Below are 57,671 nucleotides of genomic sequence, written 5' to 3'. Positions count from 1 at the left end.
CGTCTGCGCGCCGGCCTGCGCCGGGCCCAGCAGGACCCACGCGAGCAGCGCGATACGGGCGATGAGCCGTGCGTACCCGAGCGATACGCGTCGCGCCGCCACGGCGTGCAGGAACGCTGCCGCGATGCCCCGCACGGCCGCATCGGCGCGACGACGCGGCGCGATGCGCTGGTCGATGTCGAAGTCATGCATTCGCGTGCTCCCATGCGGCATGCGCGGCCATGCGCCGCTGCCATGCGATGAACAGCGGCGCGCCGACGACTTCGAGCGCCGTGAAGCCGACGAACGGCGGCCACGGCAGCCCGAGCGCCGCGAGCGAAATCAGCCGCCCGATACCGCCGAGAAAGATCATCATCCACAGCGTCGCGAACAGCCGCCCCTGATGCTCGATGCGCGGGATCACCGAAAACGCCGCGAGCCCGAGCCCGAGCCAGACACCCGCATGGAAACGCAGGTTGCCGTCCAGCGTCGCGTCGGCCGGCAGCGCGATGCCGAGCGACGCGTACAGCGGATCATGGATGCCCATCATGCCGAGCACTCCGGTGATCGTCGGAACCAGCGCAAGCACGGCGGTCGCCGCCTGAAGCGCGCGTTTGCTCATTCGAATTCTCCTTGCGTCATCGATAAAAAATGCCCAGCACCTGAACGCTCGTCGACTCCGACATCGCGCCGAAGCGGCTCCACGACGGCCCGCCCTGATGCAGCCATTGCAGCGCGACGTCGAAGCGGTCGAAACGCCGCCGCAACTCGAGCCAGTATTGCCGGCCGCCGCCGAGATCGGCCTGCACGAAGCCCGACAGGTCGAGGCGACGCACGCCGACATTTCGCCACGCCGCCATCACGAACACGCCGTGACGGGTTTGCAGTTCCTGCGCGGCGATCGAGGTCTGCACCGCACGGCCCCATGCGAGCGGGTTCGCGCGCTGCAACGACCGCCATTGCGCCGCGTTAGCGCCACCGCCGTTGCTCTGGAATTCGGCGGTCAGCGACAGGTCGACCGGCAGCGTCCACGTCGCGCCCACCGATGAACTGGTGCGAAACGCACGATCGTCGGCCGCGCCGGTGGCACGCGCGATCAGCGAGCGCCGGTAGCCGCCCGTCCATTCGAGGTACGCGACCACCGAGTTGCCGAGCAGCACGCTCAGATTCTGGCCGAACTGCGGCGCCTGCCCGCTTTCGCCGTAGACGATCCATTGCGGCTGGATCGCCGCGGTGAGCCGCTGGCTCGCGACGAGCATCCAGCGGTCGACGCCGTTGGTGCGCTGCAGGTCGGACGACGCGGCCGGATCGCCCGGCAGGCTGCGGCGCTCGAGCCGCGGCGACAGCAGCGCCGCGAGCGAGCCCGAGTCCCACACCTGCTGTGCGCGCAGCCCGACCGTGCCGAGCCGGTTCGTGTGCCGGCTGTCCGGATCGGGCGGCACGTCGAGACTCACCGCCCCGGCCCGGAAGAAGTCGGTCGGGTTGTAGCCGATCGCCGCGCCGAGCCGCTCGTTCACGCGCCCCGCGTCGACGACGAACGCGGGCGACGCGCGCCAGCTCGCATACGCTTCCTTCACGAGCGCCACGTCGCGCGACGACGTGCGCGACGTGCCGAGCGGATCGAAGCGGTCGAAGCGCATCGAGAAATGCGCGGCGAACGACGGCGTCAGCCACTGGCCGTATTCGAACTCGATCGACAGCTGGTTGCGGCCGGCCTCGCCGCCGTCGCGATAGCGGCTCGCGCGCAGCGCGTCCTGCACGTTCAGCTTCCACGGCTTCGCGGTGTCGGCGGGCGTCGCGGCCGGCTGGTCGGCCAGCGCGAGCGCCGCGGCATCGGCCGCGTCGACGCCGGCCGCGCCATCCGCCGCACCCGCTCCACCCGCCCCACCCGCATCCGCTGCACGCACGAGCGCAGGCAGCAGCACGAACGCGAGCGCCGCGATCCGGCCTCGGCGCCGCGCCGTCATTGCGCCTGGAAGCGGGACAGGTAGTCGCGCTGCAGCCATGCATCGGGAATGTCGCGCCACGCGTAGTCGGAGAAACGCATGACCGTGACCCAGTTGCTGTCGAGCCCGTCGACGATGACGGTCTCGGTCGGCCGCTCGACGCCCAGTTGCATCGTGTAGCGGCGATAGAACGCGGTCTTCAGCAGCCGGTCGCTTTCCGAATAGAAGCGTGCCTTCAGCGGCCGGTTGTTCGCCGCGTCGATCCAGATCTCGATGCGGCGGTACGTGAGCCCGTCGCCGTGGCCGGCGAGCGCGAGCCGGTACGCGCGACGGGTCTGCCGATCACCGTCGACGATGTCCTCGACGCCCTTCAGCGCGGCCGTATAGTCGTGCGCGAGATTGACCGTCACGACGTCGCCGTTGGCGGCCTGGCCGAGCAGCCGCTGGTCCGGCGAGATCCGCACGCTGGCCTGGTTCGCCGGATCGTAGAACCACAGGTCGTTGCCGTTCTTCAGCATCAGCTTGCCCGTGTCGCGCGCCGGCGCGACGAAGCGCACCAGCGTGCGGAACGCACCGCCGGGCGCGTCGGGCTTCGAATGGATCGACAGCGTATTGCCGTCGACCTGCTTGCCGGACCGGTACTCGACGAGCGTCGCGGTCAGCACGAACGATTTCTCCGGCGTGCGGATCGCGTCGCTCGCGGCGAGCACCTTCTGCGGATCGGGCGCCGGCTGCGCACGCGCGACGCCGGCCAGGAACGAAAGACTCAGACAGCATGAAACGAACAGGCGACGCACGGGCGCTCTCCCGAAAGTGAAGTGAACGAAAAACGCGGCAATCGGGCGACCTCACACGTGCCGCAGCGCATCGACGATCGACAGCCGCGCCGCATGCCGCGACGGCAGCCACGCGGACAGCCCGGCCACGCACGCGAGCCCGGCGAACGTGACGGCGATGGTTCGCCACTCGCCCCACACGCGCACCGTCAGCGCGACGGCGTCGATCCGCGCGGGCGGCGTCCAGGCCAGCCCGCTGCGATTGACGATCGCGGCAATGGCGAGCGCGACCAGCACGCCGAGCGACGCGCCGGCCACGCCGAGCAGCGCGCCCTCGCAGACGAACAGCGCCTGGATGCCGCCGCGCCGCATGCCCATCGCGCGCAGCGTGCCGATCTCGACGGTGCGCTCGATGATCGCGGTGCTCATCGTGTTGCTGATCACGAACAGCACGATCGCGCTGATCAGCACGAACACGAAGCCGAAGATCACCGAGAACATCCGGTTGGTCTGGTCGTAGAACGGGTTCAGCGTCGCGAAATCGACGACGTCGAGCGCCTGTCCGTCGAAGCCGCCGTGCAGCAGCTGTTCGATGCGCGCCCGTGCCGCCGGCAGGTCGGCCGTGCGCGCGAGCTGGATCTCGATCGCGGTCGCGCGCGGCGCGGCGCCGCCGTAGACGAGCCGCTGCGCCTGCGGCAGGTGCACCGCGAGATACACGTCGTCGAGTTCCTTCACGCCCTGCTGGTCCGCCTTCACCACCGAGAAGCGGCCGACGTTCGGCGCGCCGCCCGCGCTCGCGGTCAGCACTTCGACATGGGGCGCGCCGTCGGCGGCCGGCCGCGTGCCGGCCTCGGCCTGTGCGAGCGCGAGCACGTCGGGCGGCGCGGTCGCGGCCGGGCCGTCGGCGGCCGGCTCGGCCGGGCCCGGCGGCGCATCGCGGCAATCCGGCACGCGCAGCGGGCCGCACAGGTGCAGCACGCGCGCGACGCCGAGGCCGACGATCGCCGCGTCGCCGGCGCTGCCGCGCAACGCGAATGTGCGCGGCTGCAGCGGGAACCCGTAGGCGTTCCATTGCTGCATCCGGTACTGGTCGTCCGCAATCGCGCCGAAGCCCATCACGGTGCGCGACACGCCGGCCGCGAAATTGCCGGCGATCCCGCCGAACTGCAGCGTCGGCGTGACGACCTGCAGCAGCGGCGCGAGCTGCGGGTCGTGCCGCAATCGTTCGATCAGCGCCGGGTAGCCGTGAATCCCGTACGCGGCCGGGTCGCCCGTGCCGTACAGGAAATAGCCCTGCCGCTGGATCTGCAGGTGGCCGCTGCGCTGCACGAAGTCGGTCTGCAGGCCGAGCGTGATGTCGCGGCTGAAGCCGCCGAACAACAGGATCGCGCTGACGCCGACGATCATCGCGAGCAGCGTGGTGAGCGAGCGCCGGCGGTTGCGGTGCAGGTTGCGCAGCGCGAGCATCAGCGTATGGGTCATCGGTACACCTCCTGCGTCGCCGTGTCGTCGCCGGCCCGTTCGTGGCCGACAATGCGGCCGTCGAGAATCCGGATCACGGCGTCGGCCACCTTCACCACCTCCGGATCGTGCGACGACACGATGAACGACACGTCGCGCTCGCGCTGGATCGCGCGCATCAACGCGATGATCGCGTGCCCGGTCGCGCTGTCGAGGTTCGCGGTGGGTTCGTCCGCGAGGACCATCGCGGGCTCGGCCGCGAGCGCACGCGCGATCGCGACGCGCTGGCGCTGGCCGCCCGACAGCTGGCTCGGCCGGTGCCGCGCCTTGTCGGCCAGGCCGACCGCGCCGAGCAGGTCGCGCACCCGCGCCGCGCGCCGCGCGGGTAACCAGCCCGCCATCAGCAGCGGATACTCGACGTTCTCGTACGCGGACAGCACCGGCAGCAGGTTGAAGGTCTGGAACACGTGGCCGACATGGCGCGCGCGAAAATCCGACAGCGCATCGTCCGACAGCGACGCCGTGTCGTGACCGGCGATCGTCACGCGCCCGCTGTCGGGGCGGTCGATGCAGCCGATCAGGTTCAGCAGCGTCGTCTTGCCGCTGCCCGACGGGCCGCTCAGCACGGTGAAGCGGCCCGCGTCGAGCGTCGCCGACACGTCGGCGAGCCCGGTCACGCGCACGCTGTCGAGCAGGTAGGTCTTCGACAGGTGTTCGACATGCACGAGGCTCACGACGCACCTCCCGCGCGCACCGCGTGCGCCGGCGCCACCTTCGATGCGTCCGCGCCCGCACCGCCGGGCACGGCCGGCAACCCGCGTATCAGCCGCCGCAGCTGCAGCCGGTACGCGAAATGCTCGACCTCGATCACGTGCCGCGGCGTGCGATGGAACGCGATGCCGCCGCTCCAGTCCGAGCGGCCGCGCCGGATCAGCCGGTCGATGCGCGCGGCCTTGCGCGGCGCCGCGTCGCGCGCATGCAGGTAGCGGGCGAGCAGCTGCGCCTGGTAGTCCATCAACGGCCAGTTGCCGGTCGAGGTCTGGAACAGCCCGATGAAGAACAGGTCGCGATGCTGCGCGTCGAACAGGTTCAGGTACAGCGACGGCTGCGGCTTGCGCCATTGCAGGTGCGCCTGGTCGATGAACGGAAAGCTCGGCTGGTAGCCGGTCGCGTACACGATCACGTCGATCGCCTCCTCGCTGCCGTCGACGAACACGACGCGATCGCCCTTCAGTTCGCGCACGTCCGGCCGCGCGTCGAGGTCGCCGTGTCCGAGGTGATAGAACAGCGTCGAATTGATGATGAAATGCGATTCGAACAGCTTGTGGTCCGGCTTGCGCAGCCCGTAGTGTTCGGGTTGCCCGGCCGTCGTCAGGCGCAGCAGCCGCTCGCCGAAATAGCGCCGCGCCCAGAGCGGCATGCGCAGCCGCAGCGGCCATTCCGCCCACTCGTCCGCCGGCATTCCGAACAGGAATTTCGGCCAGTAGTAGTACCCGCGGCGCGTGCTGTGGAAGACCGCGCGCGCACGATGCGACGCCTCGACCGCGATGTCGCAGCCGGAATTGCCGGCGCCGACCACGAGCACGCGCTTGCCGTCGAAGATCTCCGGCGTGCGGTACTGCGACGAATGCAGCTGCAGCCCGTCGAACCGCCCCGGATAGTCGGGCAGTTGCGGATGCGACAGGTGGCCGTTGCAGACGATCACGCCGCGATAGGTCCGCACCTCGCCGCGATCCAGTTCCACGCGCCACTGCGTGCCGCCCTGCACCGGTGCGATCTCGAGCACCGAGCGGCCGAACTCGATCCGGTCGTACACGCCGAAGCGCCGCGCGTACGCGCGCAGATACGCGAGTGCCTGGTCGCCGCGTGCATAGGTCGGATAGTCGTCGGGAATCGGAAAGTCGGTGTACTCGGAAAACCGCTTCGAGCTGATCATGTGGATCGAGCGATACACCGCGCCGCTCGGGCGGCCGTAGTACCAGTTGCCGCCGACGTCGTCCTCGCGCTCGATCACGTCGAAGCCGATGCCGGCCGCGAGCAGGTTCTTCGCGGCGGTGATGCCCGCCGCGCCCGCGCCGATGATGCAGTACCGCGCGCCGTCGTTGCGCTCCGTCATGGTGAACCTCCTCTTGCCGTTCAAGTAGCCGACGCCGTCACGGCTTGCGTGTCGGTCGCGCCGGCGAGCCGCGCGTCGTACAGGTCTGCGATCGATGCGCCCGCGCGATCCGCGATCGCGAAGCGATCGTCCGGATAGCGCAGCAGCATGTCGGCGTCGCCCGCCTGCGCGGCGCCGAACACGATGCGGCCGATGCGCCATGCGTGCGGCGGCTCGCCGTCGGCGGGCCACGCGCCGAGCAGCACGCGCAGCACGTTTTCCAGGTGATTGACCGGCAGCCACAGCTGCGGACACGGCACGCGCCCTGCATCACCCTGCACACCCTGTACACCCCACAGCGCGGCGGGGTCGGCGGCCTTCGCCTGCGCGATGCCGCCGCTCCATCGGGCCTCGGGCAACAGGTCGTCGCGCCAGCTCGCGCGTGCGGACCGCCGGGCCGGGCCGTCCTCCGTCTCGCGCGGCAGCGCGACGGTCGTGCCGCCGGGCGGATGACTGCGGTACACGAACGTCGCATCGAGCAGCACGCGGCCGGCAAGCGACGCGCAGCGCACCGTCACGTGCCAGCCGTCGGCCACCATGCGGCCGCTCACGTCGGTGTCGAGCGCGAGATCGCCGTGGCCGTCGAGCGCGTCGGCGAGCGCGTCGAGCGCGATCGTGATGTCGACGGCTTCCTGCAGGCAGGCCCGCTCGCCGCCGGGCGGCGCGACCCAGTCGGCCACGACGCGCGCGTGCTCGAGCAGCAGCGACGCCGGCACGGCCGCGCGACCGTCGACGCGGAAGGCATGCGTGTACGGTGCGCCGGCCGTGCGATAGCGCGTCGAGAAGCAAGCGAACGGCCGGAAGCGTCGCGGCGCGCCCGCGTGATGCCGGCGCGTCGCGAGTTCGCCGAGGTTCGGCAAGCCTTCCACCGCGTCGAACCCGCGCAGCTGGATCGGCGTCAGTGCGCGGCCGACCGCGCCCATGTACATCGGCTCGCCGCTGCCGGATGTCGCTGGATTCGCTGGATTCGCTGGATTCGCCGGGGCCGCGAGTTCCGCGAGCCAGTGGCGCACGCCTTCGTCGATTCGCATCGGCGTTACGTAGCGCCGCGTAACGGCGAGGTTCGTGATCATCCCGACACCGTCCCAGGTCGGCCACGCGATCGTCCTCACGACGCGCTCGCCGGCGTCGCGCCGCGCCCACCAGCCGAGCCGCGCCAGCGCCTCGTTCGCGGCCGCATAGTCGATCTCGCCTGTCATTCCGCCCCAGCGGCCGGTCAGCGAGCCGACGTTGACGAAACAGTCGACGCGCGGCCGGTTGCGCACCGCCGCGTAGAGATTGAGAAAGCCGAGCACCTTCACGCGCGCGGTGCCGATGAACTCGTCGGCGCTCTTGCGCGGCAAGCGCACCGGCTGATCGATGCCCGCGTTGTGGATCACGGCGCGCAGCCGGTCGCCGAATGCGTCGCACAGCGTGCGCACGGCATCCGCGTCGGTCACGTCGCATACGCGGTAGTGCACCGGCAGGCCGAGCGCGGCCACGGCGTCGAGCGACGCCTTCAGGTCGCGCCGGCGTTCGAGCTGCCGCAGCGCATCCCGGATCGCCTTCGGCGATCGCCCGGGCGTCGCCTGGCGCAGTTGCTCGAGCCCGTAGCGCTTGAAGCCCGCGTCGTCGAGCGCGAGCCACGGCTCGTCGCCGGCGGGCAACGCATCGCGCCCGGTGACGACCACCGTGCAGCGATGGCGTTTTGCCAGCGCGCACGCGGCCAGGAAACCGATGCCGCGCGCGCCGCCCGAGAACAGCACGACGTCGTCGGGCGCCCAGTCGGGCGCCGCGTCGGCCGGCAGATCGTCGCGGGTCGCGACGAGCGTATGGCGGCGTCCGCCGCGGTGGCCGACCTCGAAGCGTCCCCAGCGGTACAGTTCGCGCGCGACCAGCTGGTCGACGCGCCCCGTTTCGTCGGGCGCGATGTCGAGCACGCGCACGTTGCAGTTCGGCAGTTCCTGCGGCAGCGTCTTCGCGAGGCCGGCCCACAGTCCGCCGAGCGGCTGCACGAGCGGGCCGTCGCCATGCCCCATCAGGCCGTCCTGCCAGGTGAGCGCCAGATAGAACAGCCGCGACGTCGATTCTTCCTGCGACCAGTCGCCGTAGCACGCCTGCAGCAGTGCGACCGTGCGGCGCAGCGGCGCTTCCCATTGATCGCGCGCGTCGAGCGAGAACGGCGCTTCGACGCCGAGATCGACGACCCCGTCGAACGGCCCCGACTGCGCGACGAACGCGCTCGCGGCGGCCGCCGGATCGACGCCGTCGGCCGGCGCGAACACGCCCGGTTTCGCACAGGCGCGCGTGAGCGTCGCCACCACGCGCTCGACCGTGCGACCGCGGCCGTTGACGATCGCGATCCGCTTGCCGCTCAGCTCGGCCGCCGGCAGGTCGGGCAGCGGCTCGATCTCGACCGGCCGCCATGTGAAGCGGTGCGTCGGCGTGGCGTCGGTACGCTGAGGCGCGTCGTCCGCGATCGCGTCGCGTTGCAGAAAGGCCAGCACGTCCGGGGACAGCGTGGGGCCGGCGGAATGAACGGGCGTGGGTGATGCCGCGCTCGCCGGTTGCTCGGCACCGGGTGTCGGTGTCGGTGTCGGTGTCGGTGTCGGTGTCGGTGTCGGTGTCGGTGTCGGTGTCGGTGTCGGTGTCGGCGTTGGCGTCGGCGCTGGCGTTGGCGTTGACGCTGGCGTCGGTGTTGGCGTTGGCGACAGCGATGGCGATGGCGATGGCAACGGCAACGGCAACGACGTAGCCCCCAGCGCTTGCGTGCCCGTAAACGGACACACCGATGTCCTGACAGCCGGCGCGCTTGCATCCCCCCCGGCCTGCCCCGCGGACACCCGCTCGCGCAAGCGCGGCTTCGCGATCAACCGGATCCCGTCGCGCGGACGCAGCGAGATCGTCGCGCCGGTGTCGAGCGAATGACCGGGCACCGCGCTCAGGTCGACGTGCTGCGCCACCACCGCGATCAGCACGCGCATCTGCAGCAACGCGGTCTGATAGCCGATGCATTTGCGCATCCCGCCGCCGAACGGAAAGTACGCGTACTTGTGGCGCTCCGGCGCATGCGATCCGAAGTTCTCCGGATCGAACGCGTCGGGGTTCGCCCACAGCGCCGGATGACGATGCGTGACGTACGGCGACATGAACACCGACGAGCCGGCCGGCACGTGATAACCGCCGATCTCGTCGTCGTCGACCAGATCGCGCGTGAAGCCCCAGATCGGCGGGTACAGGCGCAGGATCTCGTCGACGGTCTGCGCGAGGTACGGCAGGCATTCGAGATCCGCCGCATCGGGCGCGCGGCCGCCGAGCACCGCATCGAGCTCCTCGCGCAAGCGGCGCAACACCTGCGGATGCTGCGCGAGCGCATAGAGCCCCCACGCCATCCCGCTGCCGGTGGTTTCGTGGCCGGCGAGAAACACCGTCATCACCTCGTCGTGCACCTCGCGCTCGGTCAGCGGCGCGCCTGTGTCCGGGTCGCGCGCGGCGAGCAGCAGCGAGATCACGTCGCTCGTGTCGGAGCGCCCCGCGCGATGCTCGGTGACGATCGCGTCCACGATCGTGTCGATCCCGCGGCGCGCGTGCGCGATCCGGCGATTGAACGGCGTCGGCATCCAGCGCGGCACGAAATCGTTCAGGTTGCCCTGCGGCATCATCGCCGCGATGCCGAAGCGCACGGCCGGCCCGACGTCGTCCGCATGCCGCGAGATGTCCGCGTTGAACAGCATCAGCCCGAGCATGCGCAGGCTCACGCGCATCATTTCCTCGACGGCGTCGAACGGCGCATGCGCCGGCCGCCTGAGCCACTCCTCGACGAGCGCGAGCGCCGCAGCGCCGACCGCGGCCGTGTGCGACTCGACCTGCTTGCGGTGAAACAGCGGCTGCACCACGCGGCGGTGACGCCGCCAGAACTCGCCGTCGGTCGTCAGCAGGCCGTCGCCGAAGAACATCTTGAAGTTGTCGTAGAAGCGGCCGCGCACGTAGTTGCGGTGGTTGTCCTGCAGCACGTGCTGCACGCCATCGGGATGCGCGAGCGCGTGCGTGAGGAACGGGCCGAGACGGTTGCGCGCGATGTCGCCGTACTGCTGCTGCAGCTTCAGCAGCATCGTGACGGGATTGCGCTTGTACGCCGCGAGGTTGCCCATCACGACGCTGCCGCGCGGGCCGGGCGCGAGTCGCTTCATGCTCATGCGGACACCTGTTCGGAAGGCGCGCGCCCGGCCAGTTGCGCGTCGATCTCGCCGCGCGCGGCGAACGCGCCGGTCACGCGATGCACGTAGCCGATCACGATGCCCGTCACGTCGCGCATCTGCATCAGGATCCTGCCGTCCGGGCGCACCGCGACGAACCGGTTGCCGCTGCTCGCCGGCCCTTCCAGCGCGAACGCGCGCGGGCTCACGCGCAGCGCGATCGACGTGTGGCGGCTCGCCAGCTCGCAGTCGTTGCCGGCTTCGTAGATATCGATGCGGCCGATCGACATCGGCGCCGCGAGCGGAATGTAGTCGCCGGCGACGTGATCGAGCGCGGCCACGCGCGCGAGCCCGTCGAGCAGGATGCTCGGCACCACGAAGCGCGAGAACACCGGGTCGCCGTCCGGCACGTTCAGCCGGAAGCGCGCCTGCTTGCCCGCGTCGCTCATGCCGGTGTCGGTCGTCGACACGAACATGCCGGTCAGCCGCACCGGCGCCGCATCGAAGTGATACGGATCGGCGACGGGCGTGAACTTCGCCATTGCCGGTTCGTGCCACACCGGCGCCGGCGCGTAGGTGTCGGCCAGGCGCACGGTGATCTCGAAGTGCGGCTTGTCGCGCACGAGCACCTGGCCGCCCGGCGCCAGCACGTCGCCGGAAATCCGCACGCGCACGTGCACCGCGTCGCCGTCGCGCGACGCGATCCGCGCGTGGATGCGCTTCACGCTCGGCCGCTTCGCGTCGTACACACGCAGGAAGTGCAGGAATGCCGCGTCCGCGAAGCCGACGACCTTGAGCCCCGGCACGAGCCGCAGCGCGGCCTCGGCGGCCACTTCGGGCACGAAGGTTCCCGGCAGCGTCGGAAAGCCGTTGACGACGTGATGCTGCAGGTACGCGTCGCGCTCGAGGTCGAACACGCGCTCGAACGTCACGCTGTCGTCGGTCCGCGCGCGTTCCGCGCCGAGATAGAAATCGGGATCGCGCGACGCGGCGACGGCGGCCGGCGCGCCTTCGTCGAGGTCGAAGTAACCGGGCAGGTGCGTTTCGATCGCGCGTCGCTCGGCGTCGCCGAGATGCACGGACATCGCCGCGCGCTCGCCGAGCCCGAGTTCGCGCATGAAGTGATGCTGCCCCTCCGCGGTGCGCATGCTCGTGAACAGCCCGCTCTTCTCGAGAAACGCGCGCGTGACCGGGTTCGCGCCGAGCCCGACCGAGCGCCACAGCGTCCAGCCGATCGTGAATTCGTCGTGACCGAGCACCGCGCGGTGATACGACGCCTGCGTGTTCAGGAAGTCGTTGCCCGACGCGTAGTCGGTTTCGCCCGCCTGCCCGGTCAGCCCGATGAACGAGCCGAAGTTGCACCACAGGCGCGGCTGCCGCGCGCCGAACGCGCGGCGCAGGTTCCAGTAGCCGCGTACCTTGATGTCGCGCACCGCGACGAAATCGTCCAGCGACTTCACCCGCACCGAGGCCGAACGGTTCAGTCCGGCCGCGTTGACCAGCAGGTCAACGCGCGGCTCGCGCGCGAGAATCGTGTCGATGGCCGCCTTCACGCTGTCGGGGTCGAGCACGTCGGCGCGCAAGTAGGTCACGCGGTGCGCGCCGCAGAATGCGCGCATCGCCTCGATGTTCATGCAGGCCGTGCGCGCGTCGGCACGCCGCTCGAAGGCGCGGATGATCTCGGGCAACGACCGTTGCGGATGCAGCGCCTTCTGCTGGCGGATGTAGTCCGGACGGCTCTTCGTGAACGTTTCGTCATCCATAGCGAGCAGTTCCGCGTCGATCGCGTCCAGCGCGCTGCTGCCGATCAGGTACAGCGTCGGGCGCACCTGCGCGGCGAGCGTCTTCATCAGCTCGCCGGTGATCCCGCGCGCACCGCCGACTGCGACCACGACCGAATCCTGGCCGAGCGACAGCCGCTCGTCCGCGCGCAGTTCGCCCGGGTCCGCGATCACGCGCGGCGTGCGGCGCCGTCCGGCGCCCAGCGCGACGACCGGCAGCCAGTGGCGGGCGCCGCTTTCCCGCTCCGCGTCGCGCATCGCGTCCGGCAGCGCGCGCGTATCGGTCAGCACGGCAACCGGGCGCGCTTCCGGCATCTCGATCGCCAGCGCCTTCACGAGGCCCGTGAACAGGCCGGCATCCGGATGCGGCACGTCGCCCGCGAGCGCGTCGAGCAGCAATACGATCAAGCTGCCGTCACGCTCGAGTGCCGCATGGCAGCGCTTGATCGCGAGGAACGCCAGGTCGTGCAGCGCGAGCCGCGCGGACGCAGCCGGCGCTGCTGCGCCCGGTGCGAGCGTGCCGGCGTCGAGCGACGTGAGCACGCGCACGTGGCCGATGTCGTCGGGCAGGAAATCGAGCGCCGCCGCGTCGATCCGCTCGATCCAGTGCCAGCCCGGCCTGTGCGTGGCGAACGGCCGCGTCGACAGCACCACGCAGCCGGGGCCCGCGTCGGCGTGTGCGGCCTGTGCGGCCAGCGCGTCCGGCATGTCGGTCACGATCACACAGCGCGGCGCGATGAACGGCGTCGACCGGCCCGCGGGCCGCCACGGCGCGTCGCGCCATTCGATCCGGTAACGCGCGACGCCGAGCGGCTCGCCGTCGGCCGCGACGCCGGTCCGGCGCAGCGGGCCGGGTATCAGGGTGCCGGGTTCAACGGGTGCGGTCGCCGCGGTTGTCGATGCGGCCGGTTGCGCGGTCGCGGCGGCCGGCGCCGTCGCATGGGCGGGCGGCACACGCAGCGCGTCGCGATGCGGCTCGTGCGGCGTGGTCCCGTGCGGGCCGGCCGGCTCACATGCAACGTGCAGCGCGTAGCGCGCGCGGTCGCCGCGGCCGTCGCGCGTGAGCGTCGTGCCGGCATCGCGCGCGACGATTGCGCGCAGCACGTCGATCGCCGAGTCGGCCCCCGCATACGTGACCGCGCGGCCCGTCGCATCGCACGGCGCAGCCGGTTCGACAGCAGCCCTCGCGTCGCCGCCGCCCACTACCGCGAGCACCGGCAGCCCTTCGGCCTGCGCACGCCGCACCGTCGTGACGGCGAACAGCACGATGCCCTCCGCGAGCGGCAGCCCGAACGCGGGCCGCACCTCTTCCGCCGAGTTGCCGTTGATGCCGCCGACGATCGCCATGTCGAGTTCGCCGCTGCACAGGAAACGCTCGGCCGCCTCGAATGCCGCGAGCGTCGACGCGTGGCCCGCATCGACCGTCATGTTCATTCCGTGCAGGTCGTGATAGTTCGCGACGCGCGCCGGGATCACGTTCGGCATCATTCCGGGAAACGAATTCTCGGTCGTCGGCGCGACGAGTTGCTTCGTCGCCTCGCGCAAGCCGGCCAGCACGCGTTCGGTCGCCGCGCGTTCGTCCGGCCGCGTCGCGTCGAGCACCGCGGCCGCGATGTCGTCGAGATAGCAGCGGCTCGCGTAGAGCGCCGCATTGCGCGTGGGCCCCATGTGCCCCATCACGAGTCCGATCGTGTCCGCATGCGCGTGCCAGAACGTGCCGAGGCGTTCGCGCAGGTCGTGCGCGGCGTCGAGCGCCATCAGCTGGCAGCGATCGAGCGCGCGCAGCACCGCCGGCGGCATCTTCACGCGCGCGAAGCTCGGCAGCGGGTAGCCGGTTCCGAAGCTCGCGTCGGGCGCACGGCCTTCGCCTCGCAGCCACGCGGCGACCTGGGCGTCGCCGTCGAGGCCCGGAAACTTCGCGGACCAGCCGACGATCGCGAGCGGTTCGCGCTCGAACCGTCCGCTCGCCTCGCCGGCAGGCAGATCCGCGCGGTATTCCGACACGATCAGGTGACCGTTCGTACCGCCGAAGCCGAACCCGGACACCGCCGCGACGCGTGCCGATTCACGCCGGACCGGCCACGATACCGGCGCCACCGGAATCCGCAGGTTCGTGCCGGCGATGTCGAACTCAGGCGGCGGCTCGCTGAAGCGGTGCTGCGGCGGGATCACCTGATGCCGCAACCCGAGCAGCACCTGGATCACCGACACGACGCCGGCCGCCCACCCCGTATGCCCGACCAGCGACTTGTTCGACGTCACCTGCACCGGACGGTCGCGCCGGATCGCGTCGCGCAGGCTCTGGAATTCCGCGAGATCGCCGGCCGGCGTGCCCGTTGCATGCGCAACGACCCAGTCGACGTCGGCCGGCACCGTCGCGGTGCGCGCATACGCGCGGTCGATCGCGATGCGCTGGCCGGCCGAATTCGGCGCGTAGATCGCCTTGCCCTTGCCGTCGGACGACGAGCCGAACGACTTCAGCACGCCGAGGATGCGGTCTCCGTCCGCGCGCGCCCGCGCGACGCGCTTCAGGATCACGACGCCCGCGCCGTCCGCGAACAGCACGCCGTCGCAGTCGCGATCGAGCGGCCGCACCTCGCCGCTGCGCGATAGCCCGTGCAGCTTCGAGAACAGGACCGAGCCGCGCGGCGCGAGCGCGAATGCGCCGCCGCACGCAACCACGTCCTGCTTGCCGAGCAGCAGCGCCTTGATCCCGAGATCGATCGAATACAGCGACGACGAACACGCGGTGTCGACCATCATGCATTGCGCGTCGTCCGGCAGCACGCCCTGCATCGCGTTCAGGCCGACCCGGTGCGGGAAGAACGACGCGAGATCGCCGGCGCCGCGCGCATAACGCGCGCTCAGCACCGCATCGATCGCGGCCACGCGCCGCTCGCGCTCGGCCGCGTCCACGCCTGCCTCGATCAGCACCGCGTTCAGGCGTTCGCGCGCGGCGGCCAGCACCATCCCCTCCTCGAGATGCTGGCTGCCGTCCGCCGTGTAGCCGACGAGGAACGCCACGCGGTCGGCGTCACGCAGCGTCACGCCGTCGAGCGACTGGCACAGTGCGTGACGCAGCCACAGCGTCGTCAGCTCGTGCGGCGCGGTACCCGCGTCGAGTTCGGCGCGCACCGTCGGGCACGGCTCGAACTGCTCGATGAAGACCGAGCGCGACTGATAGCTCTTGTCCTCGGCCGACGTGTCGGGCGAATAGAACGAGCGGTAATCCCAGCGATCCGGCGGCACGTTGCCGAACAGTTCGGGGCCGTCGAGCAGCGCGCGCCAGAACGCGTCCGGATCGCTCGCGCCAGGCAACGCGAGACCCATGCCGACCACGGCGATGTCGTCGCTGTCCGGCGCGTCGTCCGGTGGCGCGGCGGGACCATCGGCCCGCTGCGCGTTCACGGAGACGGGCGGCGCCGCGGCCGGCGCCGCCTCGCCCGCGCCCTCGGCACGCGCCGCGCCCGCCCATTCCGCGCGCGGCGACAACCCTTCGCTGCACAGCGACAGCCCGCCGTCCGCGACGACCACCTGCCCCGTGATCCAGCGCGCCGCATCCGACGCGAGAAACACGACGAGATCGGCGAGGTCCTCCGCGCGTGCGAGCCGCTTCAGCGGCGTCGCCGCGATGCTCGAGCGCTTCGTGTTCTCCGGGTCCGGAAACTGCGCGGCGACGTCGCCGTCGATCAGCGTCGACGACGCGCCGTTCACGCGAATGTCGCGGCCCGCGTACTCGACCGCGAGATAACGCGTCAGCGATTCGAGCGCCGCCTTCGCGGTGCCGACGACCAGGTAGTTCGCCGGCACGAGCGTCGCGCCCACCGACGACACGTTGACGATCGCGCCGCCGCCCGAGCGCGCCATCAGCGCCGCGGCACGGCGCGCGCACCAGAACGCGCCCTTCAGGTTGGTGTCGAGCGCGCGATCGAAATGCTCGGCGCCGATCTCGTCGACGCCGAGCAGCGCACCGGACGCCGCATTGTTGACGAGCACGTCGAGCCGGCCGTAGCGCCGTTCGATCTCGTCGAACATCCGGTCGACCTGCGCCTGCTGCGCGACCGACGCACGGATCACGTCGACCGTCGCGCCGAGCGCGCGCAGTTCGTCGGCCGTCTGCTTCGACGCGTCGAGCGAGTGGAAGAAATTCAGGATCACGTGCGCGCCCTGCTCGGCGAAACGCCTGCAGATCGCCTTGCCCACGTTTTTCGCACCGCCCGTCACGAGAACGAGCTTGCCGCGCATGCTGGTATTCGACATGGATCGCCTGCCTATCGAGAACTTGTCATTACGGGCAGGGCCCCCCTGCCGACCAACGTTTCAGCCCACGGCCGTCAGGCGGCCGCCTTCCCCTGGTTCTCGTAGACGAAATCGACGATCTGCCCCATCGCCTTGAAATCGCCGCTGCGGAAATTGGCCGGCAGCGGCGGCAGCGCGTAGCGCGCGGTGATGCGCTGGATGATCTCGGTCTGCTTGACCGAATCGATGCCGAGTTCGGCTTCGAGCTCGATCGTTTCGGAGAACACCTCGGCCGGATACTCCATCGCTTGCGCGTAGATATCGACGAGCTCCGTGAACAGCCGCTCGCGCGGCACGTGGGCGGGCTTCGCCGCGGCGAGCGGTTCGTGCGGCGCCGACGGCGCCGGCACCGCCGTCAGGGTCGGCGCGGCCACGGCCACCGCCGACAGGCGCGGCGCGGAAGCGCCGAGCGGCTCGGCCTGCGGTGCCAATGCGGCGAGCGTCGGTGCCGCGACCGGCGCGGCGCCGGCCGGCGCCGTGCTCGCCGCATCGAACGCGTGACGCAGCTCGCCCTTGAGCCAGTCGACGATGTGCGGTCCGCGCGCATGCCAGAACGCGTCGAACCCGGAGCCGGCGTTGCCGATGCGAATATCGTCCTTCATGATGCTGTCCTCCTGGAAATAACGGGTGATGGTCGTGACGACGCTCGATTCCTCGGTCGCGTTCGACGGGCCGCCGAACGTCCTGACCGTGCCGGGCCCCGCGATGCGCACGACGATGCGCGCCAACGCGTTGAGCGCGCCGCATTCGACGTAGCGCCCGATGCCGTCCGCGCACGCCGCGCGAATCGCATCGGCGAACCGCACCGGCAGCACGAAATGCGACGCGAGCCGCGCGCCCGGATCGTCGGCGCCGCTGTAGCGGCGGCCGAGGATCGGCGAATACACCGGAATCGCGAGCGGGCCGTGCCGATACGCAGCGAGCCGCGCGGCGAACTGTTCGCGCGCGCCGGCCAGATCGGGGTGATGAAATCCATACGGAGACCTGAGCGTCTGTGCTGTCACGCCGCGTGCCGCGCATGCCGCGACGAAGCGCTCCAGCGCGTCGCGCGGGCCGGACACGACGGTCTGCGACGGATGGTTCTCGACCGCGATGCACACGTTGCGCACCGCGTGCGTGACGACGCTCGCGTCGATCAGCTCGCGCGTCGCGTCGGCACCCGTCGAGATCGCGGCCATCATCCCGTCGGCCGGCGCCGCCGCCTGCAACGACGCTATCCGGTCGCAGACGATCCGCGCGCCCTGCTCGATCGAATACATGCCACCGCACACCAGCGCCGCGATCTCGCCGAAGCTGTGTCCGATCAGCACGTCGGGCGTCACGCCGCGCTCGCGCAGCACGCCGAACATCCCGACCGACGCGCCGTAAATCCCGAGCTGCAGCAGATCGGGCGCTTCGTGCAGCCAGACGTCGAGCCCGGCATCGTCACGCCACAGCGCGCCCGTCAGCGGGCGGCCGAGGCGCTCGCTCGCGACCGCGTCGAGCAGGTCGAGCGTCAGCCGCACGCTCGAGTGTTCGCGGCCCAGCTGCCGCAGCGCGCCCGCATAGAACGCGCCCTGTCCCGGGAACAGGAACGCGCAGCCGCGCGCTTGCGCGCCGCTCGCGTCCGGCCCGGCGCCGTTCAGCCCGCGTCGTTCCATAATCCCAACCTCCCGAGGCTCTCGGCCAGTTTCAGTCTCGCGATCCGCCACTTCGACACCGCGAGCACACGCTGCCGGCGCGCATCCGCGAGCGCCGACTGCGCGTTCAGCAATTCCGTGAACGTGCCGACGCCGGCCTTGTAGCGGCCACGTGCGATGTCGAGCGAATGCAGCGCGGTATCGAGCAGATGCCGCGAGTTGTCCAGGTTCGTCGTATCGGTCTGCAGGCTCTGGTAGCTCTTCCACACGTCGAGCGACACCTTCAGTTCGGTATTGCGCACGTCGGCTTCCTGTGCGTCCGCCTGCGCCTTCGCTTGCGCGACCCGGTAGCCCGACGCGAACCCTTCGAACAGCGGAATCGAGACCTAGATGCCGATCGAGTTGCTGTGACTGCTCCGCAACTGGAGAAACGACGCCTGCTGCTGGTAGGACGGGTTGTTGCGCGCAACGCTGCCCGTCAGCGAAATCGTCGGCAACGACTGCGCGCGCACCGCACGCACCTCGTCGCGCGCCGCTTCGAGCTTTTCGCGCGCGGCGATCAGCTTCGGGTGATGGCGCTTCGCTTCGGCGATCAGGTCGGCGACACCGCGCGTGAAGTCGTCGCGATCGGGCGACGGTTCCGCGTCGGCGATGCGCAGCGGCGTATCGGCGTCGGCGCCCAGCGTCGTCGCGAGCGTGCCGATCGCGCTCTGCAGGTCGCCCTCCGCGCTCACGCGATCGAGCAGCGCCTTGCGGTAGGTGGTCTGCGCCTGCAATGCGTCGCCGAGCGTGCCCGCGCCGCCGTCGTGCCGCGCGCTCGCCTCGGCGAGGCTCTCCTGCGCCGCGTGCTCGACCGCCTGCGCGGCGGCGAGTGCCGCCTGCGCGTCGCGCAGCGCATAGAACGCCTGCGCCGCGTCGTAGAAGACACTCTGCAGCGCATCGTCGTGCGCCGCGTTGGCCGCGCGCAGCAGCGCGCGCGCACGGTCAAGCGTCGCGCCGCGCTTGCCGAAATCGAACAGCACCCAGCTCAGGTTGAGCATGCCGTAGCGGCTGGTGCTGCTCTGGTCCTGCGAATAGCCGCCGCTGTAGTTCGTCGTCAGGTTGTCGCGCTCGACACCCGCCGTCGCATTGAGCGTCGGCCAGTACGCGGCCTTCGACACGCCGACCTCGGCCGCCGCCGCGCGCGCATCCGACCATGTCCGGCTCAGTTGCGGATGCGAGCAGATCGCCAGCAGGATCGCGTCCTCGAGCGCGAGCGGCCGCGCGTCGACAGGCTGTGCGCCGCACGCGGTGGCCGACGCCATCGACCCGGCCGGCGTGGCCGCGACGTCATTGCGCGTGCCGTACACGTCGAGCAGCTGCGCGCGTGTCGGCGGCGCGGACACCGCGAGCGCGACGACAGCCAGCACGGTAGCGAGGGGACGCTTCATCGCTCAGCGCCCCGCGACCGGTTCCGCCGCGCCGGCGTCATGCGTCGCCGGCTGCGGCGCGGCGGGTGCAGCGGCGGACGTCCTTGCCGCCATCGCCGCGCGCATCGCGGCGGTCGACTGGTCGAGCACGACCTTGCCGCCCTGCAGCATGATGACGCGCTGCGCGGACGCGATCGTCTCCGGCCGGTGCGCGACGATCAGCCGCGTCATCGCGAGCTGCGTGACGGCCGCGTTGACCTGCATCTCGCGCTGGATGTCGAGATGGCTCGTGGCTTCGTCGAGCACCAGAATGCCCGGCCGCTTGTACAGCGCCCGCGCGAGCAGCACGCGCTGCTTCTGCCCGCCGGACAGCACCGTGCCCATGTCGCCGACCAGCGTGTTGTAGCCCATCGGCATCGCGGCGATGTCGTCGTGCACGGCCGCGACGCGCGCGCATTCGGCGACCCAGCGCGGGTCCGCGTCCGGATCGAAGAAACTGATGTTGTCCGCGATCGAGCCCGCGAACAACACGTCGTCCTGTAGCACCGTGCCGACCAGCGCGCGCAGCCGCTCGATGCCGAGCCGGCCGACGTCGAGCCCGCCGATCCGCACCGTGCCGCCCGTCGGTTCGTGGATGCCGAGCAGCACGCCGATCAGCGTCGTCTTGCCGCAACCCGACGGCCCGACGATCGCGACCGACTCGCCCGCCGCGATCGTCGCGCTCACGCCGTCCAGCACGAGCGGCTCGCCGTCCGCGTAGCGAAACGACAGCGCGTCGATCTCGATGCTCGCGTCGAGCGCGTCGGCCTCGCCCGGCACGTTGCGCAGGCTCGCGTCCGGCTCGCTTGCCGCGAACACGATGTCGGCCAGCCGTTCGCCCTGGAGCTGCAGCATCCTGACTTCGAAGTACTTGTCGATCAGGCTGCCGACCCGGCTGTCGAACTGGTTCTTGTACGCGTTGAACGCCATCAGCACGCCGACCGTGAACTGGCCGTCCATCACCATGCGCGCGCCGAGCCAGATGATCAGCACGTTCTCGATGCCGAACAGCAGGCCGTTGAGCTGCTGGTAGAAGATCTGCAGCTTCTGCACGTGCAGGCTCGCATTGACCTGCTCGACCAGCAGCGTGATCCAGCTCGCGCGGCGCTCCGTCTGGCGGTTGAACAGCTTGATCGTCTTCACGCCGCGCACCGTTTCGAGGAAATGGCTCTGCTGCTTGGCCGCGTGCACGATCTGGTCCTCGGTCGCACTCCGCAGCGGGCCGTACCACAGCCACCGGACGAGCGCGTACAGCGCCATCGTCGCCAGCGCGACCAGGCCGAGCACGCGGCTGTACACGAACATCATCGCGAGCGTCACGATCGTCATCAGCCCGTCGATCACCGCGCCGAGAAACGACGTGGTCAGCGTCTGCTGGATCGTGTCGATCGAACCGAAGCGTGACACGACGTCGCCGAGATGGCGCCGCTCGTAGTAGCGCACCGGCAGGCTCAGCAGGTGCGTGAACACGTTCGCGCGCCACTGGATGTTCAGCGTGACGCCGACGTACATCAGCGCCCACGCGCGAATCGTGCCGGTCGCCTGCTGCATCAGCAGCAACAGGCCGAAACCGAGTGCCAGCACCGTCAGCAGGTCGCGATCGGCGCTGACGATCACCTCGTCGATCACCCACTGCAGGAAGAACGGCTGCACCAGCATGAAGACTTCGAGCGCGATCGCGAGCGCGAGGATCTGCGCGAGCGAGCGCGACAGCCCCGACACCGGGCCGAGCAGCTCGCGCAGCTTCACCGCCGGCCGCGCCGCGCGCGGCGCGAACCCGGCAGCCGGCCACAGTTCGAGCGCAACGCCGGTGAACGCACGCGACACTTCGGCGAGCGGCACCTTGCGGATGCCGTGCGACGGGTCATGAATCGTCGCGGTCTTGCCGCTCACTTCCTTCAGCACCACGAAGTGGTTGAAATTCCAGTGCAGCAGGCACGGCAGGCGAAGCTGGCCGAGCTGCGCCAGGTCGAGCTTCACCGCGCGCGTGCCGAGCGCGAGGCGCTGCGCGACCTCGATCACGCGCCCGAGCCCCGCGCCCTTCAGCGAAACGGGGAACTTCCCGCGCAGCGTCGCGAGATCCACGTGATGGCCGTGATAGCCGGCCACCATCGCGAGACACGCGAGCCCGCATTCCGCGGCCTCCGTCTGCAGGATCATCGGCAGCTGGCGGCCGAGGCCGAACGAGAGTCGATCGAGTAGTGCCATGCGCGACCTCGTCAGAGTTTGCCGGTCAGGCTGTAAAGCGGCTCCAGCACCCATTCGTACAGGCGCCTGCGCTCCTGCAGGATGTCTGCCTGCAGCGTCATGCCCGCCTGCAACGGTTGCTGCGCGCCATACGCGGTGACGTGCTGCGCATCGAGCGCGACGATCACGCGATAGAAGGTCGCGTCGCGCCCCTCGCCCGGCGTCGCCGCCGGGCCGCCGTCGTTCGCGAGTTCGGCCGCCGACAGCGCCGTGCGCGCGATCGACACGACCTCGGCGCGATACTGGCCGAATTTCTGGTACGGAAATGCCTGGTAGCGGACCAGCACCGGCTCGCCGACCCGCACGAAACCGATCGCCGTGCTCGGCACGAACAGGTGCGCCTGCCAGCGCGCGCCGCCGGGCACCACGCTCGCGAGCGGCCTAGACGTATCGACCGACTGGCCGACGTCGGCGATCGCCGCCGTCACGACGCCCGCTTCCGGCGCGGCGACGACGATCCGGCGCTTCGCCTCGCTTTCGATCAGGTTCTGGTCGACGTCGATCACGTTGCGGTCGATCTGAGCGAGCTGGTTCTGCTGCTTGAGGTCGAGGCCGGCCAACTGGTTGTTCGCTTCCGTCAGCGACTGCGCCGTCGACGCACGCTCGCGCAGCAGCCCGTTCAGCTTCGACTGCTGGTCGAGCAGGTCGGCTTCGCGCTGCTGCGCCTGATCCTTCGAGATGTAGTCCTGGGCCAGCAGGCCGCGATAGCGTTTCGCGCCGTCGGCCGCGATCGACGTGCGCAACCGCTGCGCCGCGAGCTGATCGTCGATCTGCGCAAGCTCGCCGCCCAGGCTCGCGATCTTCGCGCGCACCGTTGCGCGTTCGTCCTGCTGCAGGTTGCGTGTCTTGTCCATTTCCGTGAGCAGCGACGCCTTGCGTTGCCGCGCCTGCGCGATCAGCGCGGCTTGCGTCGCGCCTTGCGCCGCGCTCTGCAGGTCGGTGGACACCGTATAGAGCGTCTGCCCGCGTGCGACGTGCTGCCCTTCCTTCACGTCGCGCTCGACGACGATCCCCGGCTGCAGCGCGTAGACCTTCACCAGCCCCGCATCCGGCATCACGACGCCGCTGACCGTCGTGCGACGCGTGTAGGTGCCGAACGTGAAGAACAGCAGCACGCATGCGGCCATCGCGACAGCGGCGGCCGCCAGCAGCGTCAGCGACACGGGGCGCACCAGCACGATCTCGCCCAGCGCGCCGGCGCGCTGCGCCTGTTGTGCTTCGTGCCGGAAGAGAGAAGTCGGGTTCGTCAAGATACGGGATGACTGACTGTCAATTGGGTTCGACGGGATGCGTTCCGGTTGCCCGGGAAGATCGCCGCGGCACCCCGCTCCGGTGCCGCGGCGGCCCCGCGATTCACGCGATGGCGGCGCAACGCGCGCCATCGCACGGAAATCGCGTTCGGCTTACGCGTGCTGACCACCCAGCAGGCCGAGCAGTGCGTTGCCCGTGCCCACGACAGCCGTCGTCAGCGCTTCGCCGACGTTGTAGAGCGTCTGGCCGTACAGCTCGACCACGTTGCCCAGCGTGTCGAAAATCGAGCCGCCGCCGTAGTAGCCGCCGGAAACTTGTGCGATTTCCTGCTGATTCAGTTCTTGCATTGCGTTTCTCCAGATTGAGAATGCTAGATAACCCATCTAGCGGGGCATCGAACCACGCCGCGAATCGCGACGCAGATCAATACGTTAAATATGTTAAATTTATGAACGAAACGACTCCATCGCCCGTTTATTTTTCACCGATCATTCCAGCCAGATGGCGTGCGACGTCCCATCGGATCGAATATCGCGATGAATTCTTTCGCAACGCCCTCACGTTCGATCAGCATTCGACAAACCGGCTGTTTGTCGATATGCAATTAATCCTCGCGCCGCCCGGCATCCGGTTCGACGACTTCAATCTGCAGACGAGCAGACACCCCATGCGTGGACCTCACGGCACCATGCACGTCGCGGAACAAAAGAATGAAAACGCGAATGAATACTTGCCCGATAATCAGCAAAAAATCAGATACGCACCGATTACCAGCCGCCCAATCAACCTTCAAGAAATGATTGAGCCGCGCCAGGTTTTTCTCAATGAATTTCTTACAAAAAATGAATTCACGGGCCAATGATCCGACACTTTCCGGCCCCTCTTTGTACGATACCGCACCATCGGGCAAACCCGATATCAGAGGGCTATTGATTCTATTTTCAGATGGAATTCTGGGTGCAAATATGGAGATTGAATTCCCGCAGTTGATGCCGGAAAGCGATTGTCGTGGCGGCCGATCGGCCCGATGGAATCCGTCGAATTGATATGCAAACAGAGTGCATGAACGGGCCGCACGCAACGGCGGGCGCACGGGCGGATATACGCACCGGGCCTTGCGGACGGCCCGGCGCGCAGCACGGCATCACGCCGCTTTCGGCTTCGCGAGCTGGTCCGCGACGGGCAGGCTGCGGATGCGCGTGCCCGTCGCCGCGAAGATCGCGTTGGTCAGCGCCGGTGCGACCGGCGGCAGCCCCGGCTCGCCCACGCCGCCGAGCGGCGTCGCATAGTCGTCCGGTGTCCGCGGCATCGATCATGCAGGGATCGGTGTGGCGTCCTCGGACGCGGAACGTGTATGGCTATCAGTATCCGTGGCCGACGCTGTGCCGCGGAAGGGCTATTCCGCGAAAACACTTTGGCATCCGGGGGACATTCGCATTTTCTGCAGAATGTGCAACGCACCGGGAGCGCACGTGTATCCCGTGACGCGACAGGAGAAACGGCAGATCTTCGCGAACGCCGTGCTCGCGGTCTGCTTCAGCAGGTACTTACGCTGCGACGACAGCGGCGTCTCGCCGAACCAGCACGGGGCCGCCGATTCGATCCTGCCGATGTAGCCGCGAAAGTCGTCGTCCGAGCAGCCATCCTGGCGTGCGGCCCACGGCGCCAGGAAGCGCAGCGCATCATGCGCGTCGCGCCGGTCCCGTCATCACTGCTCGACATGCATTGCAACGTTCGACGGTCTCGACAGGACGATACCGTGTGCCGTCAGTTCGAGGATGCGCGCGCGGGTCGCGGCGACCAGTTCCGCGTCGTGGGTCGACATCAGCACGACCGACGTCGGCGCCGCGGCCGCAATCATCCGGCACAGCTGCGCATGTGCGGCGGCATCGAGTGCATTGCTCGGTTCGTCGAGCAGTATCAAGGCCGGAGGGCCCATGAACGCACCGACCAGAAATACCTTGCGGCGCGTTCCCTGCGACAGCGCGCCAAGCGGTTCGTCGGCGTATCGCGTCAACCCAAGGCGGTCGGCCGTCACCAGACCCTGCTCGAGATTCGTCCCCCGCGCATCGGCAATCAGCCGCCATACCGACGATGGTGTCACGAAATCGTAGAACTCCTCACTGTCCGGCATGTAGCCAGTACAGGCCTTGGCCTTGTCCGCTGCACGGTCGATCGCGTGACCGCCCACTTCGACGACGCCCTCGTCGGGCCGGACCACGCCTGCCAGCAATTTCAGCAACGTCGATTTGCCGCTGCCGTTCTTGCCCCTCAGTGCATAGACGCCTGCCTGCAGTTCCAATTGGACGTCGCTGAAGATCGTCCGTCCGGCGTATCGCTTGCCCAGCCCCGCTACTCTCAGGATGCTCATGTCGTTTTCCATCTATTTCAACATGCCGTAGCAAGCGATCGCACAGCCCGCCGTCAGAAACGTGTCGACGATGCGAGACGCCCGCGCGCCCCACCAGCGACACGCCGCCAATGCAACGGCGAGGCCGGCGTAGCATGCAAAGACGATGGCGTAGCGACGGCCTTCGTCGGTTGCAATTGCGAACGGAACGCAAATCGCCAGCACATAGGCACTCGACAGCCCCACGATGCTCATCGCCGCCGCCCGATTGAAGCGGGCAATCGCGCGTGGCAAGCTGCCCAGCCAACTGGTCAGCCGGCCTGATTCGTCGCGCATCCACCCATGCAGGATCGCGATCTGGTACAGCGCGAACGGCAGCACCACGTTCACGATGCCCCAATGTCGCGACAGATAGTCGGGCATCGAGACGATCCATCCGCAGATCATCGCCAGCACGGCCAGCATCAAGCCGCCCAGCCGCAGTGAATGACCATAGACGTTCACCATCACCGCACGAACGAGTTCGAACGGATTCCCACCGCGGAGCAACGTCGCTCCGTGCTGTTCGCGCTCGACGAACGCGTCAAGCCGCGCGCGCCACAGTGCGACAACGCCGCACGCCAGGGCAAGTGCCGCGCAGGCGGTCCCTGCGACGCCGAAGCGAAGGACGATCCATAACAATGCGTTGGCCGCGAACACCGCCGTCAGCGCCGCGCGCGAACGCGCAAGCAGCGCGAGCGGCGCGCCCGTCCAGGCGAGCGCAAGCGTCGCGACGACCAGCGCAAAGGTTGCGCCGGTCACCGTGTCGCGCGCGCCCAGCACGTGTCGCGCAATCGCGGCAGCGAGCATGATCCAGAACGGCCACAGAGCAGCGCCCGTCACGATGAGATCGGCCGCACGATGCGCGCGGATCCCGCCTGGCAAACTCGCGCTCCAGCGGCGCGCGGCGCCACCGAACACCGTATCGCCCTGCACGGCCACAGACGCGGCAGCCAGCATCGACAAGGTCGCCAGCACCGATGCCACGCCGAGTCCGGTTGCGTGTTCGGCCAGCAACACTTTCATCGGCATGCCGAGCAGGTCGAGTTGCGCATTCAACGGTAGCCCGAACACGAAGATGCCGACGATGATCGCCAGCGTCTTCGCATGACGCGCGACAGCCTGTGCGACCACACGCGAATAGGCCTTCATGCGCCAACCTATCAGCGTCCTCGATGCCCGTTTGTTCGCGGCCTGCAGGCCGGCCTTCCCCGCAGCGTTCACGCGCCTCCCTCGCTTGCCATCGCTTGGCGCACGATCAGCGGACGCATGTCGGTCCAGGCGCTTCGAATGTGGTCGAGACATGGTTCCCGGGTGCCGCCGAATTCGGACTTTTTCCAGCCGGACGGAATCTCCCTGGAAGTCGGCCAGATCGAATACTGCCCCTCGTGATTCGTCACGGCCTCGTGGCGCGGGCTTTCGATTTCGTTCATGCTGCGTTTCTCATTTTTTTTCTCTCGGAAAACCGTTCTCGTTTTTGAACAAAGATTATTTCACGCCTGAATGGCAACTGTACGGTAAGTTCGATTGCTTCATCGATATCCATTCCGTCCTTCTGGAACAGCGCGACTGCATCCTCGAAGCGCTTGGCTTGCAGTGTCTTGGACAGCAGAAACGCAAGTTGCGCACCGCTGGCGACGCCATTCTTAAAACGCCCGTTGGTGAAGTGCTTCCAAACCAGTTCGCAAGTCCACCTCCACTGGTCTATGGACGAATATGCGTCGACTAAAGCCGCGGCAAACGCCGCCAAACTACGTCGGCCCATCGTATATCGATGGACAAAGTCAGCACTATCGGCGGCCTCGCGCCAGCGCCCAGTGTCCGCAGTGGGAACCCGCATTCCGGTCTGCTGCACTCTGGCTCCCGTTCATGCACTGCTAGAATCGCGTTTGCTCAGCCTCCGCGCCCCGAACGCCATGGACTACCGCGTCAGCTACGAACACAGTCTGAAGAACGATCCGGACGAATACATCGTTCATGTCCCATCGCAGCTCGTTGAGGAAGTACCAGCCAATGTACCCCGGGCCCTCTTGCCGGAGTACATCACCGAACTAATCCTGAAGCGCTCTCCCCAGATGGGGAAGATTCGTCATCTTCGAATTCTCTGACGAAGGGGCCGTCAGAGCTCCTGGTCGGCTCGAAACAAAGACGAGCTCGGACGCCGCAAGATCGAAACTCGGGATCTCACTACCTTCGCGAGGCGTCGCACTCCGTCTTCGCATACATCGCCCATCGGAAAAATGACTGATACCGACCTACTCGAACTTCAAAAGCAACTCGGCCATCTCAATCTGCTCGTCGCAAAAGCCAAGCAGCGCGAAAAGCAAGCCATACTTGCCGAGATCAGCGAACACGTGAAAGAGTATGGCATCACCGAGATCGAGCTACTGCGCGCTGCGGGTTTCCTCAAAGCCAAGCGACAAAAGGCGCCGGCAAAGTACTACGATCCGAATTCAGGAGAGTCATGGACCGGGAAAGGTCCTCGGCCGAAATGGCTAGAGGACAAGAACCTCGACGACTATCTCATCCGTGAGGCCCCGCAGCCGTGGTGGCCGGAACGCCCCTAACCGCTCATCCGATCTTGACGATCGACATGTAGCCCTGCGATGCGAGCGGCGTCTGATTCTGCGAACCCAGCACTTTCGCGAAGCCCATCCAAAGCGGGCTGCTGCTGCCCCAACTCTGCACCCCGCTCATGTGTAACGAACCGAGTACGCCGGAAATCGATGCGCCGCCTAACCAACGATCCAGAGCGCGTTGTGCTTTCCGGCACGCTGGAACTGACGCGTGACAAGGCGGGACTCGCCGCCGCGCTTGCTTTACAGAGCGCCATCGCCAGCGTCGTTGATGTACTTCAGCATGATCCGGCACTCCCCGAACGTGTCTGCGAGGAGCCTCCTGCACCGACCGGCAAGATCAAGAATCCCTTCACCGGCTAATCGACTCCGGCTCAGCTGATTCGTCTTCGCCCCACCGCCAATTATCGAGAGATGACCGCGTTCAACCTTTCAGACTATCTCGCTTCGGCAGCACTCGTAGCATCAGCGATAAGCGCGCTTTACGCAAAAAGGCAGAGTGAATGGGCGAAGATTTCTTCGACCAATGATTACCGCACTCAGCTCTCTGAGCAACACGCGCGCTATCGACTCGTACTAGCCGAGGTCCGGAGACGGCATAAGCCAGACCTATCGCAGCTAAGCGAGTCCGCAGCCAGTGCTTTGACGAAAATCATTAATCGCGCAGACGATCTCGATAATCGAATAGAGGGTTCGTGTGCCCATTTACGTCACGTCCTTCACGAATGCTCTGAAATGGCATTCTACGCATTCAGGGGACAACTTGCTTGGCAAACTGGACTTAACATTACGTGGCGTATTTCCCACCTAACCTCGGTCGAAGACAACCTTGAACCGGATACCGACTACTTTTCGAAAGGTGACGCTCAAGCATCATTCAGACGTCGCTACTGGGAAGATCCCAATGCGATGCTCGAGATAGATCTAAAACATGATAGACGCTTCTGCAACCTTGTGTCGCAGTTAAAGTCCCGCATTAATCCAGAATCGCGGATAGATTTTCTCGTGGGAATTCAGGAAGACCTCGCCGCATTTAGAGCAACACACGAGACAAGTCGAACCGGGTTTTGCCAAAGTGTTGAGCAACTCGATGAGATGCTTGAGGAAGGAAAAATTGAACACTTCCGTCTCGAAGAATCGCCCCAGCTCTATAACGCGATACAACGCCAGAAGACAGTGCTCGATACATTGAGCAACCTCAGCATTCCTCTGATTGAGCTGGAGGACGCCGTCCATTACCGCAACTACGTTTCGATAGCCGTACATGCCTGCACGGTGCTACATGCAATCTCACGCGTCCATTCGTGGGGCTGGGACCGCACATAACCGCAATGAACTCGAGCAACGGCTCTGGAACAATTGATTTTGGTACCGTATAACTTAAACGCACGCTGGCGGTTGCCCCCTCCAGAGAGGCCAAATCAGATTGGCAGAGCCATCAGACGACTTAGGTCAAGCACGGGCTCCTTAATGGATGGTCTGACCTGCACCGGTACCGAGTCGTCCATTGCAACATCATTTGCGCCGGTCCTTGTTATTCTCGCACGTATTGCGAGGTCCGTGCATCGCGAACCACCTTGACACGAAACGCACGATTCAGATCGACATGAGGCGTTCTCGGATCGGTAACCGGCAGTACCGAGCCAATTACCCCACGATGCGTGTACTGATGGACGATACATCGATTTCCACCAGGTTGAAGACAGGCGCGTTGCGAATAAAGGTCGTTCACATCCTTCGATCCTGGCTGCCTGACGAGATCGCCGCCGTCCGCAGTGGTACGTGCCATCCATACCGGGATGCCACGGAGGCAGTCATCGTCCTCGGGGTAGGCGTAGTTTAGGTAGTCGCCGAAGACGGACGGGGTCGAATAGATGATGACCTGGATGTCCGGATAGTGGACCTTTGCACGCGTAATCCAAGAACAAATCGCCCGCGCGTAGAATCGCCCGTAAAAGCGTCGAGCCGATGCGCTGGTCCGCTCATTGTTCAGCTTTTGTTCAACGTCAAGCGCGAGGATGCGCCCTGAAAGTCCAGAGAATGAGATGTGGGGAACATCTGAAAGCCCTTGTGCGTCGAGCAAATCTGGAAGGGTATCTGCGCTTTCCACACCTTTTCGCTCAAATTCCTTTAAATATTCCTGGATCGACGCTTTGCTATCGGTAGTGAGAACTGCATATTTCCTTTCATCGCGCATATCTCCGGGAATCGGCATGAACACATAAGGAATCGTTGCCCATTGCTCGCGCGCCAGTGCGGCGGCATGTGTCCGGTATCTACCATCAAGCCGGAGAAACGCGAATTTCGCGCCGCACTTCGAATACCGCCCGTAATCATTGATGACATTGTTGGACGATAGATCAATTCCATAAAGCAGACCAGACGCCTCCTTCAGTCCTACGAATCCGTCGAGGATTGCTCCTGTATCGGTACGATTCCACGGCACTCTTGGATTCTGTATCGTAGCAGGTAGGGGTGCCGTATACTTGGGTGCAGGACAGTCGCCAGCTGCCCATGCGTAGTGGCCGGCCCCCAGGCAGAGCAATAACAGAATTACAATCAAAAATCGACAAATGAAAGTGCTTTGTGCCACGCACCGACGAGCATAAGCGTTCATTTCCACTCCTCCGGATGCCTAGCATGCTGCAGCAATGCTGTAAGATCCGCTTCACTCCCGTAGAACCTGTCGAGATCAAGCGGAGAGTCCTTGCCAAATAGCGCAAATCCTCCATACGACGTGTATTGTTGAAAGATGCAGCGGTTCGTGCCGTCCGGCGTTTTACACAGATCCGCTATGGCCCGCGCCGTCGGCTCGGTGCGGTCGACGCCGTCGCGCGAACCATCGGATGTGTGCAGAGAAATCCAGATCCCTCCGGCACGCAGATCACAAGGTGCATTGCCAAGGTCGTAGTCGCTGAAGATAGATGCCGATGTAAAGACAATGATTCGTTGCCCAGCGAAACTCGGATGGCGATGTACGGTCTCGATCCAGCGGCACGCAGAGGCGCCATATGCCTTTCCGATGACCCTCCGGTCGTCGTCCCCATATCGCTGCTGGGGCCTCTCCATCAAAGCGAGAACGATGGGAAGATACGGTTTCCCGTGATCGCCCGGGGCAACGTCGCGCAGCGGATCGGCAAGCAGAAGATGGCCGAAGCGTTTGACGAAGGTGTTAGCCTGTACGTCCGCGCTCATGAGATTCTCGTTCCGGATTTTCGTGAAATCCCCTTCATTCATCGAAGCGGTCGCAGTTGGCGAATCCTTTACAACAAGCGAATGGTAGGGGCCTGCGTATAGATTCTGATTGCGGGCGTTGTACCAATGAGCGCGGAACAGTGTTTCGTTATCTGGATCTTCTCCAGCGGTCAACCTCACATACACAAACGGAGCGTGCATAGGACCAATTCCGCGGCTATGGTCAACGACCTCAAGGCATTGTCGAAGACTCGTGAAGTCAGTCTGGTCCTGCCATTTCGAAACATCGATGCCGTGAACGACCTTAGTATCACGCAATGCAACGAATCCCTTCGTGACAATGCCGACGTTGACGGGATGTCCTTTGGGACTGCTGGGGTCCGCCCGAAATGGGAAGGTAGCAGGCGCGTATTGCGGCTCGCAGCTCTGAGCGCAAGCCACATCCGAAATACCAAAACACGCACATGCCAGATACCATGCACATAGCCTAATAAATTTGAAATGCGCCATCCCTCCTCCCAATCGCTCTATTAATACAACCGCGGATCACGAAGACATGAGATGCAGACCAATTATCCATCGAAGCACTTCCATCCCGAGGTGATGAGAAAGATTTAAAACTATCGATCGTTACCTAAAATCTATCCCGACGCTTCAAATCGAATCATCAAAATTTGCTCTTCTGAATCTCGCAGGTTACGTGAAGCCTACATAATCCCCGGCCGCGGACATCAAAGCACGTGCGCTCATGGCACATCTTTCGGTTTGAATAGCATCTGTTACCAGATTGCTTATGGTTTAGTTTCTGTGAATTTTCGGTCAAGACAGCGCTCTTCACTAATTCCCACGCTTCGGCACATCGAAATAGCGTTCAAAACGTCCTTTCCACGATCAAGTGCAGCAACATCGTTAGGATGGTTCTCGAGTATGCTCACCAGTGTGGATGCGCTTTGCGCCCCGAGACGCCTTCCAATCAATCCAAACACTTCCGGTTTGCCCAGCAAAATTTCTTTCAAATTTGTCGTCGCTGGCGACAGAGCAAAAGCGCTGCCACACGACGCGTCATCCTTACAGTTTCCGTAAGCAAGCCAGATGAATTGAGGATTAGAAAGTATCGCCACGTTCGCTGGAGCCGCAACCGGACAAACACCACCGGCTTTTCTTACAAACCCGATGTCTGGGTCGGCCTCCTGGCCGATTTTGTAGAAACAGTAATTTGCGATATTCTTCGTTTTTATAATACCCTGATTTTCATCCCCTACATTAGAATCTATAATTTCCACACCAACATTGTCGTGGAGATCCTTTACAGAGCAACCGCTGTCCATCCTGCTCATACTGAAGGCGAGTGAGAAATTCGGGTCTACAATGTCATTTGAATCTGCCGTGAAGACCGTAGCTATTGAATTAGCGAGTTGACCGACCAGTTGGGCCCCCTGTACGTATGGATTGGGAGGTATCAACACAGACGATGATTTGGTGAAATTCAGCAAGGCCTGAAAGACTTTCACTGTATCCGATGTTCCCTGCCGGCGGACGAATGTTAAAGGTACGCTCAGGTCCGAAGTGCGAATTGGTGACGACGCATTTTTCGTATTCCACAAATCCTGGTCCGCCAGCACATGGAGACCTAGCGATGCTCGTACAATCTTTCCACCAATATCTCGAGTGTCGATTGCCGCAGCCGCAGGAAAACTCGCCTTCTGGCCGAGTCCCGAAAGAGTAACATCGACACGAGCGCCCACGCCGTTTGTTGATCTGAACCAGTTCGCATCTGTTGGAACGCGGGCCGATAATATCCAAAAATCAACTGTCTTCTTACTCACATTCAGACAGTTTGCCGTGACATTCGAGAGAGGAAGTATGACGCTACCATCCGCAAATGCAGACATGGAAATAGCGAGCGCCACCGACGCCGCGCCCAAACCCCGAAATATTCTCATTCTTGTTCTCCCGTTGCCGCACTACCGTTGTGCATTGCGATCGATCCGCTTTGGAGACCATCTTGCGTTGTTGTACTCGCCAGCACATCGCTGACATCTGTGATTGGGATGCCTATGAAACGGTACATACGGCATCAGGAATCAGCATAGTCGGCCGATGTAATTCTTTCCAGTTCGAATTCGCGAAATTCGGTATATTTTATCGGCCCACCTCTGGAACGGGATCGCGAGTCACCAGCGGCCTGACCGAGACGCCCGATTGGTCGGTTGAGGACGTGCATCTCGTAACGTCACGATACGTCGCATCCGCTAATGGGCATCGTCCAAATCGGTGCATGGCGGGCGGATGTGCCCTCCGACTTTGGAGCATGTCGTCACCACGTCGAGCCCCGCCGCTCTCGCCGCGTCCGACATCGACCGCGCCGTCAAGCGAGGTGAACCAACATGCAGAAGCGTATCGCTGCGAAGTTCAAGCTCGGTGCTTTCAACTGCCCGAGGTGCGACGTACTCGCACAAATGCGATGGGACCAATTTCATCTCGGAGACAACTATGTCGAGGTACACCGAGCGACTTGCATCAGTTGTGTGCAGCCAAGCTACTGGTTAGAAGCGAACGACAAGTACAGCTCAAATCGTGGCGCGATGATTTACCCAAAACCCGTGAGTGCTCCAATCGGACACGCAGACATGCCCGAGTCTGTAGCTGCCGACTATGACGAAGCACGGAACATCGCTTCATTGTCCCCGCGTGGCGCATCCGCACTCCTGCGGGTATGCATCGAGAAGCTCTGTGCCGAACTACAAGCCAAGGGCAACAACTTGAACGAGCAGATTGGTTGGCTTGTCGCTAACGGCCTTCCCGTGCAGGTCCAACGAGCGCTCGACGCAGTCCGCGTCATTGGGAATAACGCTGTTCACCCCGGCAAGATGGACTCCGAAGATGTATCGGAGGTATGCGATAGCCTTTTCGCGCTCGTAAATCTGATAGTCGAGGACCGCATCACACGGCCCAAGATGGTTGATGCAGTGTTCTCGTCGCTGCCCGAAGGTGCGCGCAGGGCGATAGAAAACGGGACGGTAGTTCCTAGCCGATCTCCGCTAGAGATACGCATCCACCCGCGCACGGGGGCGCACGCGTGCGAGCGAGTGGCGTAAGTCCGCGCAGAAATCTCTATCGGATTTCGGCCCGCCAGTTTGAGTGGCAAACGGCATAATTACGTCCACCGTCGTTTTTAAGGCATACCATGAATAGCGCCGCCGTTTTACCGGTCATCCTCGCCACCCTCGCGTCAGGCGTGTTTGCACTCGTCGGAGTCATTGTCACCGCCCGTCTTACACAACGCCGGGAGCACGAGGCGGCTTGGCGACAGACCAAGATTGGGCATTATCAGGAATTCATGGTCGCGCTGTCAGGCATCGTCTCCGGGCGCTCCACGCCGTCCGCGCAAGAACGTTATGCCGATGCAGTAAACTCGCTCGCCTTGGTCGCCTCTCCCGCAGTGCTGGGTGCTGTTCACGCATTTCAGGCCGAGATAACCTACCGCAACAGCAACCGAAGCGACGAGCAACACGACGCTCTGTTAAATATTGTTATTCAGGCAATGCGAGATGACATTCAGCCAAGTGGCAATCGGGCACCGATTCGCGAGCTCAACTTTCTCGCACCGCCGCCTTCCGACAAGGCATAACGACAACCGCCCACCGCCCACCGCCCCGAATTTGGTTCAGCTACCATCCGGCAGTCCCATTTCAGCCCAAATTAAATGAAACGCATAGAAGAAGGCCATCAGAAACAGTTGCATTACTGCCATGTATTCAGAGAGGAATTACAAGTCGTAATTGATCTCATGACCATTGATGGTGCCCCGCCAAAGATGACCAGTGGGAGCTATGAGTTTGACAATGCAGAGGAACTCTTCGCATTCCTCGGGGAGAACGGGAAAGGCGAGATAAGAATCAGCCGCAACAATCCCTCCACCACTCTTCGGAGTGACGGCCGACTGTATGCAACTGTATCGACATACGACACCAGTGACGCAAGCGTTGCCCTATTTCAGCGGGTAGCCGCCACTCTCAGTGGTTGCGAAGGCACGAAACCTCTCCGAGATCGAGGATGGGTTGTGTTCATTTCGGGAGCCGTAAGTTGGTTTGGAATCGGGCAAGCAGCGCTCCACTACAAATCGTGGCAAGTGGTGCCCTTCGCCTGCGTAGCCGGTATCGGTCTTGCGATGTGCATAGCCGTATTTAGGCCGGGCCCAAGACGGGACACTTTGTTTTATGGCATCCGACGTGATGCCCGGAAATCGTTCTGGCAGCGCAAGCGTGATGACATCCTCGCTAACTTGATATCGGCCGTCATAGGTGCAGTGCTGGGCGTTGGAGGAACACTGCTAACCCAAGCGCTCAACAAATGATGACGCGGCATCCGGCAAAGTATCAGCGGTCATCGGGTAGAATCCATTCACACTCCGTTCACACTAACCGGCGAACGGAGCCAAGTTAACCACTGTCGCTCGCGTGACTAAATGCTTGAATAAGCGAAGAATTCTGGCCCGCCCTACACGATTCGAACGTGTGACCTACGGCTTAGAAGGCCGTTGCTCTATCCAACTGAGCTAAGGGCGGTCGAGGGGAAAAGACACGGCGACAAGACAAAACCCGGACCGCATTCCACGCGAAAGGCTTCGAGCGCCACCACCACACCCCAAAACTCGAAGCCCCGAAACGAAACGGGCCCGGCATGAAGCCGAGCCCGAAATTATACCCGATCATCGCGTCACATCACGCGCGACGCGCGACCGGCGGCACCGCAACCCTCAAACCGGCTGCGGATGCAGCATGAACCAGCCGAGACAGAACACCCCGGCAATCACGCAATACACGCCGAACGAAGCCAGCCGCCCGCGCCCTTCGAAATAGCGCATCAGGAACCGCACGCTCAGATAAGCCGCGATCGCCGTCAGCACGCCGCCGAGCAGCGCATCCGCGAGCTGGTCGCGCGCATGGAACAGCTTCGGCAGTTCGAGCACGCCCGCGGCAAAAATGATCGGCGTGCCGAGCAGGAACGAAAACTCCGCCGCCTTCTCCGCCGTCAGCCCGGCCACGTTGCCGGCGATCATCGTCAGCCCGCTGCGCGAGAAACCCGGAATCAGCGCGCCGATCTGCGCCAGGCCCACGAAGAACGCCTGCTTGAACGTCATCTTCTCGGGCGGTTGATGCGCACGGCTGCGCTGAATCCGGTCGCCGATCCACAGCAGCACGCCGTTGATGATCAGCGCGATCGCGACGATCCGCAGGTCGTGGAACACGCGCTCGATGCGCTTCTCGAGCAGCAGGCCGACGATCCCGGTCGGGATCGTGCCGATGATCAGCGCCCACATCAGGTGCCCGTCGTCGTTCTTGCGGCCGCCGAGCTGCGCGAAGAAGCCGCTGATCAGCGCGATCCAGCGTGCACGGAAATACCACAGCAGCGCGAGCGCGGTGCCGAGGTGCAGCGCGACGAGGAACGGCAGCAACTGCGGCGCATGCTTGTCGATGTGCATGCCGAACAGCGCGGGCACGAGCAGCGTGTGGCCGAGACTGCTGACGGGGAAGAGTTCGGTAACGCCCTGCAGGACGCTCAGGAATACCAGAAACCAGAGACTCACGCGTCGGTCCTTTTGGTGGTGATCAGTCGGGTAGAAGAGCGGACGACGCATCGCGCGTCCGAAAAAACGCGCCCCGATTATGCCCAGCCCAGATTACTGCGCCAAGGCATTTGACTGGTTATTGCGGCAATGCACACAAACGCTTGCAATTTGTAAGCACGCAGAAAGCAAAAAGCCCGCCATTTGCATGGCGGGCCTTGCGATTCCGGCAGAAATTGCCGTCAGCGGCCGAGCTGATAGAAAAACAATACCGTGCTGCCGGTGAACATGCCGAACAGTGCGATTCCCATTGCCATTGCCAGATCCATGGCCCCCTCCACGAAGTGTCATGACCCGGCAACATCACCGGTTTAGAGGCATTATCCAGACCGTCGGCAGGTTGAAAAACTCGCAATTTCCCCGAGAAGGGTTTTCCCCGACCGCGTCGCAACCCGATAATGGAGCGCGCCATCGCGCACCCCGCCCACCCGTTCATACCGATTCGCCATGCCGATCTTCCAGCAGCACGACATTCATGAACTCCACGCCGGCCCGTCGCTCGTTCGGGTCGCCCCGCAATTCGGCGGCCGCCTGCTGTCGTGGCACGTCGACGGCGAGCCGGTCATCTTCTGGCCGGACGCGGCCGACTGGAGCAACCTCGCGCGCGTGCGCGGCGGCAATCCGCTGCTGTTTCCGTTCCTCGGCCGCCATCGCGTCGACGGCGAACTGGGCCGCTGGCGCGATGCCGCCGGCGTGGTCCGCGACCTGCCGATGCACGGCTTCGCGCGCGACCTGCCGTTCGCGGCACGCCCGTCGGCCGACGGCGCCGCGCTGTCGATGACGCTCGATTCGAACGACGCGCTGCGCGACAGCTATCCGTTCGATTTCCGGTTCGAGACGACCTACCGGCTCGCCGATGCGCACACGCTCGACGTCGCGCTCACCACGACCAATCGCGGCGACACGCCGCTGCCCTACTACGCGGGCCATCATTTCTATTTCGCGCTGCCGCACGGCGAACGTGCAGAAACCACGCTCGAGCTGCCGCCGACGCGCCGCTGCATGCAGCGCGCCGACGGCTCGATCAGCCCGCTCGAGCCCGGCGCAGCGTCGTACAGCCTCGGCGATCCGGACATCCTCGACCGCTTCCACTGTCTCGACGGCGCGCCGTCCACGCCGGTACGCATCGTGATGCCGGGCCGCCGCCGCACGATCGAGATCGCGCTCGACGTACCGGGCTCGATCCCGTGGTACGCGGTCACGACCTGGACGGAAAAACCGGAATCGGACTTCTACTGCGTCGAGCCTTGGCTCGGCCTGCCGGACGCGATCCACAACGGCCTCGGGCTGCGCATGCTCGCGCCGGGCGCGACGGAAACGGCCACACTGCGGATTCGCGTGCTGCCGCTCGCCGGCTGACACCGGCCGCGCCGAACCGGTGCGCGCCGGCCGCGCCCGCGGCCCGAAACTGCGGTGCGCGGGTCGAACCCGTTAAAATCGGACGTTTTGTATCGCCTGCCGCGTCGCGCGCGGCAGGGTTTTGCGAGGTTCAATGATCGGAACAACAACGAAGCGGCTCTTCGCGGCCGCCTGCGCCGCGCTGCTCGTCGCGTGCGGCTCCGCTCCCGTCGGCCCGGGTTACTACCGCGTCGAGCGCGGCGACACGCTCTACAAGATCGCACGCGAGAATCGCACGTCGACGGCCAACATCGTGCGCTGGAACCAGATCACGAACCCCGACGCGATCGAGGTCGGCCAGGTGCTGCGGGTCGCGCCGCCGCCCGGCACGACGACCGCGTCGACCACCGGCACCGGCAGCGCGGGCCGCAGCCGCCCCACGCCTTCCGCGCCGGTCGAATCGGCGGTCAAGCCGGCCACCAGCATCGCACTGATCTGGCCGGCCGCCGGCAACGTGGTGCGCAGCTTCGACGGCTCGAAATCCAAGGGCATCGATATCGCGAACGCTGCGGGCACGCCGGTGCTGGCCGCCGCGCCGGGCACCGTCGTCTATGCGGGCAACGGATTGCGCGGCTACGGCAACCTGATCATCCTCAAGCACAACGCCGATTACCTGACGGCCTACGCGCACAACCGTGCGCTGCTCGTGAAGGAAGGCCAGCCGGTCACGCAGGGGCAGACGATCGCGGAGATGGGCAACAGCGACAGCGATCGCACCGCGCTGCACTTCGAGCTGCGCTACGGTGGCCGCTCGATCGATCCGGCACGCTACCTGCCGGCGCGCTGAGCGCGCCAGCGTCGACGGCAGACGACGGACGACACGCGATGCCGGCACGCATCGCATGTCGTCGCGAGGGAGAACGGGAAGGTTGTGTCAGCGCTTGCGCAGACGGCCGGTGAACCGGCCGGACAGCGGATCGACGCGGCTGGCGAACGCCACCAGCGCCCCGATTCCGAAGAGGCTGAACCCCGCAGCTATCAGAAGCAAATCCATGGTCATATCACTGTTTTGTCGTGATCTTATGCGTCATGACGGAATCGTGCACTGAGCCGCACCCGTTGCACGAGTCCGCACATTCCCTATCTATCAGACGCCATTGTGGTTTCGGTCGCGTGAAATGCCGATGTAATCTATCGACCGATGCCGACGATCGACGCCAAGGAGACTCGCATGCTGCCCGCCGCCGACCGCTACGACGACCTGCTCGCCCGCTTCCGGTGGGACGTTCCGGCCCGTTACAACATCGGCGTGGACGTCTGCGACAAGTGGGCCGACGGCAGCGGACGGCTCGCGCTGATCCACGAAACGGCGCAAGGCGACGTGTCGCGCCTCACGTTCGACGACCTGAAGAATGCTTCTAACCGTTTCGCGAACAGCCTCGCGCGGGCAGGTTTGCAACGCGGCGACCGGATCGCGATCTTCCTCGCACAGGGTCCGGAAACAGCGATCGCGCATATCGCCGCGTACAAGCTCGGCGCGATCGCGGTGCCGCTGTTCACGCTGTTCGGCGCCGACGCACTCGAATACCGGCTCGCGAACAGCGAAGCCGCCGTGCTCGTCACCGACGCAGCCGGTTACGCGAAGATCGCGTCGCTGCGCGCGCAACTGCCGATGCTGCGCACGTGCTACTGCATCGGCGACGATGCACCCGACGCCCCCGGCGTGCAGCGCTTCGACGCCGCGCTCGCCGACGAATCGCCGGACTTCGTGCCGGCGGACACCGCGGCCGACGATCCGGCGGTGATCATCTACACGTCCGGGACGACCGGCAAGCCGAAAGGCGCGCTCCATGCGCATCGCGTGCTGCTGGGCCATCTGCCGGGCGTCGAGATGTCGCAGCAATGCTTCCCGCGCGACGCACGCCTGTTCTGGACGCCCGCCGACTGGGCATGGATCGGCGGGCTGCTCGACGTGCTGCTGCCGTCATGGCATCACGGCGTGCCCGTGCTCGCGCGCCGCTTCGAGAAGTTCGACGGCGAAGCCGCGTTCGCGCTGATGGCGCGGCACGGCGTGACCCACGCGTTCCTGCCGCCCACCGCGCTGAAGCTGATGCGCGCGGTGCCGGCGCCGCGCGAGCGCCACGCGCTGGCGCTGAAATCGGTCGCGAGCGGTGGAGAATCCCTCGGCGCCGGGCTGACGGCCTGGGGGCGCGACGCGCTCGGCGTGACGATCAACGAGTTCTACGGACAGACCGAGTGCAACATGGTGCTGTCGTCGTGCGCGGCGCTGTTCGATGCGCAGCCCGGTGCGATCGGCAAGGCCGTGCCCGGCCACGCGGTCGCGATCGTCGACGAGCACGGTACGCCGCTGCCGCCCGGCGTCGAGGGGCGCATCGCGGTGCGCCGCCCCGACCCGGTGATGTTTATCGAATACTGGCGCAATCCCGCCGCCACGCGCGACAAGTTCGCGGGCGACTACCTGCTCACCGGCGACACCGGCACGATCGACGCCGACGGCTTCGTGCGCTTCGTCGGCCGCGACGACGACGTGATCACGAGCGCCGGCTACCGGATCGGCCCGGGGCCGATCGAGGACTGCCTGCTCACGCATCCGGCGGTACGGATGGCGGCCGTCGTCGGCGTCCCCGACCCGACGCGCACCGAGATCGTCAAGGCGTTCGTCGTGCTGAACCCCGGCCACGTCGGCGACGACGCGCTCGTGCAGGCGCTGCAGGCGCACGTGCGCACGCGCCTGGCCGCGCACGAGTACCCGCGCGCGATCGCGTTCGTCGACGGCCTGCCGATGACGCCGACCGGCAAGATCGTGCGGCGCGCGTTGCGCGACGCCTGAAACGGTCGTGGCCGTACCGGGCGGCCGGCCGCGCGCCCGGATGGTTTATAGTGGCGCCACGCAGTCTTTCCAGCACACAACCGATGTCCTCCCACCAACACGAATCCGCCGCGGGCGCGTCGCACAGCCCGCTTTACGCCAAACTCCTGGGCGAAACCGCCAAGATCGACTGGTGCGATCTCGAGCGCTTCTTCGCACAGGGCAAGCTGCTGTCGGTTGCACACGATCTCGATCTCGTGAGCGTCGCGGAAGCGATCGCCGGCGACGACGCGCAACAGGTCACGCGCTGGCTGTCGTCCGGCCTCGTCGCACGCATGCCGGCGGAAACCGCCGCCGACTTCGCGGCGCGCAATCCGGAGCTGTGGGCGGTCGTCGTGTCGCCGTGGGTCTGCGTGCAGGAACGCGCCTGACGCGTTCGCCATGTCCGAATCCGCATTACCGCACGGGGCCGGCACCGGGTCGGCCGCCGTCTCGCACCGGCGCGTCCTTGCGCTCGCCTTCCCGATCGTCCTCGCAAACCTGACCCAGCCGATCCTCGGCGCGGTCGACACGGCTGTCGCCGGCCACCTCGACGGCGCGCAGTATCTCGGCGGCGTCGCGCTCGGCGGGCTGTTCTTCAATTTCGTGTTCTGGGGCTTCGGCTTCCTGCGCATGGGCACGACCGGCCTCGTCGCGCAGGCGCACGGCGCCGGCGACGCCGCCGGCATCCGGCTGAACGTGCTGCGCGCGCTGATCGTCGCGTTCGCGCTCGGCACCGCCGTGCTCGCGCTGCAGGTGCCGCTGCTGTCGTTCGCGCTGACCGCGCTGGGCGGCAGCGAGGCCGTGCGCGCGACGGCGCTGGCCTATGGCCACGCACGGATCTGGAGCGCGCCGTTCGCGCTCGCGAACTACGTCGTGCTCGGCTACCTGCTCGGCGTGCAACGCGTACGGCTCGCGCTCGTCGCGCAGGTCTTCATCAATGCGGTGAATATCGGGGCCGTGCTGCTCTACGTGTACGGCTTCGGCTGGGGCATCGCCGGAATCGGTGCGGCGACCGCGACCGCCGACGCATGCGGCTTCGCGCTCGGCGCCTGGATGCTGTGGCGGCTGCGGCCGCGCGGCCTCGCGGCGCTGGCCGCGCGGGCGCTCGCGGACCGTGCGGCGCTCAAGCGGCTGATCGCGCTCAATCGCGACATCTTCCTGCGCACGCTGTGCCTGCTCGGCGCGTTCGGCTGGTTCGCGCATCTCGGCGCCAGACAGGGCGACGCGACGCTCGCGGCCAACGCACTGCTACTGAATTTCCAGACCTTCATGGCCTATGGACTCGACGGTTTCGCGCATGCGGCCGAGGCGCTCGTCGGCGCCGCCGCCGGCGCGCGCGACCGCGCCGCCTTCCGGCAGGCCGTGCGCGTCACGCTGCTGTGGTCCGCGCTCGGCGCGCTGCTGTTCGCGCTCGTCTACTGGGTCGCGGGCGGCTGGATCGTCGCGCGGCTGACCGACCAGGCCGAGATCCGCGCGGTCGCGCTGCGCTACCTGCCCTGGGCGGCGGTCTCGCCGATCGTGTCCGTGTGGGGATTCCTGCTCGACGGCGTGTTCATTGGCGCGACGCAGACGCAATCGCTGATGCGTGCGATGGTCGCGTCGTTCGCGATCTTCATCGCCGCGACGCTGGCGGCCGTCGGCCCGTTCGGCAATCACGGGCTGTGGTTCGCGCTGCTGCTGTTCATGGTCGCGCGCGGCGCGACGCTCGCGCGCTACCTGCCGGCGCTGACGCGGCGGATCGGCGCCGACGCAGCCGCGGCCGGAACCTGACGGCCGCGAAGGCCTGCCGCCATCGTCACTGCACGGCTGCGGGTGCCGACGGCGCCGGCTCGCCGAGCATCGACGGCGGCGTCATGTCGGTCGGCACACCGTGGTAATCGGCCGGATCTTGTGGCGGGTGGCCGCGACGGGCCTGGCGGGGATCGCTGGCACAGCCGGCAAGAATGGACGCGGCCAGCACGGCCAGCATGAAACGGGTCATCGGGAAGGCTCCGTAAAACGGCGCGCCCATCGCGCGCCAGGACCGCGCCGAGTCTAGCGGAATTCCGGGTTAGGGATCGTCCCGCGCGTGTCCTAATATGAATCCATGGCGCTGTGCCGTTGAAAGGAGGCAGCCATGTCGTCTGAAGAGATTGCCGGCCTGATCGGCCTGTTCATCGGCCTGATGGTGCTCGTCGCCCTGTCCTATTTCGAGTCGCGCGAATACAAGCGCAACCATGGCGGCGAAGGGATGATCCATCACTGGATGGCCGAACACCATCTGCTCGACTGGCGGCGCAAGCACTAGGCAAGCCCGCCGTGTCGTCCGGGCCGCCGCGCGCGGGGCCCGCTCCGAACGTGCGCCCACCCGCACGGTGGTCGGCGCATATCGCTCGAATTAACAGGGTCGGATAAGACAACATCCCCGGAATGGTCGAACGCCGTCGCGCGACAACCTGCCGCGCGACGGCGTTCGCTTGCGCGCGCCTGGAGCAGCGCGCCGCGATCGGGATGGCTCAGCCCAGGAAGTGCCGGGCGTAGCGGGCGTTGATGTCCGACAGCCGGAACAGCGTCAGGAAGTCCGCGCAGTTGAAATCGGGATCCCACGCCGGCGCGCCGCAAATCTTCGCACCGAGACGCAGATAGCCCTTGATCAGCGGCGGCGGCGCGACGACGGTGCCCGTCTGCAGTTCGTCGACCGGCAGCGCCGTGTGCGGGAACGCACGGTATTCAGGCGCCGTCAGCGCGTTCGCCGGCAGCGACTGATACAGGTTCGCCGCGTAATGGCCGCCGTCGGCCATCGATACGCTCGCGCAGCCGAGCATCGTCTCGTAGCCGTTTTGCATCATGTATGCGCCGAGACCGCCCCACAGCGCCATGATGACGGCGCCGCTGCGGTAGTCGCTGTGCACGCACGAGCGGCCGACCTCGACCATCTTGCCGCGCAGGTGCGTGAGGCGCGACAGGTCGAATTCGCCTTCGGCATACAGGCGGCCGACCCGAGCGGCCTCGTGCGGCGGCAGCACGCGGTACGTACCGACCACCTTCAGCGTGTCGAGATCGCGCACCAGCAGATGGTCGCAGTAGGCATCGAACGGATCGACGTCGAGACCGGACGGACCGCTGACCTGCGCGCCCATCTCTTCGGCGAACACGGTGTAGCGCAGGCGTTGGGCCTCGCGCAGTTCGTCTTCCGTGCGCGCCCAGGCGGCACGCAGACGGTACTCGGATGTGACGGTTTCAGCAGCGCGCGGCAGGTGACGCCGCGTCGTGTCGAGGGGAAGCGAGGCAAAAGGGAGCGTAGGCGTCGGCAGTTCTCGCATTAGGCTTTCCTGATCGTAAGGAATAGGACGACATGCCAGCCAATGTAGTAACCGGTCGTTACCGTTCTGTGGCACGACCGTGTCCTTTCAATGACGTGTCGCCGAATTGACTTTAGCAGAAAGCTTGCGAAACCGTATGATCAAAGCCCGCAAACCCCTTCAGGCCAGCTCCGGCGTCAGTACCGCGCGCAGTACGGCCTGATGGTTGCCGTCGCGCGTGCGGCTCGCGAGCCACACGATGCCGCCCTTCTTGATGCTCCAGCTGTCGTCGTTGCCGGCCATCAATTGCGCCGCGACGCTGCCGAGCGTCGGCTGGTGTCCGACGATCACGACCGTCGGCGCGATGCCGTCCGGCCAGCCGGCGGCGGCCAGCACGTCGTCGACGCTACCGCCCGGCGCGAGCGCATCGACGGTCCGGTACTGGTCGGTCAGCGCCTCGACCGTCTGCACGGTGCGCGCCGCCGGGCTCGCGAGGATCACGCTGTTCGACTCGAGCCGGCTGCGCAGCCATTTGGCCATGGCCTGCGCTTCCTTGCGCCCGCGGGCCGTCAACTGGCGTGCGAGGTCGTTTGCCGCGTAGTCTTCGGCTTCGGCGTGGCGCCACAGGATCAGGTTCATCATGATGTCTCCTTCCATGCTTCGACGAATGGTTCGGCCGACCACCCGCGGGCCGGACGATCACACTTCGAATTGTCGCCAATCGCGAGCGGTTCGTGATGATGTGCGCCGTATGCAAAACGTGATTGACCCGGCCACCCATTAGACGATAGAATCTTTGGCTCGTCGGAGCGTAGCGCAGCCTGGTAGCGCATCTGATTTGGGATCAGAGGGTCGAAGGTTCGAATCCTTTCGCTCCGACCAAGGAATCAAGGGGTTAGCTGATGCTAACCCCTTTTTCTTTGGCGCAATGCCAAGCCGTTGCTACTATTTTGCTACCACCTGGGGCGACTTCCAGAAGGAATCACCGCAATGGCAGCCCCTACCGACTCGGCCGCACAACCAGCTGCATTCGTCCATCGCGCTGACCGGAGCGACGAGAACAATTACCCTCCCGACGACATGGCCGACGCGTCGGCATGGGCTTGGGAATTCCTTCGCCGCAACCGCGAGTATCAGGGCGACCACCAAAAGTGGGGAGACGCCTTCGCCGACGTGCCCGCACGGCCGTTCGACGATATGCCGCTAACCCATTACCAGTCGCCTCCGACATGCCGTACTGGGCCTATTCGCAAGCTCATCCACAACACTCCGTACTGACCATCAAGGATCATATCCGCCTGCGCTGGGGCATCCAAGTGCGAACCCGGGCCGGGCGCCTCCATCGCGTTCGATCACGGCTCTGTCGTTGGAAAGCCAGCACGCCAACAGCATCGGCCGCACGATGCCTGAGATCAGCTATCAGGGTAGCGACCGGGCGTCAACGTCCAGCGTGTTTATCGCCGCGAAGGCCGAAGATCGTGCAATCTAGTTTGCGCGTCGTGAAGGCGAGCACCTCGATACGATCGCGGACTGGATGGGCGTCGACAACTCGACCGTGAAGCGCCGCCAAGACAACTTGACGCTTAGCACGGACATCGACGCGGATGTTGATCCGCCTGAAGGGTGGCGTGACCTGTGGTTCCTTTCCTCGGTTGGAGCGACGCCGAAGATGAGAGCGATGACGATGCCGCCGATGACGAGCCGAGCGATCGTCCGCCGCGGATCGGCGAGTTGTACCGGTTGTATGGCTTGTGCAAGTTGCGGTGGATTCGCCGTCCGCCGCAACTTGCACAATCGGTACAACGCCGACGGAAAAAGCGCACTTATCCTTGCCGTCCGCGACGCTCAAATGCATCGACTGCGACATCATCTCAACGCGGATCGCAACGCAAGCGCGAGAGTGAGGCGAAGAACCCTACGAAATTCACTCAGTCGGGACCTATCCGTGATTTCGTGGGCGGGGCATATCGTGAGGTGTAAAAGTCGGCCTAGTATCGAATACGGAGAACTATAGGGCGCCGTTCAATATTCCGGTCGACGCGCACCCGGTAACACCCACTGCCAGCACCAGCAGTACAACCCGAGCTGCGATCGTTCGGAGCATGTCGCTCTCCGTCGCTCAGACCTCGATATACGATACCGACTGTGACGCCACCAGCTTCGGCGGCGTCGGACATGCGCACCGACAGAGGTCGTCACTCAGCGCCGACTGCCGACCATCCCGCCCGGTGCTCGAATGGCGTGGGCCGTCGCATACAATCATGCCAACTGTCTTGCACACTGGGCACCACACCGGATCGTGCTCGTACGCTTGTTCGCGACCATGCAATATGTCCTGTCCGTCGCCTCCCTGCACGATGCCACCGACCGTCGTCGTGTCACCTTTCACGATGTCATATCGCCTCATCGCACTCCACCGTTTAAACCGCGCCCGGGCGCAACCTCAAGCTGTTCAGCAACGTATCCCACGCCTGCAATGCCCCTGCTTCATCAACGGGAGCGGTTCGCTCTTCAGCCGGCATATCGTGACTACTAATATCCCCGAGGATCATCTGAATCGACGTATGCGGCTTCGCCAGCGTGCTCGGGTCACCGGGAGCAAGCAGAGAGAAGCGGTATTCAGTAACCCCCCCGTCTTTAGCTTCAAACAGTACTTCTTCGGCTTCGATGCCTGCGACCTTGCGATGACCTTGACGCAAAATACGGTAGTGTGCACCGATACTATCCAATTTCGCGCGCAAATCAGGTAAGGTCTTCAGGAGGGAGGCCGCAGGATCGCGATCTTGGCTAACGGAATCGCGCATCTGAATCACCAGTAGTGCCGGGCGACTTTCCGGCATCAACGCGAACGACTGAGTAACCTCCTCAGAGTAGGTCGACGAACCAGTCACAATTCCGCCATCAATACAGAATCCTGGCTCTGTCGGCACCGACCAGTTGTCACGGCTCTTGATTCGACGATACGTGTCCTTATAAATCTCCTCAGCCTGCCCCAGCGCCTCTGCACCGATTCCACCAACAGTATGAAAAAGATTTCCGCCATCCAACAAATAGCCTTCAGTCTTGAAATCAAGGCCAGATTTTGAATAATATTCTTGATAAACAAATACCGCCGAATCACTTCGCGGACGCAACTCCCTCTCCAACCACGAATGATTAATTTTTACACCGGTTCCCGGATTTATTCGCTGCGAACCATTCAACTTTGAGCCCAAAGACTTTACTTTCGAATCATACTCCGCAACCGAAGACTTGTGTTTAACATCAATCTTTTCACCGCGAAATTCGTACGATTGGTTAGATATTTCGCTCACCACCGGGCGATCAAACACAAAGCGGCCGACACACCACGGGCGCGACTTGGACAACAAGGGATTAGTCACTGCCGACTCTCCAGAGAAGACAACTGAGCAGGCACACATACCTGCAATAATTAACGAAATAGTTGCGATACGTCTCAGCATTTCGGCTCCGGTGCGTTCCACGCGATCTGCACAATACTATAAAGCACTGACCAACGCGTCCACGGGTGATCGTAACTAAACTGATGTTGATACCCACCTTGTTCGAAGACCATCTGCACACCTTCGGCTCGACCACCGCCTACGCCCGGCTTCAGTCCACGGGCTTGCGCACGAGCCGACCAGACCGGTACTGTTCCATCTCCAGGAATGATACCGTTTCGACTTTTTTCCAAATCCTGGCCTGGGCCACTCGGCAACGACGCAGTTCTCTGAACTTGAAATTCGATGGTTAGTTTGCGAGATTCCAGATGCACTCGCAAAATCCCATCACGGGAATCAAACAAGGGAGTGGCGGCAAGCAGTTCCTCTTCCGTAACCCCTGCCGGGATGTTTCCAGTCCATACTGCGTTCCCCCACGCCAAAAGCTTATCAAGCGTCTCCCCCTTCTCGATACTTCGTTTGCCCCCGCTCTTTTCAGGCGGACCGCCTTGCATCTTAGGATCGAGTGCACCATTGGCGTAGGCTGCATACGTATTGCCATGGTACTTGTTGATAATATTTCGCTGATTCTCAACAGCCTTAGACAAGGTATCCTTGAAATTCCCCAAGACGGTCTTATTGATTTTATTCTTCTTAAGTCTATCTTGAACAATTCCCGCCGGATCAAGCATTGACGCGTCCGGAACGAGCCCGTACCACTTTGAGCTTGTGTAGATGTCGTCATATGCATTACCACCTTTTGGCAGCTTAACAACCGGGTCTCCATTTATCCTTGAAAATATCCACCATGGCTCACCGTTGTTGTAATCCGGCATCGGCAGCAGTTCGAGCGGCCCCGGTGCATTCGCCGTCACCGCCACAAACTCATTTTCATCTCTTCCCATCAACGCAGCATTCTTATATCCATCTTGCGTAATAAATGTAGAAGGACCCTCGGTTTCGGCCCCCACTCTGAATCGCTTCGCCGCCAACGGAGCCCCTGTCGCCGGTTGCACGCCATGAAACACTCCATGCATCAAGTCCGCCGCATCGTGCATCGCAATTGCCATGCGTGCTACTAGTCCACCCATCGAATGCGTTACAATGATCGCCTTGCCGCTATGGTTTTCGGCGATGATCTCCTTGATTCCCATCAAGTGTGTTTTTTTCTTGGATTTCGGATTGAAATAATCCGTGCTTTCTATCACTTGCTTGGCCGAATCCGCGTTCGATTGAAGCCAGTTGTATCCAATCGCATACACGCGATATCTGAATTTTGCAAAATGATCAAATTTTGTCGAATCAGGCGCAATCGGCGCTCCGTCACCAAAGCCCCCATATTTTTTTGGATCAGTTCCAAGTACCGGATGAAGCGCCCACGTCTCGCCAGTTGGATCAGGAGTGATCCACGGACCTAGTATTTTCCCAAAAAACTTCGGAGAGTTCAGCGTCTGCTCAAGCCATAAAAGGAACGGGTGGTAGCTCCAGCGATGCACTGACCCCCACCCCCTTCGTCGCGCTTCGTCTTCACTAATTGTCTTTCCATCTCCAACATTGATAGGGCCGAGTGTAGTGACTGCCGCTTCTAGCGGATTGAATTTCGTCTGGCGCTCGGCCGCATTCTTGTGGTAAGCACCATATAACCAAGGTGCCGCCGCAGCCTTGGAGCTTCCGGTATCCGCATTCGGCGGAAAAAACAATTCGTCGCCGGTATTCTTGTTGACCAACAGCGTGCCCATTACTCCGGGAATAAAAATCACCGGAATGATCGGCCGGACATCGCACAGCAACTCCTTTTGCCGCGTGTCGCTCGCCGGGGTGAGCGTAAATTTTCCGAAAGACGAGCCGTCAGGTGCCGTGCGCCCCATGAGTTGCACCACATCCTGATCGAAGTCGTTATTGAACGGCGAAACTATGTTTGGATTACCTGCCGAATTGGTGCTCATAGCATTCACAAAATAAGTTTGGATCGGTCAGACAATATTAATCCGCAGAGCCAGCTGCGCTCGGCGGTCGCCTCAGTGCATGCAGCATCACCGATTCAACGTCATCGCTTTTTTGTTCGGCGACATGGCCCAACTCGTTTGTCATCCCAGTCAGGCGTGTGCCATCACCTCGAACCAGCTCGTACGGGTGATTCTTCAACACCTCGCCAGTAATGCTGTCTCGAAGCACATACGGATCGTTAAACTTGGCCTGCGGCAGGCTGTTCATATGCTGCGCAATCGAGCTCGGCCCCTGACGGCTGAGCGATGCCGATTTGATCGTGCGCGGGCCTTGCGTGCCGTCTTCAATGCCAGCGGCCACCCACCGGGTGTAAGAGCCGCCCGCCTTGATGATGATTTCATCGGCGTCGAGCACAATGCGCTTGGCCTTCACCGTCACGTCTTTACCCGCATTGATGTTCACGTCATCCGTGTTGGCCGACAGCTTGATCGGACCTTTCGCCGTCACAAAGAACGCGCCGAGTTTCTGCGCGAAGAAGCTCACCTTTTCCGCGGCCGCCACGACAAACGACTTGCCCGTCGCAACGTATGTGTTTTCGTTACTGACGACGTTGACCTCTTTCTCAGCCACGATATGCGTCGAGCTGTCCGCGACCAGTGCAATGTCTTTCGGCGTCGATACCAATATGTTCGGCTGCGAAAATCCGTTGGCGCTCCCAGTACCGCCCCCCGCCGTCACGCCGCCCGACGTATCACCCGACACCGGATGCTGGATGTCCTTCGACAGCGCCTTGAGCGCATCCTGTCCGGTTTGCAGCGATTCCGCCTGAGCGGTTGTGCTTGCGCTAGACAGCGATTCGACCAGCATTCCCGCCTGCTGCAACTGCGACCGCGCCTCGTCCACGCCCATCTGCTCATCGTCGTACGATTTCGAGTGCGCACTGATGGACAACCCCTTGCTGGCACGAACCGCACCGAACTCGTCGGCGTGCAGGATGAAACCAGCGCCCAGATACTGCCCGCGCGTGTTGCCCTCGTGCTTGATCAAGTAGCCCTGCGTCAGCGCCGCATAGCTCTTGCCGGTATAGCTGACCAGCCGCGTCCCACCTTGATTCGTGGAGTCGTCGTGAACGAATGAGTTATAGGCGCCTGTCTTGCCGAACCCCTCCGATTTGAACCCGGACAGCAACGCGTTCGAATGCCACTGGGACGGGGTCGTCCCGCCGTTGATGCGCCCCAACACGAACGGCTTGTCACAGTCGCCGTTCCAGTAACCGACGATGACCCATTCATGCGCTCTCGGAACGTGAACCGCTCCATAGCCGTTCCCAGTATCGGATTGAAGCGACGACAGTAACGGCGAGGAATTGAAGGCGTCCGGTGGATTCTTGCGATCCCAAGCGAAATGCACCCTGATCTGGTTCCGGTCGTTTGTCCACGCTTCCGCGCCATCCGGAGTCACAACAAGTGCGTGCTCGATCGACATGATCGGCTTCGGGTGATCCAGCGGGCTTCGGTATTCAACAGCCGTGGGCTGCGCTTCGACTTCGAGCACGAAAAAACCGGCCGAACCATCCGCCTCATGTCCAAGCGTCTTGAACCGCTCACGGTGAATCGCCTGTTGCTCGGCCAGCGTTGCACGAAGACTTTGCGGAAACTCGGCCGTCTGCTGGCCAATCGGGACATTGTTCTCGATGAACCAACGCGCCTCGACCACCAGAAACTCTCGCTTCTTCGCATCACCGCCTTCGTGGCGGGGATGTCCGTTCAACACAAACCGCGAACCGGCATCGAGCCACCGCACGCCTCCGACGCCAAAATATCGGCTTGCTCGTGCATCCCATATCTCTACTCGCCGTCGCGCTCGCACCTCACCAGTGTCTGAGCTGGAATAGCCGTAAGCCGTCGATTCGTAGACCGTCATCGGCGCATCAGGAACGCTATGCTCGGCTTTCTGGCGGTGCTCCTCCGTGACATAGCTCGTCGCGGCAAGTCCACTTTCAACCTGAAAATCGGATGCGGGCCGCTTGTAATCAAACGCACGCGACATGTAGCGTGTGCTCTGCATCGTCTGCACCGCTGCCCAATGGGCGAAGCCATCAGATTCGTTGCTGTCGTTCGCCCGAATGAATTCAACTAGCTTGGCGTCGGGAAGGGTCGATACGCGGTCAACGATGACGAGCGTCGTCTTGGGAGCGTCACCTTCGCTAACGTTTTCGTGGACCCAGTAGAAATACCAACCCTCGGACTCAGCCAAGCGGTTCACAAAGTGAAGATCGGACTCGCTCTGCCTGCACCACGAACGCTTGGCAGGATCGGACGACAACGTGAAACGGTACTGTCCGCGCAGTTGCGGATATCGATCCAGCACGTCGGAAATGATCTCGCGGGCGTCTTTCTCGAGCCAGCCTTCTTCGTTGTGGGTTTTCTCAAGGAAGACCAGCGCCGACGAAAATTCGATCTGGTATGTGGAAAGACCACCGTTTCCACCCAAATAGGCGACCCGATGCACGAAACCGTGGACCGGACGATAGACGGGAACCGCAAAGGGAGCCGTGACTTGCTGAATCTGCAGGGTGACAGGCTGGTGCATCAGCGACAGCAGCGCAGTATCATCGCGCGTCGACGCAACATCGATCGTGTACGAATAGTCACGCCCGATTCTGGCTGATCCGCGTGCACGCAGCGGCACCAACGCGTTCTTGCCGAGCGGCGTATTCAACGTCAACAGCCGCCCCTGCTGCAAAACACCCTTACTGATCGCCTCATAGAGGTCGCGAAACTTCAGGTCCCCGAGTGCGGACGGTCTGATATCCATTTTCGTTTTATCTCTCTCAGGTTCGACCGTCACGTCAGTTGCACGAAGACGGTCAGCCGTTGCGACAGCCAAGTCGCTCGCGCGATTTTATCTAACGTCTGAGAAATGCGGTTTCTTTTGACAGAAACTGACGCCCGGTTACCTAGCGAAGTGAAAGCTCACGCTCAGGCTCGACAGTAAATTGTAAGAAATAGATTCGCGGAGCCCCCGTGGCATCGGCGATGTAGGCGGAGAGGCTCTGCAATTGCCCGTCGCGAAGGGTGGGTCGGAACAGAAAATTGCAGTGAGCTTAAATTTCACATTAAATCAATTACTTATAATTTTTGTCGATGACCAAACGTGAAAATAGCAGGGCCCCGATTTGGAGTCGGATGGTCGTAGGTTCGAAGCCTATCCCTCCGATCACGATATACACGATAAGGGTTGCAAGCCATCGCGCTTGCAGCCCTTTTTCGTTTTGTCCGCAAGCCGCTTCCGCCACCGGTGCCATACGTCGGCGGCCCCGCGTCGGCAGCCCGCGCACGAATCTTGCGGGAACACGCGATAATGTCCGCGACCCAACCCGCAACCGCGCATGAAAAAAACCGTTTTCAAGACCGCCCTGCTCGGCGCGCTGCTCGCAATCGGCACATTCGGCATCCTCGGCGCGTCCAGCGCCGCGTCGGCCAAGTCGCTCGACGACGCGCTCGACTGCCATTCGAACGGCCACAAGTTCGTCGCGCCGCTGCTCGCGGCCAGCGACATCCAGTCGGAGCCGATGCACGTCGAAGCGAATTCGGTGAACGCGTTCCGCACGAACCATCCGCTGACCGCCTACGGCTTCGGCGTCTACGTCGTGCTCGGCTACCAGGCGAACGATCCGATCTTCAAGCCGGGCGACGGCACGCCGATCGGCAAATGGGCGTACGGCGTCGTGGTACGCGGCACGAAGAGTGCAGTCGAACAGGCCGTTCGCAATGCCGGCAGCGACGCAACCGTCAAGCAGGCGTTCCCGTTCCTGACCGCGATCGTGTGCTCCGACTGAGCACACCGCGAGGTAAGCCGCGCGAGCGCGCCGCGCCCTCGGTAGCGTCTCGTTACGCGCCCGTATAAACCACGCGATACGGAATCCCGACCTTCTCCCACTCGGCCGCTTCCTGGCTGAGGCTGTAGTCGGTCAATGGGTTCTGCTCGACCCACGCGCTCGGCAGGCGCACTTCATACCCGCCCTTCTTCATCTGCGACACGGAAATGTCCGGCAGCCCGGCATCGGTCCGGCGCCGGCACAGCAGCGCGGCAAGCCGCAAACAGAACAGCAGCGGCCATTCGACGTCGCGCGTCTGCGACAGCTTGCCGAGCTTGCCCGCATGCCCGAGCACGAGCGCGGCGAGGCGCGCCTGGTCGGTGCGCGAGAAGCCCGGCATGTCGGCGTTGCTGGCGATATACGCGGAATGCTTGTGATACGAGCTGTGCGAGATCGACAGGCCAATCTCGTGCAGCGCGGCGGCCCAGCTGAGGAACATCCGGCCTTCCTCGCGCGCTTCTTCGTCGTCGGACGCCTCGAGCTCGTCGTAGAACCGCACCGCCAGTGCGGCGATCCGCTCGGCCTGCGCGCGATCGACGCCGTAGCGGCGCGTGAAACCCTCGACGGTCACCGCACGCATGTCCTCGTGCTGGGCCCGGCCGAGAAGGTCGTACAGCACGCCGAGACGCAGCGCGCCGTCGGTGGTGTCGACGTAGTCGACACCCAGTTCCTCGAATACCGCGAGCATGATCGCGAGGCCGCCGGCAAGCACCGGCACGCGATCGGGCTTCAGCGCGATCAGCTTCAGCCGGTTCACGTTCTCGGCCTTGATCAGCGCGCGCTTCAGGCGTTCGAGGCCGCCGCGCGAAATGCCGTGCGTGATGCCGGCGTCGTTGAAGCCGTTCGCCTCGACGAGCTCCGCGAGCGCACGCGCGGTGCCCGACGAACCGATCGCCTGGTCCCATCCGGCCTTCTTGTACTCGCTGGAAATGATCTGGATCTCGCGCTTGGCCGCGAGTTCGGCCTGCCGCATCGTGTATTCGTCGACGTTGCCGGCCGGGAAGAACGCCCGGCTATGGCTCACGCAGCCGATGTAGAGACTCTCCATCACGAGCGGCGTGTAGTGCGAGCCGATGATGAATTCGGTCGAGCCGCCGCCGATGTCGACGACGAGCCGCTTGCCCGCGCTCGCCGGCACCGAATGCGCGGCACCCGCATAGATCAGGCGCGCCTCTTCGCGGCCCGCGATCACTTCGATCGGAAAACCGAGCGCCGCTTCGGCTTCGCCGAGGAATTCGCCCGCGTTCTTCGCGACGCGCAGCGTGTTGGTCGCCACCGCGCGCACATGATCGGGATGGAAATCGCGCAGGCGCTCGCCGAACCGCTTGAGCGCCTCCCAGCCACGTTCCTGCGACGCGCGATCGAGCATCTTGTCGCTCGACAGCCCCGCGGCCAGTCGAACCGGCTCGCGCAGCGCATCGACGGGATAGATCTGGCTGCCCGCCGGCGTTTCCTCGACGCGCCCGACGATCAGCCGGAAGCTGTTCGAGCCGAGATCCACGGCAGCCAGCAAGTGGGGGGATGTAACCATCAGAAGGGGGCTCCGTGCGCGTTCGCCCGCGGCAGCCGCTCCGGCCTCGCTGGACGATCAATCAAAGGCGATATTTTAAGCGTGGAACGCTTGCCATTGCCACGCTTCACGGGCATGTACTCGGGTAGAAAGTATATGGCCGAAACATTTATGAGACGAATCGGTTCAAGCGTAGAATTTCCCGATATAAATACATTATTGTCATCAGCACGTCATCGTACCGTGAGAGTTTCCGAGCGTCCTTTCGAATCATCGCCCGAATCACCCCCTACTCTGCCGATGTCCGTCCGCTATCCGCTTCTCAATCGTGAACTCGGCATCCTCGGCTTCAACGAGCGCGTGCTGGCCCAGGCAGCCGACCCGCACATTCCGTTGCTCGAGCGACTGCGCTTCATCTGCATCACCAGCAGCAACCTCGACGAGTTCTTCGAGGTCCGGATGGCCGGCCTCCAGGAACAGATCCGCGACAACCCGGGCGCCCTGACGCCCGACGGCATGTCGCTGCAGCACGCCTACGATCTCGTCGTCGAGCGCGCGCAACGGCTCGTGCACCGCCAGTACACGATGCTGCACGAAACCGTGCTCCCCGCGCTCGAACAGGAAGGCATCTACTTCCACGCGAGCGACTCGTGGAACGACGAGCAGCTCGAATGGGCGCGCCGCTACTTCCTCGACGAACTGCTGCCGGTGCTGACGCCGATCGGCCTCGATCCCGCGCATCCGTTCCCGCGCGTGCTGAACAAGAGCCTGAACTTCGTCGTCGAGCTCGAAGGCCGCGACGCGTTCGGCCGCCAGGCGGTGATGGGCATCGTGCAGGCGCCGCGCGCGCTGCCGCGCGTCGTGCGCATGCCGCAGGCGCTGTCGGGCTTCGAGCACGGCTTCGTGCTGCTCAGCTCGTTCATGCAGCGCTTCGTCGGCGAACTGTTCCCGCAACTGGTCGTGAAGAGCTGCAACCAGTTCCGCATCACGCGCAACAGCGAGCTGTTCGTCGACGAGGACGAAATCACCAACCTGCGCGTCGCGCTGCAGGGCGAACTGCCCGCGCGCCACCTCGGCAATGCGGTACGGCTCGAAGTGTCGGCCGATACGCCCGCGCATATCGTGCGACGCCTGCTCGAGGAAAGCCTGCTCGGCGAGAAGGACTGCTACCGCGTGTCCGGCTCCGTGAACCTCGTGCGGCTGATGCAGATCCCCGATCTCGTCGATCGGCCCGACCTGAAGTTCGCGCCGTTCACCGCGTCGATCCCGCCCGCGATCGCGAACGCGCCGACGATGTTCGACGCGATCGACGACGGCGACATCCTGCTGCATCACCCGTACGAGAGCTTCCAGCCGGTGCTCGAACTGCTGCAGCAGGCCGCGAAGGACCCGAGCGTCGTCGCGATCAAGCAGACGATCTATCGCACCGGCACGGATTCGCCGCTGATGGACGCGCTGATGGAAGCCGCGCGCAACGGCAAGGAAGTGACCGTCGTCGTCGAGCTGCTCGCGCGCTTCGACGAGGAAACCAACATCAACTGGGCGTCGCAGCTCGAAGCCGTCGGCGCGCACGTCGTGTACGGCGTGGTCGGCCACAAGTGCCACGCGAAGATGATGCTGATCGTGCGGCGCGTCGTGCAGAACGGCAACGCGTCGCTGCGCCGCTACGTGCACCTCGGCACCGGCAACTATCACCCGCGCACCGCCCGCCTCTACACCGACTTCGGGCTGATGACGGCCGACCAGAAGATCTGCGAGGACGTCCATCACGTGTTCCAGCAGCTGACCGGGATCGGCGGCGAACTCACGCTGCACGAGCTGTGGCAGTCGCCGTTCACGCTGCATCCGCGCATCATCGAATCGATCCGCGCGGAGATCGACAATGCACGCGCCGGCAAGCGCGCGCGCGTGGTCGCGAAGATGAACGCGCTGCTGGAGCCGTCGGTGATCGCCGCGCTGTACGAAGCGTCGCAGGCCGGCGTGAAGGTCGACCTGATCGTGCGCGGCGTGTGCGCGCTGAAGCCGGGCGTGCCGGGGCTGTCGGACAACATCACGGTGCGCTCGATCGTCGGGCGCTTCCTCGAACACCACCGCATCTACTATTTCCACGCGGGCGGCGCCGAGGACGTGTATCTGTCGAGCGCCGACTGGATGGACCGCAACCTGTTCCGCCGCGTCGAAGTCGCGTTCCCGATCCGCGAGCGCAAGCTGAAGCGCCGCGTGATCGCCGAAGGGCTGTCGGTCTGTCTCGGCGACAACCAGTCGGCCTGGCAGATGCTCAGCGACGGCCACTACCGCCGGCGGCGCGCGGGCAAGACGATCCGCAACGCACAGCTCGGGCTGCTCGCGAAGTTCTGTTCGTAGGCACCCGGCGCACGGTTTCGCGTGCCGCGCACCAAACGAAAAAGCACAGCCCGAGGGCTGTGCTTTTTTCATTCCGCCGGGGTGCCGACGTGAGGCGCCGCTTCGCGTGA

Annotated in this window: 48 protein-coding genes, 2 tRNA genes and 2 pseudogenes (1 of these 52 only partly in view); 18 read left to right on the top strand and 34 right to left on the bottom strand. The window is 64.6% G+C overall.

What is annotated here, in order from left to right; translation table 11 throughout:
• From DIE16_RS13655 to DIE16_RS13590, 14 genes and pseudogenes are all read right to left on the bottom strand, one after another.
• Window positions 1–192, bottom strand: the start of a protein-coding gene (locus DIE16_RS13655) for a triacylglycerol lipase (RefSeq protein ID WP_260434379.1). Its footprint begins 963 nt before the window's first position; the window shows 192 of its 1,155 coding nt (coding positions 1–192); its start codon is at window positions 190–192; its stop codon lies beyond the left edge, outside the window.
• The gene (locus tag DIE16_RS13650) at window positions 185–601 is read right to left on the bottom strand and encodes a DUF4345 domain-containing protein (protein WP_124572060.1); all 417 of its coding nucleotides are present in this window, start codon (window positions 599–601) and stop codon (window positions 185–187) included. The genes DIE16_RS13655 and DIE16_RS13650 overlap by 8 nt, the downstream gene beginning before the upstream one ends.
• A 16-nt stretch (window positions 602–617) precedes the next feature.
• Window positions 618–1,946, bottom strand: coding sequence for a hypothetical protein (locus tag DIE16_RS13645; RefSeq protein WP_124892452.1), 1,329 nt, complete (start codon window positions 1,944–1,946; stop codon window positions 618–620).
• Entirely contained in the window at window positions 1,943–2,722 is a 780-nt protein-coding gene (locus DIE16_RS13640; protein WP_124892451.1) for an outer membrane lipoprotein-sorting protein, read from the bottom strand. The genes DIE16_RS13645 and DIE16_RS13640 overlap by 4 nt, the downstream gene beginning before the upstream one ends.
• A gap of 51 nt (window positions 2,723–2,773) precedes the next feature.
• Window positions 2,774–4,183 carry an ABC transporter permease gene (locus DIE16_RS13635; protein WP_124892450.1) on the bottom strand — a complete coding sequence of 470 codons (1,410 nt, stop codon included), beginning with the start codon at window positions 4,181–4,183 and terminating at the stop codon, window positions 2,774–2,776.
• The gene (locus tag DIE16_RS13630; protein ID WP_124892449.1) at window positions 4,180–4,896 is read right to left on the bottom strand and encodes an ABC transporter ATP-binding protein; all 717 of its coding nucleotides are present in this window, start codon (window positions 4,894–4,896) and stop codon (window positions 4,180–4,182) included. The genes DIE16_RS13635 and DIE16_RS13630 overlap by 4 nt, the downstream gene beginning before the upstream one ends.
• Window positions 4,893–6,278: an NAD(P)/FAD-dependent oxidoreductase gene (locus DIE16_RS13625; protein ID WP_124892448.1), complete on the bottom strand. Its 1,386-nt coding sequence runs from the start codon at window positions 6,276–6,278 to the stop codon at window positions 4,893–4,895. The genes DIE16_RS13630 and DIE16_RS13625 overlap by 4 nt, the downstream gene beginning before the upstream one ends.
• Before the next feature lie 20 nt (window positions 6,279–6,298).
• Window positions 6,299–10,492 carry a cytochrome P450 gene (locus tag DIE16_RS13620; protein ID WP_124892447.1) on the bottom strand — a complete coding sequence of 1,398 codons (4,194 nt, stop codon included), beginning with the start codon at window positions 10,490–10,492 and terminating at the stop codon, window positions 6,299–6,301.
• Window positions 10,489–16,533, bottom strand: a complete 6,045-nt coding sequence (locus DIE16_RS13615; protein ID WP_124892446.1) for an SDR family oxidoreductase — start codon at window positions 16,531–16,533, stop codon at window positions 10,489–10,491. The genes DIE16_RS13620 and DIE16_RS13615 overlap by 4 nt, the downstream gene beginning before the upstream one ends.
• A 74-nt stretch (window positions 16,534–16,607) precedes the next feature.
• Entirely contained in the window at window positions 16,608–18,212 is a 1,605-nt protein-coding gene (locus tag DIE16_RS13610) for an acyltransferase domain-containing protein (RefSeq protein ID WP_124892445.1), read from the bottom strand.
• Window positions 18,194–19,621, bottom strand: a pseudogene (locus tag DIE16_RS13605) (TolC family protein). The gene DIE16_RS13610 and the pseudogene DIE16_RS13605 overlap by 19 nt, the downstream one beginning before the upstream one ends.
• 3 nt (window positions 19,622–19,624) lie before the next feature.
• Window positions 19,625–21,847 (bottom strand): peptidase domain-containing ABC transporter, encoded by a 2,223-nt coding sequence (locus DIE16_RS13600; protein ID WP_124892444.1) that lies wholly within the window; start codon window positions 21,845–21,847, stop codon window positions 19,625–19,627.
• 11 nt (window positions 21,848–21,858) lie between these two features.
• Window positions 21,859–23,136, bottom strand: coding sequence for an HlyD family secretion protein (locus tag DIE16_RS13595; protein ID WP_185735463.1), 1,278 nt, complete (start codon window positions 23,134–23,136; stop codon window positions 21,859–21,861).
• A gap of 153 nt (window positions 23,137–23,289) precedes the next feature.
• Window positions 23,290–23,484 (bottom strand): hypothetical protein, encoded by a 195-nt coding sequence (locus DIE16_RS13590; protein ID WP_044844870.1) that lies wholly within the window; start codon window positions 23,482–23,484, stop codon window positions 23,290–23,292.
• A 101-nt stretch (window positions 23,485–23,585) separates the two neighbouring features.
• Between DIE16_RS13590 and DIE16_RS13585 the strand changes: the two genes are divergently transcribed.
• Window positions 23,586–23,999: a hypothetical protein gene (locus DIE16_RS13585; protein ID WP_124892442.1), complete on the top strand. Its 414-nt coding sequence runs from the start codon at window positions 23,586–23,588 to the stop codon at window positions 23,997–23,999.
• A 282-nt stretch (window positions 24,000–24,281) separates the two neighbouring features.
• Here the strand turns inward: DIE16_RS13585 and DIE16_RS36590 are convergent, their stop codons facing one another.
• From DIE16_RS36590 to DIE16_RS13555, 6 genes and pseudogenes are all read right to left on the bottom strand, one after another.
• Window positions 24,282–24,446, bottom strand: coding sequence for a hypothetical protein (locus DIE16_RS36590; RefSeq protein WP_185500370.1), 165 nt, complete (start codon window positions 24,444–24,446; stop codon window positions 24,282–24,284).
• Between the two features lie 195 nt (window positions 24,447–24,641).
• Window positions 24,642–24,827, bottom strand: a pseudogene (locus tag DIE16_RS13575) (hypothetical protein); the annotation flags it as partial.
• Window positions 24,828–24,845: 18 nt separating this feature from the next.
• Window positions 24,846–25,508, bottom strand: a complete 663-nt coding sequence (locus DIE16_RS13570; protein WP_185735462.1) for an ABC transporter ATP-binding protein — start codon at window positions 25,506–25,508, stop codon at window positions 24,846–24,848.
• A 12-nt stretch (window positions 25,509–25,520) separates the two neighbouring features.
• On the bottom strand, window positions 25,521–26,678 hold the full coding sequence (locus DIE16_RS13565; RefSeq protein WP_044844872.1) for a hypothetical protein: 1,158 nt from the start codon (window positions 26,676–26,678) through the stop codon (window positions 25,521–25,523).
• Between the two features lie 68 nt (window positions 26,679–26,746).
• Window positions 26,747–26,959: an MbtH family NRPS accessory protein gene (locus DIE16_RS13560; protein ID WP_124892439.1), complete on the bottom strand. Its 213-nt coding sequence runs from the start codon at window positions 26,957–26,959 to the stop codon at window positions 26,747–26,749.
• A complete protein-coding gene (locus DIE16_RS13555; protein WP_124892438.1) occupies window positions 26,956–27,366 on the bottom strand; it encodes a hypothetical protein in 411 nt (136 codons plus the stop codon). Before DIE16_RS13555 ends, DIE16_RS13560 begins: the two co-directional genes overlap by 4 nt.
• Window positions 27,367–27,442: 76 nt before the next feature.
• On the opposite strand from DIE16_RS13555, the gene DIE16_RS13550 reads away from it, so the two are divergent.
• Entirely contained in the window at window positions 27,443–27,634 is a 192-nt protein-coding gene (locus DIE16_RS13550) for a hypothetical protein (protein ID WP_124892437.1), read from the top strand.
• A 132-nt stretch (window positions 27,635–27,766) separates the two neighbouring features.
• Window positions 27,767–28,093: an H-NS family nucleoid-associated regulatory protein gene (locus DIE16_RS13545; RefSeq protein ID WP_124892436.1), complete on the top strand. Its 327-nt coding sequence runs from the start codon at window positions 27,767–27,769 to the stop codon at window positions 28,091–28,093.
• 4 nt (window positions 28,094–28,097) lie between these two features.
• Here the strand turns inward: DIE16_RS13545 and DIE16_RS37080 are convergent, their stop codons facing one another.
• A complete protein-coding gene (locus tag DIE16_RS37080; RefSeq protein ID WP_260434378.1) occupies window positions 28,098–28,223 on the bottom strand; it encodes a hypothetical protein in 126 nt (41 codons plus the stop codon).
• Window positions 28,224–28,252: 29 nt separating this feature from the next.
• On the opposite strand from DIE16_RS37080, the gene DIE16_RS13540 reads away from it, so the two are divergent.
• Both DIE16_RS13540 and DIE16_RS13535 read left to right on the top strand, forming a co-directional pair.
• Window positions 28,253–28,465: a hypothetical protein gene (locus DIE16_RS13540; protein WP_124892435.1), complete on the top strand. Its 213-nt coding sequence runs from the start codon at window positions 28,253–28,255 to the stop codon at window positions 28,463–28,465.
• Window positions 28,466–28,837: 372 nt separating this feature from the next.
• Window positions 28,838–29,428, top strand: coding sequence for a hypothetical protein (locus DIE16_RS13535; protein WP_124892434.1), 591 nt, complete (start codon window positions 28,838–28,840; stop codon window positions 29,426–29,428).
• Window positions 29,429–29,636: 208 nt separating this feature from the next.
• On the opposite strand, the gene DIE16_RS13530 is transcribed toward DIE16_RS13535, so the two are convergent.
• The 3 genes from DIE16_RS13530 to DIE16_RS13520 all read right to left on the bottom strand — a co-directional run bounded on the left by DIE16_RS13530 (window position 29,637) and on the right by DIE16_RS13520 (window position 33,240).
• The gene (locus tag DIE16_RS13530) at window positions 29,637–30,719 is read right to left on the bottom strand and encodes a hypothetical protein (protein ID WP_124892433.1); all 1,083 of its coding nucleotides are present in this window, start codon (window positions 30,717–30,719) and stop codon (window positions 29,637–29,639) included.
• Window positions 30,716–31,807 carry a GH25 family lysozyme gene (locus DIE16_RS13525; protein ID WP_124892432.1) on the bottom strand — a complete coding sequence of 364 codons (1,092 nt, stop codon included), beginning with the start codon at window positions 31,805–31,807 and terminating at the stop codon, window positions 30,716–30,718. The genes DIE16_RS13530 and DIE16_RS13525 overlap by 4 nt, the downstream gene beginning before the upstream one ends.
• Window positions 31,808–32,088: 281 nt before the next feature.
• Window positions 32,089–33,240: a hypothetical protein gene (locus DIE16_RS13520; RefSeq protein WP_124892431.1), complete on the bottom strand. Its 1,152-nt coding sequence runs from the start codon at window positions 33,238–33,240 to the stop codon at window positions 32,089–32,091.
• A gap of 444 nt (window positions 33,241–33,684) precedes the next feature.
• Between DIE16_RS13520 and DIE16_RS13515 the strand changes: the two genes are divergently transcribed.
• The 3 genes from DIE16_RS13515 (at window position 33,685) to DIE16_RS13505 (ending at window position 35,654) form a co-directional block, all read left to right on the top strand.
• On the top strand, window positions 33,685–34,395 hold the full coding sequence (locus DIE16_RS13515; RefSeq protein WP_124892430.1) for a DUF4145 domain-containing protein: 711 nt from the start codon (window positions 33,685–33,687) through the stop codon (window positions 34,393–34,395).
• Window positions 34,396–34,484: 89 nt separating this feature from the next.
• Window positions 34,485–34,928 carry a hypothetical protein gene (locus tag DIE16_RS13510; protein ID WP_124892429.1) on the top strand — a complete coding sequence of 148 codons (444 nt, stop codon included), beginning with the start codon at window positions 34,485–34,487 and terminating at the stop codon, window positions 34,926–34,928.
• 75 nt (window positions 34,929–35,003) lie between these two features.
• Window positions 35,004–35,654: a hypothetical protein gene (locus DIE16_RS13505; RefSeq protein WP_124892428.1), complete on the top strand. Its 651-nt coding sequence runs from the start codon at window positions 35,004–35,006 to the stop codon at window positions 35,652–35,654.
• 134 nt (window positions 35,655–35,788) lie between these two features.
• Here the strand turns inward: DIE16_RS13505 and DIE16_RS13500 are convergent.
• Window positions 35,789–35,865 (bottom strand) — tRNA-Arg (locus DIE16_RS13500).
• 191 nt (window positions 35,866–36,056) lie between these two features.
• The gene (locus DIE16_RS13495) at window positions 36,057–36,887 is read right to left on the bottom strand and encodes an undecaprenyl-diphosphate phosphatase (RefSeq protein ID WP_124487597.1); all 831 of its coding nucleotides are present in this window, start codon (window positions 36,885–36,887) and stop codon (window positions 36,057–36,059) included.
• Between the two features lie 486 nt (window positions 36,888–37,373).
• Between DIE16_RS13495 and DIE16_RS13490 the strand changes: the two genes are divergently transcribed.
• The 5 genes from DIE16_RS13490 to DIE16_RS13470 all read left to right on the top strand — a co-directional run bounded on the left by DIE16_RS13490 (window position 37,374) and on the right by DIE16_RS13470 (window position 42,906).
• Window positions 37,374–38,285, top strand: a complete 912-nt coding sequence (locus tag DIE16_RS13490) for an aldose epimerase (protein ID WP_124892427.1) — start codon at window positions 37,374–37,376, stop codon at window positions 38,283–38,285.
• Between the two features lie 133 nt (window positions 38,286–38,418).
• On the top strand, window positions 38,419–39,111 hold the full coding sequence (locus DIE16_RS13485) for a peptidoglycan DD-metalloendopeptidase family protein (protein ID WP_124892426.1): 693 nt from the start codon (window positions 38,419–38,421) through the stop codon (window positions 39,109–39,111).
• Window positions 39,112–39,495: 384 nt separating this feature from the next.
• Window positions 39,496–41,115: an acyl-CoA synthetase gene (locus DIE16_RS13480; protein ID WP_124892425.1), complete on the top strand. Its 1,620-nt coding sequence runs from the start codon at window positions 39,496–39,498 to the stop codon at window positions 41,113–41,115.
• A gap of 83 nt (window positions 41,116–41,198) precedes the next feature.
• Entirely contained in the window at window positions 41,199–41,525 is a 327-nt protein-coding gene (locus DIE16_RS13475) for a DUF2288 domain-containing protein (protein WP_124892424.1), read from the top strand.
• Between the two features lie 10 nt (window positions 41,526–41,535).
• Window positions 41,536–42,906 (top strand): MATE family efflux transporter, encoded by a 1,371-nt coding sequence (locus DIE16_RS13470; protein WP_124892423.1) that lies wholly within the window; start codon window positions 41,536–41,538, stop codon window positions 42,904–42,906.
• Between the two features lie 25 nt (window positions 42,907–42,931).
• On the opposite strand, the gene DIE16_RS13465 is transcribed toward DIE16_RS13470, so the two are convergent.
• Entirely contained in the window at window positions 42,932–43,117 is a 186-nt protein-coding gene (locus DIE16_RS13465) for a hypothetical protein (protein ID WP_124487592.1), read from the bottom strand.
• 135 nt (window positions 43,118–43,252) lie between these two features.
• Between DIE16_RS13465 and DIE16_RS36585 the strand changes: the two genes are divergently transcribed.
• Window positions 43,253–43,423, top strand: a complete 171-nt coding sequence (locus DIE16_RS36585) for a hypothetical protein (RefSeq protein ID WP_014897413.1) — start codon at window positions 43,253–43,255, stop codon at window positions 43,421–43,423.
• Between the two features lie 208 nt (window positions 43,424–43,631).
• Here the strand turns inward: DIE16_RS36585 and DIE16_RS13460 are convergent, their stop codons facing one another.
• The gene (locus DIE16_RS13460; protein WP_044844882.1) at window positions 43,632–44,438 is read right to left on the bottom strand and encodes a GNAT family N-acetyltransferase; all 807 of its coding nucleotides are present in this window, start codon (window positions 44,436–44,438) and stop codon (window positions 43,632–43,634) included.
• Window positions 44,439–44,597: 159 nt separating this feature from the next.
• The gene (gene sixA, locus DIE16_RS13455) at window positions 44,598–45,059 is read right to left on the bottom strand and encodes a phosphohistidine phosphatase SixA (RefSeq protein WP_044844883.1); all 462 of its coding nucleotides are present in this window, start codon (window positions 45,057–45,059) and stop codon (window positions 44,598–44,600) included.
• Between the two features lie 163 nt (window positions 45,060–45,222).
• Between sixA and DIE16_RS13450 the strand changes: the two genes are divergently transcribed.
• Together DIE16_RS13450 and DIE16_RS13445 are read left to right on the top strand one after the other, a co-directional pair.
• A tRNA-Pro gene (locus DIE16_RS13450) sits at window positions 45,223–45,299 on the top strand.
• A 108-nt stretch (window positions 45,300–45,407) separates the two neighbouring features.
• A complete protein-coding gene (locus DIE16_RS13445; protein ID WP_124892422.1) occupies window positions 45,408–45,695 on the top strand; it encodes a transcriptional regulator domain-containing protein in 288 nt (95 codons plus the stop codon).
• Between the two features lie 841 nt (window positions 45,696–46,536).
• Here the strand turns inward: DIE16_RS13445 and DIE16_RS13440 are convergent.
• The 4 genes from DIE16_RS13440 to DIE16_RS13425 are packed head-to-tail and all read right to left on the bottom strand — an operon-like array spanning window position 46,537 to window position 52,624.
• Window positions 46,537–46,824, bottom strand: a complete 288-nt coding sequence (locus DIE16_RS13440; RefSeq protein WP_124892421.1) for a PAAR domain-containing protein — start codon at window positions 46,822–46,824, stop codon at window positions 46,537–46,539.
• Between the two features lie 13 nt (window positions 46,825–46,837).
• Window positions 46,838–47,881: a T6SS immunity protein Tli4 family protein gene (locus DIE16_RS13435; RefSeq protein ID WP_260434377.1), complete on the bottom strand. Its 1,044-nt coding sequence runs from the start codon at window positions 47,879–47,881 to the stop codon at window positions 46,838–46,840.
• Window positions 47,875–49,806 (bottom strand): alpha/beta hydrolase family protein, encoded by a 1,932-nt coding sequence (locus tag DIE16_RS13430; protein WP_124892420.1) that lies wholly within the window; start codon window positions 49,804–49,806, stop codon window positions 47,875–47,877. The genes DIE16_RS13435 and DIE16_RS13430 overlap by 7 nt, the downstream gene beginning before the upstream one ends.
• Before the next feature lie 37 nt (window positions 49,807–49,843).
• A complete protein-coding gene (locus tag DIE16_RS13425; RefSeq protein WP_124892419.1) occupies window positions 49,844–52,624 on the bottom strand; it encodes a type VI secretion system Vgr family protein in 2,781 nt (926 codons plus the stop codon).
• 574 nt (window positions 52,625–53,198) lie between these two features.
• On the opposite strand from DIE16_RS13425, the gene DIE16_RS13420 reads away from it, so the two are divergent.
• A complete protein-coding gene (locus DIE16_RS13420) occupies window positions 53,199–53,648 on the top strand; it encodes a hypothetical protein (protein ID WP_124892418.1) in 450 nt (149 codons plus the stop codon).
• Window positions 53,649–53,700: 52 nt separating this feature from the next.
• Here DIE16_RS13420 and ppx read toward each other — a convergent pair whose 3' ends face one another.
• Window positions 53,701–55,218: an exopolyphosphatase gene (gene ppx, locus DIE16_RS13415; protein ID WP_124892417.1), complete on the bottom strand. Its 1,518-nt coding sequence runs from the start codon at window positions 55,216–55,218 to the stop codon at window positions 53,701–53,703.
• 279 nt (window positions 55,219–55,497) lie between these two features.
• On the opposite strand from ppx, the gene ppk1 reads away from it, so the two are divergent.
• Window positions 55,498–57,561 (top strand): polyphosphate kinase 1, encoded by a 2,064-nt coding sequence (ppk1, locus tag DIE16_RS13410; RefSeq protein ID WP_124892416.1) that lies wholly within the window; start codon window positions 55,498–55,500, stop codon window positions 57,559–57,561.
• The last annotated feature ends 110 nt before the right edge of the window (window positions 57,562–57,671 follow it).

This window comes from Burkholderia sp. Bp9090 (assembly GCF_003857985.1).
Classification (GTDB): Bacteria; Pseudomonadota; Gammaproteobacteria; order Burkholderiales; family Burkholderiaceae; genus Burkholderia.
This window is presented reverse-complemented; position numbering and strand designations above follow the sequence as displayed.

Bases quoted from the DNA above. Each gene is read 5' to 3' on its own strand.
- DIE16_RS13650 (WP_124572060.1), bottom strand. From the start codon at position 601: ATGAGCAAACGCGCGCTTCAGGCGGCGACCGCCGTGCTTGCGCTGGTT.
- DIE16_RS13645 (WP_124892452.1), bottom strand. From the start codon at position 1,946: ATGACGGCGCGGCGCCGAGGCCGGATCGCGGCGCTCGCGTTCGTGCTG.
- DIE16_RS13635 (WP_124892450.1), bottom strand. From the start codon at position 4,183: ATGACCCATACGCTGATGCTCGCGCTGCGCAACCTGCACCGCAACCGC.
- DIE16_RS13625 (WP_124892448.1), bottom strand. From the start codon at position 6,278: ATGACGGAGCGCAACGACGGCGCGCGGTACTGCATCATCGGCGCGGGC.
- DIE16_RS13620 (WP_124892447.1), bottom strand. From the start codon at position 10,492: ATGAGCATGAAGCGACTCGCGCCCGGCCCGCGCGGCAGCGTCGTGATG.
- DIE16_RS13615 (WP_124892446.1), bottom strand. From the start codon at position 16,533: ATGTCGAATACCAGCATGCGCGGCAAGCTCGTTCTCGTGACGGGCGGT.
- DIE16_RS13610 (WP_124892445.1), bottom strand. From the start codon at position 18,212: ATGGAACGACGCGGGCTGAACGGCGCCGGGCCGGACGCGAGCGGCGCG.
- DIE16_RS13600 (WP_124892444.1), bottom strand. From the start codon at position 21,847: ATGGCACTACTCGATCGACTCTCGTTCGGCCTCGGCCGCCAGCTGCCG.
- DIE16_RS13590 (WP_044844870.1), bottom strand. From the start codon at position 23,484: ATGCAAGAACTGAATCAGCAGGAAATCGCACAAGTTTCCGGCGGCTAC.
- DIE16_RS13585 (WP_124892442.1), top strand. From the start codon at position 23,586: ATGAACGAAACGACTCCATCGCCCGTTTATTTTTCACCGATCATTCCA.
- DIE16_RS36590 (WP_185500370.1), bottom strand. From the start codon at position 24,446: ATGCCGCGGACACCGGACGACTATGCGACGCCGCTCGGCGGCGTGGGC.
- DIE16_RS13570 (WP_185735462.1), bottom strand. From the start codon at position 25,508: ATGAGCATCCTGAGAGTAGCGGGGCTGGGCAAGCGATACGCCGGACGG.
- DIE16_RS13565 (WP_044844872.1), bottom strand. From the start codon at position 26,678: ATGAAGGCCTATTCGCGTGTGGTCGCACAGGCTGTCGCGCGTCATGCG.
- DIE16_RS13560 (WP_124892439.1), bottom strand. From the start codon at position 26,959: ATGAACGAAATCGAAAGCCCGCGCCACGAGGCCGTGACGAATCACGAG.
- DIE16_RS13555 (WP_124892438.1), bottom strand. From the start codon at position 27,366: ATGCGGGTTCCCACTGCGGACACTGGGCGCTGGCGCGAGGCCGCCGAT.
- DIE16_RS13550 (WP_124892437.1), top strand. From the start codon at position 27,443: ATGGACTACCGCGTCAGCTACGAACACAGTCTGAAGAACGATCCGGAC.
- DIE16_RS13545 (WP_124892436.1), top strand. From the start codon at position 27,767: ATGACTGATACCGACCTACTCGAACTTCAAAAGCAACTCGGCCATCTC.
- DIE16_RS37080 (WP_260434378.1), bottom strand. From the start codon at position 28,223: ATGAGCGGGGTGCAGAGTTGGGGCAGCAGCAGCCCGCTTTGGATGGGC.
- DIE16_RS13540 (WP_124892435.1), top strand. From the start codon at position 28,253: ATGCGCCGCCTAACCAACGATCCAGAGCGCGTTGTGCTTTCCGGCACG.
- DIE16_RS13535 (WP_124892434.1), top strand. From the start codon at position 28,838: ATGGCATTCTACGCATTCAGGGGACAACTTGCTTGGCAAACTGGACTT.
- DIE16_RS13530 (WP_124892433.1), bottom strand. From the start codon at position 30,719: ATGAACGCTTATGCTCGTCGGTGCGTGGCACAAAGCACTTTCATTTGT.
- DIE16_RS13525 (WP_124892432.1), bottom strand. From the start codon at position 31,807: ATGGCGCATTTCAAATTTATTAGGCTATGTGCATGGTATCTGGCATGT.
- DIE16_RS13520 (WP_124892431.1), bottom strand. From the start codon at position 33,240: ATGAGAATATTTCGGGGTTTGGGCGCGGCGTCGGTGGCGCTCGCTATT.
- DIE16_RS13515 (WP_124892430.1), top strand. From the start codon at position 33,685: ATGCAGAAGCGTATCGCTGCGAAGTTCAAGCTCGGTGCTTTCAACTGC.
- DIE16_RS13510 (WP_124892429.1), top strand. From the start codon at position 34,485: ATGAATAGCGCCGCCGTTTTACCGGTCATCCTCGCCACCCTCGCGTCA.
- DIE16_RS13505 (WP_124892428.1), top strand. From the start codon at position 35,004: ATGAAACGCATAGAAGAAGGCCATCAGAAACAGTTGCATTACTGCCAT.
- DIE16_RS13490 (WP_124892427.1), top strand. From the start codon at position 37,374: ATGCCGATCTTCCAGCAGCACGACATTCATGAACTCCACGCCGGCCCG.
- DIE16_RS13485 (WP_124892426.1), top strand. From the start codon at position 38,419: ATGATCGGAACAACAACGAAGCGGCTCTTCGCGGCCGCCTGCGCCGCG.
- DIE16_RS13480 (WP_124892425.1), top strand. From the start codon at position 39,496: ATGCTGCCCGCCGCCGACCGCTACGACGACCTGCTCGCCCGCTTCCGG.
- DIE16_RS13475 (WP_124892424.1), top strand. From the start codon at position 41,199: ATGTCCTCCCACCAACACGAATCCGCCGCGGGCGCGTCGCACAGCCCG.
- DIE16_RS13470 (WP_124892423.1), top strand. From the start codon at position 41,536: ATGTCCGAATCCGCATTACCGCACGGGGCCGGCACCGGGTCGGCCGCC.
- DIE16_RS13465 (WP_124487592.1), bottom strand. From the start codon at position 43,117: ATGACCCGTTTCATGCTGGCCGTGCTGGCCGCGTCCATTCTTGCCGGC.
- DIE16_RS36585 (WP_014897413.1), top strand. From the start codon at position 43,253: ATGTCGTCTGAAGAGATTGCCGGCCTGATCGGCCTGTTCATCGGCCTG.
- DIE16_RS13460 (WP_044844882.1), bottom strand. From the start codon at position 44,438: ATGCGAGAACTGCCGACGCCTACGCTCCCTTTTGCCTCGCTTCCCCTC.
- sixA (WP_044844883.1), bottom strand. From the start codon at position 45,059: ATGATGAACCTGATCCTGTGGCGCCACGCCGAAGCCGAAGACTACGCG.
- DIE16_RS13445 (WP_124892422.1), top strand. From the start codon at position 45,408: ATGGCAGCCCCTACCGACTCGGCCGCACAACCAGCTGCATTCGTCCAT.
- DIE16_RS13440 (WP_124892421.1), bottom strand. From the start codon at position 46,824: ATGAGGCGATATGACATCGTGAAAGGTGACACGACGACGGTCGGTGGC.
- DIE16_RS13435 (WP_260434377.1), bottom strand. From the start codon at position 47,881: ATGCTGAGACGTATCGCAACTATTTCGTTAATTATTGCAGGTATGTGT.
- DIE16_RS13430 (WP_124892420.1), bottom strand. From the start codon at position 49,806: ATGAGCACCAATTCGGCAGGTAATCCAAACATAGTTTCGCCGTTCAAT.
- DIE16_RS13425 (WP_124892419.1), bottom strand. From the start codon at position 52,624: ATGGATATCAGACCGTCCGCACTCGGGGACCTGAAGTTTCGCGACCTC.
- DIE16_RS13420 (WP_124892418.1), top strand. From the start codon at position 53,199: ATGAAAAAAACCGTTTTCAAGACCGCCCTGCTCGGCGCGCTGCTCGCA.
- ppx (WP_124892417.1), bottom strand. From the start codon at position 55,218: ATGGTTACATCCCCCCACTTGCTGGCTGCCGTGGATCTCGGCTCGAAC.
- ppk1 (WP_124892416.1), top strand. From the start codon at position 55,498: ATGTCCGTCCGCTATCCGCTTCTCAATCGTGAACTCGGCATCCTCGGC.